This is a genomic window from Mesorhizobium sp. PL10 (assembly GCF_053714315.1).
The window spans coordinates 1-53,944 of record NZ_JBSKBR010000025.1 but is presented as its reverse complement, the minus strand read 5'-3'; the positions used below and the strand labels follow the sequence as shown (position 1 = coordinate 53,944).

The 53,944-nt window shown below is 59.9% G+C and carries 47 protein-coding genes and 11 pseudogenes; 22 read left to right on the top strand and 36 right to left on the bottom strand.

Translation table 11 applies throughout. From position 1 onward, the window contains the following. Both ACWGTO_RS27855 and ACWGTO_RS27850 read right to left on the bottom strand, forming a co-directional pair. The coding region (locus ACWGTO_RS27855) for a plasmid pRiA4b ORF-3 family protein (RefSeq protein WP_454577999.1) at positions 1-292 on the bottom strand (292 nt) is incomplete at its 3' end. Continuing rightward, complete coding sequence (locus tag ACWGTO_RS27850; protein ID WP_454577998.1) at positions 231-1,406, bottom strand: IS110 family transposase; 1,176 nt, start codon at positions 1,404-1,406, stop codon at positions 231-233. The genes ACWGTO_RS27850 and ACWGTO_RS27855, both read right to left, overlap by 62 nt. A gap of 313 nt (positions 1,407-1,719) precedes the next feature. Between ACWGTO_RS27850 and ACWGTO_RS27845 the strand changes: the two genes are divergently transcribed. Then, on the top strand, positions 1,720-2,508 hold the full coding sequence (locus tag ACWGTO_RS27845; protein ID WP_454577997.1) for a hypothetical protein: 789 nt from the start codon (positions 1,720-1,722) through the stop codon (positions 2,506-2,508). 30 nt (positions 2,509-2,538) lie between these two features. After that, entirely contained in the window at positions 2,539-4,197 is a 1,659-nt protein-coding gene (locus tag ACWGTO_RS27840) for a hypothetical protein (protein ID WP_454577996.1), read from the top strand. 188 nt (positions 4,198-4,385) lie between these two features. On the opposite strand, the gene ACWGTO_RS27835 is transcribed toward ACWGTO_RS27840, so the two are convergent. Further along, positions 4,386-5,018 (bottom strand): hypothetical protein, encoded by a 633-nt coding sequence (locus ACWGTO_RS27835; protein ID WP_454577995.1) that lies wholly within the window; start codon positions 5,016-5,018, stop codon positions 4,386-4,388. A 189-nt stretch (positions 5,019-5,207) separates the two neighbouring features. On the opposite strand from ACWGTO_RS27835, the gene ACWGTO_RS27830 reads away from it, so the two are divergent. After that, positions 5,208-5,771 carry a hypothetical protein gene (locus ACWGTO_RS27830; protein WP_454577994.1) on the top strand — a complete coding sequence of 188 codons (564 nt, stop codon included), beginning with the start codon at positions 5,208-5,210 and terminating at the stop codon, positions 5,769-5,771. Here the strand turns inward: ACWGTO_RS27830 and ACWGTO_RS27825 are convergent. The 3 genes and pseudogenes from ACWGTO_RS27825 to ACWGTO_RS27815 all read right to left on the bottom strand — a co-directional run bounded on the left by ACWGTO_RS27825 (position 5,750) and on the right by ACWGTO_RS27815 (position 7,355). Then, positions 5,750-6,253: a nucleotidyl transferase AbiEii/AbiGii toxin family protein gene (locus tag ACWGTO_RS27825; protein WP_454577993.1), complete on the bottom strand. Its 504-nt coding sequence runs from the start codon at positions 6,251-6,253 to the stop codon at positions 5,750-5,752. The genes ACWGTO_RS27830 and ACWGTO_RS27825 overlap by 22 nt on opposite strands. 86 nt (positions 6,254-6,339) lie before the next feature. Then, positions 6,340-6,549 (bottom strand): annotated as a pseudogene (locus tag ACWGTO_RS27820) (nucleotidyl transferase AbiEii/AbiGii toxin family protein); the annotation flags it as partial. Continuing rightward, entirely contained in the window at positions 6,549-7,355 is an 807-nt protein-coding gene (locus ACWGTO_RS27815) for a DUF6088 family protein (RefSeq protein ID WP_454578002.1), read from the bottom strand. The gene ACWGTO_RS27815 and the pseudogene ACWGTO_RS27820, both read right to left, overlap by 1 nt. Before the next feature lie 115 nt (positions 7,356-7,470). On the opposite strand from ACWGTO_RS27815, the gene ACWGTO_RS27810 reads away from it, so the two are divergent. Beyond that, positions 7,471-8,661: a hypothetical protein gene (locus ACWGTO_RS27810; protein ID WP_454577992.1), complete on the top strand. Its 1,191-nt coding sequence runs from the start codon at positions 7,471-7,473 to the stop codon at positions 8,659-8,661. Positions 8,662-8,664: 3 nt separating this feature from the next. Here ACWGTO_RS27810 and ACWGTO_RS27805 read toward each other — a convergent pair whose 3' ends face one another. From ACWGTO_RS27805 to ACWGTO_RS27765, 9 genes are all read right to left on the bottom strand, one after another. Further along, positions 8,665-10,506, bottom strand: a complete 1,842-nt coding sequence (locus ACWGTO_RS27805) for a Z1 domain-containing protein (RefSeq protein ID WP_454577991.1) — start codon at positions 10,504-10,506, stop codon at positions 8,665-8,667. A gap of 189 nt (positions 10,507-10,695) precedes the next feature. Then, positions 10,696-12,564, bottom strand: a complete 1,869-nt coding sequence (locus tag ACWGTO_RS27800; protein ID WP_454577990.1) for an ATP-binding protein — start codon at positions 12,562-12,564, stop codon at positions 10,696-10,698. A 27-nt stretch (positions 12,565-12,591) separates the two neighbouring features. After that, the gene (locus tag ACWGTO_RS27795; protein WP_454577989.1) at positions 12,592-13,770 is read right to left on the bottom strand and encodes a hypothetical protein; all 1,179 of its coding nucleotides are present in this window, start codon (positions 13,768-13,770) and stop codon (positions 12,592-12,594) included. 17 nt (positions 13,771-13,787) lie between these two features. Continuing rightward, entirely contained in the window at positions 13,788-14,552 is a 765-nt protein-coding gene (locus ACWGTO_RS27790) for a hypothetical protein (protein WP_454577988.1), read from the bottom strand. Next, positions 14,552-14,941 carry a hypothetical protein gene (locus tag ACWGTO_RS27785; protein ID WP_454577987.1) on the bottom strand — a complete coding sequence of 130 codons (390 nt, stop codon included), beginning with the start codon at positions 14,939-14,941 and terminating at the stop codon, positions 14,552-14,554. Before ACWGTO_RS27785 ends, ACWGTO_RS27790 begins: the two co-directional genes overlap by 1 nt. Further along, complete coding sequence (locus ACWGTO_RS27780; protein ID WP_454577986.1) at positions 14,938-15,528, bottom strand: RNA polymerase sigma factor; 591 nt, start codon at positions 15,526-15,528, stop codon at positions 14,938-14,940. The genes ACWGTO_RS27785 and ACWGTO_RS27780 overlap by 4 nt, the downstream gene beginning before the upstream one ends. Before the next feature lie 338 nt (positions 15,529-15,866). Continuing rightward, positions 15,867-16,448, bottom strand: a complete 582-nt coding sequence (locus ACWGTO_RS27775; protein WP_454577985.1) for a hypothetical protein — start codon at positions 16,446-16,448, stop codon at positions 15,867-15,869. A gap of 440 nt (positions 16,449-16,888) precedes the next feature. Then, positions 16,889-17,611, bottom strand: a complete 723-nt coding sequence (gene scpB / locus ACWGTO_RS27770) for an SMC-Scp complex subunit ScpB (protein WP_454577984.1) — start codon at positions 17,609-17,611, stop codon at positions 16,889-16,891. A 5-nt stretch (positions 17,612-17,616) separates the two neighbouring features. Next, entirely contained in the window at positions 17,617-18,585 is a 969-nt protein-coding gene (locus tag ACWGTO_RS27765) for a DUF1403 family protein (protein ID WP_454577983.1), read from the bottom strand. Between the two features lie 86 nt (positions 18,586-18,671). On the opposite strand from ACWGTO_RS27765, the gene ACWGTO_RS27760 reads away from it, so the two are divergent. Then, on the top strand, positions 18,672-18,854 hold the full coding sequence (locus tag ACWGTO_RS27760) for a hypothetical protein (RefSeq protein WP_454577982.1): 183 nt from the start codon (positions 18,672-18,674) through the stop codon (positions 18,852-18,854). A 488-nt stretch (positions 18,855-19,342) separates the two neighbouring features. Further along, a complete protein-coding gene (locus ACWGTO_RS27755) occupies positions 19,343-20,281 on the top strand; it encodes a recombinase family protein (RefSeq protein ID WP_454577981.1) in 939 nt (312 codons plus the stop codon). Here the strand turns inward: ACWGTO_RS27755 and ACWGTO_RS27750 are convergent. From ACWGTO_RS27750 to ACWGTO_RS27740, 3 genes are read right to left on the bottom strand one after another with little or no spacing between them, the layout of a single operon-like run. Further along, positions 20,214-21,329, bottom strand: a complete 1,116-nt coding sequence (locus ACWGTO_RS27750) for a TniQ family protein (RefSeq protein WP_454577980.1) — start codon at positions 21,327-21,329, stop codon at positions 20,214-20,216. The two genes, ACWGTO_RS27755 and ACWGTO_RS27750, sit on opposite strands and share 68 nt — an antisense overlap. 14 nt (positions 21,330-21,343) lie before the next feature. Next, entirely contained in the window at positions 21,344-22,267 is a 924-nt protein-coding gene (locus tag ACWGTO_RS27745; protein WP_454577979.1) for a TniB family NTP-binding protein, read from the bottom strand. Then, positions 22,258-23,901, bottom strand: a complete 1,644-nt coding sequence (locus tag ACWGTO_RS27740; RefSeq protein WP_454577978.1) for a Mu transposase C-terminal domain-containing protein — start codon at positions 23,899-23,901, stop codon at positions 22,258-22,260. The genes ACWGTO_RS27745 and ACWGTO_RS27740 overlap by 10 nt, the downstream gene beginning before the upstream one ends. A 201-nt stretch (positions 23,902-24,102) precedes the next feature. Here ACWGTO_RS27740 and ACWGTO_RS27735 point away from each other — a divergent pair, with 201 nt between their 5' ends. The 4 genes and pseudogenes from ACWGTO_RS27735 to ACWGTO_RS27720 all read left to right on the top strand — a co-directional run bounded on the left by ACWGTO_RS27735 (position 24,103) and on the right by ACWGTO_RS27720 (position 26,769). Further along, positions 24,103-24,384, top strand: a complete 282-nt coding sequence (locus ACWGTO_RS27735) for a type II toxin-antitoxin system TacA family antitoxin (protein ID WP_454577977.1) — start codon at positions 24,103-24,105, stop codon at positions 24,382-24,384. Next, positions 24,381-24,902 carry a GNAT family N-acetyltransferase gene (locus ACWGTO_RS27730; RefSeq protein WP_454577976.1) on the top strand — a complete coding sequence of 174 codons (522 nt, stop codon included), beginning with the start codon at positions 24,381-24,383 and terminating at the stop codon, positions 24,900-24,902. Before ACWGTO_RS27735 ends, ACWGTO_RS27730 begins: the two co-directional genes overlap by 4 nt. A 208-nt stretch (positions 24,903-25,110) precedes the next feature. Beyond that, positions 25,111-25,386 (top strand): annotated as a pseudogene (locus ACWGTO_RS27725) (hypothetical protein); the annotation flags it as partial. A gap of 225 nt (positions 25,387-25,611) precedes the next feature. Next, positions 25,612-26,769, top strand: coding sequence for a site-specific integrase (locus ACWGTO_RS27720; protein WP_454577975.1), 1,158 nt, complete (start codon positions 25,612-25,614; stop codon positions 26,767-26,769). Positions 26,770-26,832: 63 nt separating this feature from the next. Here the strand turns inward: ACWGTO_RS27720 and ACWGTO_RS27715 are convergent, their stop codons facing one another. The 4 genes and pseudogenes from ACWGTO_RS27715 to ACWGTO_RS27700 form a co-directional block, all read right to left on the bottom strand. Continuing rightward, complete coding sequence (locus ACWGTO_RS27715; RefSeq protein WP_454577974.1) at positions 26,833-27,237, bottom strand: type II toxin-antitoxin system VapC family toxin; 405 nt, start codon at positions 27,235-27,237, stop codon at positions 26,833-26,835. Beyond that, positions 27,234-27,467, bottom strand: a complete 234-nt coding sequence (locus ACWGTO_RS27710) for an AbrB/MazE/SpoVT family DNA-binding domain-containing protein (protein WP_454577973.1) — start codon at positions 27,465-27,467, stop codon at positions 27,234-27,236. Before ACWGTO_RS27710 ends, ACWGTO_RS27715 begins: the two co-directional genes overlap by 4 nt. Before the next feature lie 720 nt (positions 27,468-28,187). Continuing rightward, positions 28,188-28,451: a hypothetical protein gene (locus ACWGTO_RS27705; protein WP_454577972.1), complete on the bottom strand. Its 264-nt coding sequence runs from the start codon at positions 28,449-28,451 to the stop codon at positions 28,188-28,190. Positions 28,452-29,176: 725 nt separating this feature from the next. Next, positions 29,177-29,527, bottom strand: a pseudogene (locus tag ACWGTO_RS27700) (transposase); the annotation flags it as partial. A gap of 314 nt (positions 29,528-29,841) precedes the next feature. Here ACWGTO_RS27700 and repA point away from each other — a divergent pair. The 4 genes from repA to ACWGTO_RS27680 all read left to right on the top strand — a co-directional run bounded on the left by repA (position 29,842) and on the right by ACWGTO_RS27680 (position 33,757). Further along, a complete protein-coding gene (repA, locus tag ACWGTO_RS27695; protein ID WP_454577971.1) occupies positions 29,842-31,047 on the top strand; it encodes a plasmid partitioning protein RepA in 1,206 nt (401 codons plus the stop codon). Between the two features lie 78 nt (positions 31,048-31,125). Beyond that, complete coding sequence (gene repB, locus ACWGTO_RS27690) at positions 31,126-32,109, top strand: plasmid partitioning protein RepB (RefSeq protein WP_454577970.1); 984 nt, start codon at positions 31,126-31,128, stop codon at positions 32,107-32,109. A gap of 167 nt (positions 32,110-32,276) precedes the next feature. After that, positions 32,277-33,476: a plasmid replication protein RepC gene (gene repC, locus ACWGTO_RS27685; protein WP_454577969.1), complete on the top strand. Its 1,200-nt coding sequence runs from the start codon at positions 32,277-32,279 to the stop codon at positions 33,474-33,476. An 80-nt stretch (positions 33,477-33,556) separates the two neighbouring features. Further along, a complete protein-coding gene (locus ACWGTO_RS27680; protein WP_454577968.1) occupies positions 33,557-33,757 on the top strand; it encodes a hypothetical protein in 201 nt (66 codons plus the stop codon). A 161-nt stretch (positions 33,758-33,918) separates the two neighbouring features. On the opposite strand, the pseudogene ACWGTO_RS27675 reads toward ACWGTO_RS27680, so the two are convergent. Further along, positions 33,919-34,989 (bottom strand): annotated as a pseudogene (locus ACWGTO_RS27675) (tyrosine-type recombinase/integrase). 578 nt (positions 34,990-35,567) lie between these two features. Between ACWGTO_RS27675 and ACWGTO_RS27670 the strand changes: the two are divergent. Then, positions 35,568-36,536, top strand: a complete 969-nt coding sequence (locus tag ACWGTO_RS27670) for a DUF1403 family protein (protein ID WP_454578001.1) — start codon at positions 35,568-35,570, stop codon at positions 36,534-36,536. Positions 36,537-36,538: 2 nt separating this feature from the next. Next, on the top strand, positions 36,539-37,237 hold the full coding sequence (scpB, locus tag ACWGTO_RS27665; protein ID WP_454577967.1) for an SMC-Scp complex subunit ScpB: 699 nt from the start codon (positions 36,539-36,541) through the stop codon (positions 37,235-37,237). A gap of 130 nt (positions 37,238-37,367) precedes the next feature. Here the strand turns inward: scpB (ACWGTO_RS27665) and ACWGTO_RS27660 are convergent. Continuing rightward, positions 37,368-38,509: pseudogene (locus ACWGTO_RS27660) on the bottom strand (IS256 family transposase); the annotation flags it as partial. After that, the gene (locus ACWGTO_RS27655; protein ID WP_454577966.1) at positions 38,419-39,045 is read right to left on the bottom strand and encodes a hypothetical protein; all 627 of its coding nucleotides are present in this window, start codon (positions 39,043-39,045) and stop codon (positions 38,419-38,421) included. The gene ACWGTO_RS27655 and the pseudogene ACWGTO_RS27660, both read right to left, overlap by 91 nt. 50 nt (positions 39,046-39,095) lie before the next feature. Between ACWGTO_RS27655 and ACWGTO_RS27650 the strand changes: the two genes are divergently transcribed. After that, a complete protein-coding gene (locus tag ACWGTO_RS27650; protein ID WP_454577965.1) occupies positions 39,096-39,224 on the top strand; it encodes a hypothetical protein in 129 nt (42 codons plus the stop codon). A 213-nt stretch (positions 39,225-39,437) separates the two neighbouring features. Here ACWGTO_RS27650 and ACWGTO_RS27645 read toward each other — a convergent pair. The 7 genes and pseudogenes from ACWGTO_RS27645 to ACWGTO_RS27615 form a co-directional block, all read right to left on the bottom strand. After that, positions 39,438-40,102 (bottom strand): annotated as a pseudogene (locus ACWGTO_RS27645) (sulfite exporter TauE/SafE family protein); the annotation flags it as partial. After that, positions 40,099-40,530, bottom strand: a complete 432-nt coding sequence (locus ACWGTO_RS27640) for a DUF6691 family protein (protein WP_454577964.1) — start codon at positions 40,528-40,530, stop codon at positions 40,099-40,101. The pseudogene ACWGTO_RS27645 and the gene ACWGTO_RS27640, both read right to left, overlap by 4 nt. Further along, positions 40,527-40,937 (bottom strand): YeeE/YedE family protein, encoded by a 411-nt coding sequence (locus ACWGTO_RS27635; RefSeq protein WP_454577963.1) that lies wholly within the window; start codon positions 40,935-40,937, stop codon positions 40,527-40,529. Before ACWGTO_RS27635 ends, ACWGTO_RS27640 begins: the two co-directional genes overlap by 4 nt. Next, on the bottom strand, positions 40,934-41,272 hold the full coding sequence (bigR, locus tag ACWGTO_RS27630; RefSeq protein WP_454578000.1) for a sulfite-sensing transcriptional repressor BigR: 339 nt from the start codon (positions 41,270-41,272) through the stop codon (positions 40,934-40,936). The genes ACWGTO_RS27635 and bigR overlap by 4 nt, the downstream gene beginning before the upstream one ends. 4 nt (positions 41,273-41,276) lie before the next feature. Next, a pseudogene (locus tag ACWGTO_RS27625) lies at positions 41,277-42,408 on the bottom strand (beta-lactamase hydrolase domain-containing protein). Between the two features lie 131 nt (positions 42,409-42,539). Continuing rightward, on the bottom strand, positions 42,540-42,863 hold the full coding sequence (locus ACWGTO_RS27620; RefSeq protein ID WP_454577962.1) for a cupin domain-containing protein: 324 nt from the start codon (positions 42,861-42,863) through the stop codon (positions 42,540-42,542). Positions 42,864-43,308: 445 nt separating this feature from the next. Further along, a pseudogene (locus tag ACWGTO_RS27615) lies at positions 43,309-44,201 on the bottom strand (IS110 family transposase); the annotation flags it as partial. A gap of 1,343 nt (positions 44,202-45,544) precedes the next feature. Here ACWGTO_RS27615 and ACWGTO_RS27610 point away from each other — a divergent pair. Then, positions 45,545-46,527 (top strand): annotated as a pseudogene (locus tag ACWGTO_RS27610) (DUF1403 family protein); the annotation flags it as partial. A gap of 4 nt (positions 46,528-46,531) precedes the next feature. Then, positions 46,532-47,232 (top strand): annotated as a pseudogene (gene scpB, locus ACWGTO_RS27605) (SMC-Scp complex subunit ScpB). Here the strand turns inward: scpB (ACWGTO_RS27605) and ACWGTO_RS27600 are convergent. Next, the gene (locus tag ACWGTO_RS27600; protein ID WP_454577961.1) at positions 47,205-47,798 is read right to left on the bottom strand and encodes an RES family NAD+ phosphorylase; all 594 of its coding nucleotides are present in this window, start codon (positions 47,796-47,798) and stop codon (positions 47,205-47,207) included. The pseudogene scpB (ACWGTO_RS27605) and the gene ACWGTO_RS27600 overlap by 28 nt on opposite strands. Beyond that, complete coding sequence (locus ACWGTO_RS27595) at positions 47,795-48,181, bottom strand: hypothetical protein (protein WP_454577960.1); 387 nt, start codon at positions 48,179-48,181, stop codon at positions 47,795-47,797. The genes ACWGTO_RS27600 and ACWGTO_RS27595 overlap by 4 nt, the downstream gene beginning before the upstream one ends. Before the next feature lie 235 nt (positions 48,182-48,416). Here ACWGTO_RS27595 and ACWGTO_RS27590 point away from each other — a divergent pair, with 235 nt between their 5' ends. Both ACWGTO_RS27590 and ACWGTO_RS27585 read left to right on the top strand, forming a co-directional pair. Beyond that, positions 48,417-49,034: a hypothetical protein gene (locus tag ACWGTO_RS27590; protein WP_454577959.1), complete on the top strand. Its 618-nt coding sequence runs from the start codon at positions 48,417-48,419 to the stop codon at positions 49,032-49,034. A 77-nt stretch (positions 49,035-49,111) separates the two neighbouring features. Continuing rightward, positions 49,112-50,215: a helix-turn-helix domain-containing protein gene (locus ACWGTO_RS27585; RefSeq protein WP_454577958.1), complete on the top strand. Its 1,104-nt coding sequence runs from the start codon at positions 49,112-49,114 to the stop codon at positions 50,213-50,215. 2 nt (positions 50,216-50,217) lie between these two features. On the opposite strand, the gene ACWGTO_RS27580 is transcribed toward ACWGTO_RS27585, so the two are convergent. Continuing rightward, a complete protein-coding gene (locus tag ACWGTO_RS27580; protein WP_454577957.1) occupies positions 50,218-50,778 on the bottom strand; it encodes a hypothetical protein in 561 nt (186 codons plus the stop codon). A 1-nt stretch (position 50,779) separates the two neighbouring features. Next, on the bottom strand, positions 50,780-52,432 hold the full coding sequence (locus tag ACWGTO_RS27575; protein WP_454577956.1) for an anti-phage dCTP deaminase: 1,653 nt from the start codon (positions 52,430-52,432) through the stop codon (positions 50,780-50,782). Between the two features lie 573 nt (positions 52,433-53,005). On the opposite strand from ACWGTO_RS27575, the pseudogene ACWGTO_RS27570 reads away from it, so the two are divergent. Beyond that, positions 53,006-53,599 (top strand): annotated as a pseudogene (locus ACWGTO_RS27570) (transposase); the annotation flags it as partial. Positions 53,600-53,944 lie beyond the last annotated feature (345 nt).

Here is a 53,944-nt window from a genome sequence, read left to right as displayed (position 1 = left end):
GCAGCTTCAATTCGCCAAGCGTCATGGCCGGGGAACGGGCACTCGTCTCCCACGAGCCGTACCGCGCCGTGTGAATGATGAATTGGTAAAGGTGGATGCCTTCCCATCCCATCGCGACCTGAAGGACGCCATGAAACTCGCGCAACGTCATAGTCGAAGCTACCTGTGCCCGACGCCACACCATCGGGTTCACGTCCTTCAGCCAGATGCGGAACTGCAGGATGAAAACCTCATCCTCCGAGGCCGCCGCCTCTCCGACAGCTTTCCTTGCTGCCCGTTTTACACTCTTCACACCCGCTGGCCCCGTCGAAGTTCAATGACGACGGCATACTCCGTTCCTTTCCGCCCCACAAATCCTCATGCTCCCCATTGACAACGTTGGCGTTCTTGCCGCGCGCGCTCAGCCGACGATATCTGGTGCACAGTCGAATTTGCACTTTCCATCCGATGTCGCGAACGACTTTTGGCAGCGCCTCGATCCGATCGACCTTGTGACGGCCGATGCGCGGCCTCATCCGGTAAGCCCAGGCGCCTTCGACCAGCGCGCGTCGCGCGTGAGTGTTGCCGGTCTTGGTGATGCCGCCGCGCCAGACGGTCTCACCACTCGATTGTTCTCCGGGGACCAGGCCGAAATAGGCCATGAGCTGGCGTGGGTTTGAGAAGCGTGTGACGTCACCGACCTCCGCGACCAGCACCACGACATTAATCAGCGCGATGCCGCGCATCGCCTGCAAGGCGTCAACGACCGGGCGCTGGTTCCATTCCGGGAGCAGGCTGAGTATCTGTTCCTCGACCTGCTGCAGGCGCCGTTCCGCATCCATGACGGCATCGACGTAGTCCTGAAATGCGATCTGCTGCGCGGGATGTTCGAAGGCCAGGGTCGAAAGCCATCGCCGGTAAGCCAATCGCCAGGCCGTCCCACGCTCGTGCTTGCGCCCGTGACGCAGCAGAAATCCTTGAAGATGTTGGCGCGCTCGCGTCACCACTTGTCGGACGATGCTGCGCAGCCGGATCAGGTCGCGCATGGCTTCATGATCGGCATTGGGCACCCAGACTGGCGTCAACTCACCGGCTCGATTGAGGCGGGCGAGCATGGTGGCGTCGCGGCGGTTCGTCTTCACCCGATCGCCAGGCTTTCTTGGGATCAGCGACGGTGCCACCACGTCGCACCGGTGGCCGAGGCTCGTGAGTTGGCGATGAACGCCATAACCGCACGGGCCAGCCTCATAGCAAAACGCCAGCGGCTTGCCGGACCGCCCGAGACGATCGCACAGCTTGCTGATGGCAGCAGGGTCATTGGCAATCTCGCCGAGATATTCCACCGACCCAGAGCGTCCGCTCTCCGCCACCGCGATTGAAATCCGTTGTTTGTGAATATCCAAACCGACAAATCTGATATGTTCCATATGGCCCGTCTCCTATGCATGAGGCTCTGTGCCGGCCCAGCCGGCTTAACCCTCGTACCGTTGCATATCGGATGACGGGCCGCCCTCAGGCCTAGCAATCATAGGGACTAGGATTCTCAGTCTGCGCGGAAATATTCCAGTTGGTGCTTAGGAATCGCATGCAGTCCTTTGGGCAGCGAAGTTAAATGCACAGGGGGCAGCGACTTAGCATTCCGTTCGAAAGAATCGGAGTGGATCAAAAGGCCAAACGTCCGAAAGAGATTTCACAGCGGCAATAATTGCGTTTATAAATTTCAACGAGAGGAAACGCATTTTGATCATTGCCGATATCGACCTTGACATATTCCTCTCTGAAGTTTCCCCCTTCGATCATCGACCCCGGGCGCCATCCTCGATCCGCCCGTGGAGCGAAGCCCAAGTAAGGCTGTTCCTTACAGAGCAGTGCCTACTGTCGGGTGATCGTAATTCCACGCGCCCGAGAGGACACTTCATTGTCCATCATGACGAAGCCTTCCCCATATTCGAAGCACTGTCCCGCAATGGCGCGACGCCGCTGACCGTAGCGCATATTGACGCCCATTCCGACCTTGGAACGGGATTCGGCGACCAGTCATGGATTGACATTGGCCAGCGGGTACTCGCCTTCGATCCTGAACGACGCCTTGAAGCGATCCCACGAAGCGGACCAGAGCGCATCTCTCCCGCGAACTACCTGTCGTTTGCGCTCGCTTGTCGCTGGATCGCGTCCCTAACCTATGTGCACCATGCACAGAGTGGCCACGATCTGATGCCATTTTTCTTTCGGAGCTTTGATACCGAATGCGGGATGATGGAGTTCCGATATATCCCGCATGGCCTCCTCGATGCCGTGACCACGCATTCAAAGGATAAGCTTATCGCGCTACCGCATGTGCTTGAGCCACCGATCCCTTTTCGCAAAGTAACGGTGGAAGACTATCGCGCGCTGGCAACGTTCGACCACGTCATACTATGCCAGTCTCCTGGCTACACCCCTGCCGAGGCGGATGCTCTGATCTCGATATTTGAAGAGTACGTCGACTTCGAAGTCGGATACCATCAGACAATCGCGAAACAGAGTTAGAGTGCCAGCCGAGCACAAAGGAATTACAACGTGACGCTCGACGGATTTCTAGGCTTTCTTGCCCTCTTCATCGCGTTCTACGCGATCGTATCGCCAGTTACACGTCTGCGTGTACAGTTGCATCTTGCAATACAGCTGCCATTGGCATTTCTGGCGGTCGCGCTTGTTCTCTACCTCGAATTCTTCTCTCTGTTGGGGCAGCCTTGCAAGCTAGCCAGCAAGCCGCTCTGCCACTGGCTCACATTCCCGACCGACAACATCTTTACCCCTCAGCAAGCAGCCTTCCTCGTCGTGTTCGCTTGGATGATCTTGGCCCTGACGCTCAACCGTCTCTTGAAGTCGGGAGCTCGCGCATTGCCGACCATCGGCAAGATTGTCCAGACGCTATTATTTGATCATCGGTTTGCCGAGTTGCTGGACTTTATCCGGCCCCATCTTAGATTGATTGAAGAAACCGCACGACGGCAACGCCCGCTTCAGAAAGTCCACGATTGCCTGTCAAATACGAGCCGGTTCCGTCGTCAAAAATACCGCGCGATCAGACCAGTGGAAGAGGAAGTAGCGGCGGGGGTAAAATCTACCTTTGTGACGCGTGGCTACGAGGCGTTTCGGCGAAACATGCGTTGGTTCTCGGTCTTTGTTCCTGCCCAACGAAAGGTACAGGCAGACGCGGAAAACATCGCTCGTACGCTGCTGCGGTCCGAAGAGTTCCGACGATTTGTCGTTACGATGAGACCCGACATGATAGCTGACCTGGTGGCGATCAACCTGCAGCTCCGCTACGACTTCGCCGACAAAGTCTTTCGCGATCTGATCGCCGACAGTGGAAGCAGGCTCTATCAAGAAATCGAGCAGAACCAGAACCTCGCGGGGAATGGCGGCTATGTCATCCCCGAGCAGAACAAGTTGCTGCATTTTCTTTTTGACGATGCCGATGTCGCTCGCAAGCTCGGAGCCTGGAAACCGGTTGGCGACTACGTGATCAACAGCATTCGCGCCGGTGCAAAGAACGGCTACACTGAATACCTCAACGACCGCTCGGACAATTTCGATGAGGAACGGTGGCGCGACAGCACTTTCGTCGGCATCCGCTATTTCGACATCATGGTTCATGCCGCCATGCGACAGGGCGTGCCGGACCATATGTGGCTCTTCTATCTTCCTCTTTTCGTGAAGGAACTCGAAGAGGTGTACGACTCATCGGGTCCGGAAATCGATACCACGGCTGAGTTTCCGACTCGCAATGCCCGGCTGATCTACGAAGCCTTCCATGTCATGGGCAACTGGGTGCGGGCTATTGAATACCTGGACGCGGCATCGCCGCATGCGGCAATCGTTCCAGTGGGAGAATTCTCGTCTTCCGCCATTCCTGTCGATGCAGGCGTCGTTCTGGGCAACGCCATGGTGACAGTGGCACTGTCTCCTCGGATCGATGACACATTCGCAGCCTACATGCACGACTGCGTGCTACACCATATCTCTGCACTTTCACGGAACGGCCTACAAGGACGCATGCGTGCTATCCTTATTCGAACGGTCGTGGCTGGCGGCAATCGAGGTCCAGATGCCAGATATGGCGAAAAGCTCAAAACCTTTCTGGCTGCTACGGATCATGTCCTTCGCGGACAAGTGCGGGATTATGTAGAGGCCGTCGCGACCACATTTCCTGATCCAAGGAACATCGGATGAGTTATTTGGTCTCCACACTCAGACACTGGAGCCGCAAAAAAGATGACTCTTTCAAACCATGTTTTTCACAAGCGCCTTCCCACTCAATCGCCGCCCGGTTTCGGGCCAATGGCGCTAGCGGCCCGCCATGGCGACAATGATGCTACGTTGCAGCCTACGAGGGCTTCACCCAACATCGAATGGCCCGTTCAGGACAGAAGATCGATATGATCCGCCTTCGGACGTTCCAGCTCCTGAATTTCAGGCACGGTCAAGTGAGCGTCCCTTAGTATCTTCATCTCCTGAGCCGTGAATTCGCCAGCACGATAAGGATCGTATCCAGCCAAAAGTCGCGAACGAATAATCGCATTCTGCGCGATGGTCAAAGCGGGAAAGCGACGCACACCAACTCCAATGAGCTGGCCATTTCGGGTGGCTGAGTAGACTTCCCCGGTCTCGATCCATGTAATTGCGGCATCAGGGATAGACGGGATATTTCTTTCGTCGCCTATTGATGGGGTTATGCATCTATGGTCTTTTCCATTACTCAGTACGCTGTGTAGAACAAAATTCAGACCTTGAACCCACCATCCCGTGACCGCCTTGGCCTGCCGAGTTGGATCGTTCTTCTCGAACCAACGGGCATTGGCGTGACATTCGTTCGATGGCATGCGCATATATTGTAACTCTTGATCAGAAAGACGTTCGACGTGACGGAGGTCTCGATTGAGCAATTCTGCAACTACGGCAGTTTCCCAAGGCGTTGGTGGAAAAGACCATTCATTAACTTGCGCCAACAAGTGCCCCCGAATCTTTTCTCGCCTTCTTCTAGCCTCGCCCATCTTAAGTCTCCAAAAAATGATACGGATCAATCTACCAGGTATCACACCGTTCAAGGTGGTTGTGAGCGATCCTTGACACCCCTTCATGCGTTAGGCCGCGCTGCCATCGAAATGGGCTTTGAGCTCGGAGAAGCTTAAATGAGGAGGCAAACGGAGCGTATATTCACACGTGAGGCGATGGATCGGCCGTTGTTCGAAGAACCAGGTGACCATATCCATCGCGAAGATCCATTCTCCGGTCCTCAAGGATTCATGGTGGGGGATGAGTTCATCCCGACCCGCTTTGAGATGGCGCAACAGTACTTTGACGCCGCACATATGCTTTTGGAAACGATAAAGCGTGGCGATTGGGAGGACTACAAACTGGTCAATCCGGCCCTTTACCTCTATCGGCATTCACTCGAATTGTTGGTGAAGGACATCACACGATCGTCGCGTAGGACGCACGATCTCTCGGAACTCGCCGGCGAACTTGAGGCAACGGTCATTGCCTCGTCTGGATTTTCGGCTCCGACTTGGATCATCAAGCGGCTTAAAGAAATTGCAGCAATAGACCCCACTTCCACTGCGTTTCGCTATGGTGAAAAATTTGACGTTGCCTCGAAGCAGGCGGTGCCGCCGGTATCCGAGGCTGTGTACGTAAGTGTCCCCCACCTGCAGCGTGCAATGCTCACGCTCAACGCGGCACTCCGAGGCGGTATTGCAGAAATCGCGAACGAGCACCCGGTACATTATTTCGACGGTGACGAATGATCGGGATTCGTTACCGAAGTGGTTTTAGCGTGTCGTCGATCGCCCTTATAGCGGGCTGCGGGCGTCAGTGAGAAGTCCCCCGCTACCGCTGCGTCGAGATCGAGATCGGGTCGATTGAAAAACATGCGGGCGTGGCGTGCGCAATCTAGACCCAACGCTCGATTAGCTAGCGCATCCTGCCCAATTTGAGATGCGAGCAAGCGGTAAACGTCGTAGTAATGACGTGTCACGCGTTGACCTTCTTGACGGACAATTCCTCTGCAGTCAAACCACCGGCGCAAACCATGTAGAATGATTATCTTGTCCCAAAATGTGCGGCCGGCGGCAACTGTGGTTACATTTGAGACTACGAAATTCGTGTCCTCCAGTTCGGCGGCGACATAAGGGATGACGTTTGCGGACGCATCGGGTCTAGAGCGGATTTGGCGCCAGCAGCTGTGGCGGATCGCGTTGAGTTGACGGGTTCGAGTCTTGCGACCCATGGCTTCGAGCTCCTCGACGGAAGCCGCCTCTCCCAGTCGCGAAACACCGTGATGTCGATGTCTTCCGAAAAGCGCTCGATTAGGCCATGCGCCTTCGACAAGGAAGTACCGCCTTTGAATAGCAGACGTGGTTGACCGGCCGGCAATTCGTTGAACAGAGCGTCGAGTACCCAGCAGACCCAGAAATCCTCCTCGACATTTCGTTCACTTGTACCCAGGCGTCGTCCAGTTTCCGCGAACAATCCGCGGCGATCCTCAATTGGGGCCGCTAATACACGTGCGAATGCGGGGTTCATCATGAGCTCTTCGTCGAAGCTCTGTTGTTTGGTTTTCTCCGGGTTTCTGCCAAATTATCGGACCCTGCGGTCTTTTCGATCGACCGCAAACTTTCGCGCTTGACGCGAGGAGACTTGGACGAAACCGTGTGTCTCATCGCCCTTCTAAGAGGCAGTTCAGGAGACGGATCGGCATCCTGCAACACCTCCCGGAGATAGGATTGCATCCATATTGGCAAGGTCGGTAGGCCGTCGCGGAGATCGTCGCGGACCGCTTGTCCTCTTGCCGGATCACTGAGCAAGTTCCGAAGCCGTGCCGTGCTGTCCGCTTCATTCCCTGAGGTTAGAACGTCTTGAAGCCAGTATAAGGCTTGGACGACTCGCATCGCAGGTCGTCCGGCCCAGAAAAGCCGACTTGGCGCAGCCTGCCTGAACTTGATAGTTTGGTTGCCCAGTTTTATTGGACGCAGACGCGCATCGCTGAGTACAACTACCTGTGAGGGAACGGCGGTTGTGAGACCTAGATCATTCGCCGCAGTGAGGCCATCGACGACAAGGCGCGCCTGATCGCGTCGACTTACAGCGTCAACTACGGCGCGTGTCTCCGGGGCGCTCGAACGACTCGTCAGGCTATTTTTGCGCGGCATGTGGTACAAGCCCCGATCAAGACGCTGCAGCTCTTTGGTTTTCACGAGGCGTTGGAGTGCCTTGTCTATGGCCGCGCGAGGTCCGATGTCGAGAAAGTCCACAGGTGTCCAGACAGCACTTGGAGCCGCTGCAATGCGGTCGAGAATCTGTGGCTTGAGATCGAGCGAAGGGCCGCGCATGACTTCACCTCTTTGTCCGAAAGATGCGGTAAGTTTCGGACAAAAGCAACTCCGAGCTTTACGTTGTCCGAAAGATGCGGTAAGTTTCGGACAAAGGCATACCGGGAGGTCGAACGTGATCCGCTCCATTCATCCCTTCCCGGCACGCATGGCACCGGAACTAGCTCTGGAAAAACTAAATGAGCTATCCTCCGCAGGTCTAGTGCTCGACCCGATGGCAGGTTCCGGAACCGTTCTTCGTCAGGCGACCGATCTCGGTCATCAGGCGATTGGCTTCGATATGGATCCTCTGGCGGTTCTCATGACCCGCGTGTTGACGGCCGCAGTCAACGATGCGTTGGTCCTCGACCTCGCTGACCGCGTAAATAAACGAATCGATGCGATGTCTGTCGAAGAAGCCATCCTACCATGGATGGACAATGATCCCGAGACAGCGGCGTTTGCCGACTTCTGGTTCGCTGATCCGCAGAAAGCCGAGTTGCGCCGAATCGCTTGTGCTTTGGATCAGCTTAGCGGGGAACTCTCCAGTCCGGATGAACACTTGGCGATCGACCTGTTGAAGATCGCGCTCAGCCGCCTCATCATCACTAAGGACAAAGGAGCTTCGCTGGCCCGCGACGTCTCGCACAGTCGACCGCACAAGGTCGCGGACGCCAACGACTTCGAGGTCAGACCAATGTTCGATCGCTCAATTAACGCTGTAAGGAAGCGCCTGAGCGAAGCCCCGCCTGCCGGCGGCGCCGCCATTACTCTCGGCGATGCGAGAACGCTGACGTCCGTCGCTGACGCCAGCGTCGACGTGGTTCTGACGTCGCCACCCTATCTCAATGCTATTGACTACATGCGCGGACACCGTCTGTCTCTTATCTGGCTCGGCCATCGCCTTAGAGACCTTCGTACGATCCGCTCCAACAGCATTGGTGCCGAGCGGGCGCCCGATAAGGTTGATGAGGCCATCGAGCTAGCAACGATGCAAGCTGCTATGGGCGAGATCGATCAGCTTCCCACGAAATTCGCGTCGATGATCGCCCGCTATGTCCAGGACATCCGTCTTATGGTCAGCGAAATCGCACGCGTGCTAAAAGCTGGAGCACGCGCGACATTCGTCGTAGGCAATTCCTGCCTGCGCGATGTGTTCATCAGAAATTCTGAAGCGGTCGCCACCGCTGCCCGCCTCGCTGGGTTGACGTTGGTTAGCGAAACCGAGCGGCCTTTGCCGTTGCGCAGCCGCTATCTGCCAATGACGAGCGAACCGCTTGGCAAGCGAATGCGCACTGAGACGATCCTCACATTCGCGCGCACCTGACTGTCAGGCGAGATTCTGGATGAACTGCAAGCTGCCCTTGTACTTGTAGAACAGCTTTGCTCGTCCGTTCGCATTGTACAAAATCTTCACATGATGGACGGCCATTGGAAATTTCTTGGGCTCGAGCTGGCTTTTGCCCATGAATCCCTTATCGCGTGATATCGCCGCCTGATTGGCGGTACTGCCGTAATTAGCGATCGTCGAGGCTGCGTGAATGGCGAGCGTGCCCCCACCTCCGGCCATTACTGCCTTGATGTAGTCGATCAGGAATTGCGGCAGCGCGTCGTTGCCGAGTTTGGCGCGAAGTGCATCCAGCGTCACGATGCTCGATGGGTCACCAAGCACGATCTGATCGAGTTCTGCCGTGAAATCGAACATGCCGAACGACATCTCGCCCTTGTCGAGCGCGACGGTTGCCTTATCGATACTGGGGTCCGAAGCCACAGACACGCGACTATCTCCGATCCAGACCGGCGACCCCAGCTCACTCCGAACTGTCGCAAGCGCCAGCCGATGAAAGACGAAGCAACGATGCCAATCGGCATAGAGTTGGGTTGGGATTGTCAGTTCGAAATGTTCAAGATACGCGCCGCGCGCGCCGAACATGCGTGCCCGCTGGATGTAAGTATCCTGCTGCAACTTGTGCTGCACGTTACGCGTGAAAAACATCGACAGAAGGTTTGGGAAGGTGACGCCGCGCGAAACGATATTCCCGCCGATGATAATGGTGAACGGAGAGGAGGGCTCGGTGGCGCTATCCCCTGCTGCTATTCGGTCTCGTTCGCTGTTCAGTACCACAAGGCTCGTGCGCGAAGCGTTTTCCACGACATAGCTGGTGAGTTCATCGGGATCAGCCGCCGGATATAGGTGCTGCGCCGTCGCATAGACGCTGGTGACAAGCGTATCGAAGTCCGTGCTATCGGCCTCGGTCAATGCATGCACGGCCTCTTCGATCGTGACGCGGTCGGCCTCATGGTCGAGCTTCTTGCCGCTCGTGTGCACCAGCATCGTGTAGTTTTTCTCTTCGTCGTTCACGACTTTATTGAGGTAAGAGACCGTAACAAGAAACCGAACGAGCGCGTCCCGCGCTTCCTGCGGATTGCCGCCCTGCTGAAGATAGGTCAGGCGGTAGGACACTTTCTTGTCGAGCGGAAAGAACACGTCCTGGCCCGTATATTTGGCGTGTGGTGGGAAACTCACCCACTTTTCAGTGTCATTCTTAAAGGTGTTGTTGAGGTCGAGCCGCGCGGGTGTCGCGGTGACGCCGATATAGAAGCCATCGCTGCCAATCAGCTGCCCAACGAGGTCGTTGATGGTCGTCTTCGTACCCTTGTTCACCTTGGAGTTTGGCGTGGCATAATCCGCCTCGTCATCGATCACGACGATTTTTCCTACGTCTTTGAGTCGATCGATCAGTTTCTCGAGATCGCGCGCGTTCTTTTTGCAGAAAACAACCAACTCGGCGGGCTTCTGGCCGTTCGACGTCTGAAGCAACTCGGAGGAGTTGCGCGGAGCTGGAGCTAGGCCGGATGTCTTGAAGCGACGCAAATTCTGAGTGAGCAGATCGACACTGTCGTTCATGAGATGGACAATGATCTTGTGCCCCTGATCGAGCAGCTTTGCAGTCAGACAGATCATCATCTCGGTCTTGCCGCTTTGCGGCTCGCCGTAGATCACGAGCGCCGATGTGCTGGCCTTTGCAAGGTTGGAGACCGCGCCGTTAACCGCCACCTCGATGCTCGTCGTAGGAACGTCGGCTGTCTGCAATCGCTTCAGTTGTTTGACATACCGATCATTGAGCTTTGCTTTTCCCTTGAATTTCGCGAGATCGGGTACGTTTGCCACTTAAAATCATCCCTCAATGTGTCGGTCCGAACCTTGTAGATATAATAGATAATTCACTGCTTCTTCGTACAATTCTTCACGTCAGAAAAAATGCGTCCAGCTTTTACAGCAGGCGACACTCCTTTTCCATCCGATGCCTCCGAACGCCAACTTCTAGTAAAAGCACGAGTCTGACACCTCAAACATCCGTCAGCTTTCCAGTCTCAACTTCGCCGTCGAGGGATGGATCTGTGTCATGATCGGGCGGCGCATGTGCGCAAGGCTAACAACGGCCTGCCCCGGCTGCAGCGACGCTAGCGAGCGCCACATGCTCTGATCGATGGCGGGAATAGTCCGCCGTAACCTGCCGACGACGCTTTCGTCCTGAATCTTGTGCAGGATCCAGTTGTTGATCAACGCCAACACCTCATCGGGCAGATTCTGCGGCAGCTGCGTGACGAAGGTTAAGCCCAGCCAACGCTTACGCCCGCGCTTAGCAATGCGGGCAACCTGCTCATACAACGTCGGCATCTGTCGGATTCGCGCCGTCGACAGAAATTCGTGTGCCTCCTCGATAATGAGATTAACTGGCGTCGGCGTCTGCCCCTTGACGCTCGCCAACTCGTACGCACGCTCCTGCTCGGTCTGCAACTGCCGCAAAACCTGCGCGATCGCCAAGTTTCGCAGCACCGGGCTGTCAAGATCTGAAAGGTCGATGATGTTGACCCGACCTGGTTTGAGCATCGCCGGGACATCTAGGTGGGCTGCATCGGCACGGTCGAAGATTTTCAACCGGTGCATGCGCCAGAGGAGACCGGAAACCTTCATCCAGCTCGACGGAACTTTCTCGAGCTCAGTCTGATCAATGATTTCTTCGAGCTTGGCCTGCGCGTCCGACCGCTTTCGCATCAGGTCGCTGGCCCAAAATGTGACTTCACCTTTCTTGAGGTGCGCGATGCATGCAGAAACGACGTCGATTAGCAGCGCCAGGGTCAGGTGTGGATAGCCCGACTCCATTTCATCCCAATCCAGGGCCTGGCGTTCTGACTCGACGTCTTTTTTGACCGGAAAAACGTTGATGTCGCCCAGCAGGCGTCGACCGATGTCATAGGCAGCGAGGAAACGACCTTGTTGTGCATCGTTCATCCCGAGTATTTCTATCGCGGTCCATGGCGACAACACGCTGAATTCGAGCGTGAACTCGGTATGTGACGGGTGGTCAGGATTGCTGGGCTCACGGCCGACTAGCGTCAGAACATGTGTGTTGGGTACGCCCTTAACGGGGAGACCCTGCGCCCTGGCAAGTGCCAGCATGTCGGCATCCGCGGTCACCTCGTGCATGGTGGTGTACTCGCCTTCGGTATCGAGCAGAATGACCGCCGCCCCCTCTTCCGCGATGCCGGCGGCGTAGTTGGTGATCGTCGTAGATTTGCCACCGCCCGTTGTGCCCAGAACTCCCGTATGCCGGTAGAGTACAGACTTCTTGTGAACCGGCACCGGTACGTCGACTGTTTCGTGGCCCATTACACGGCCGATGGCAAAATCGCCCTCCAAGCCCAGAATCGAAGACATCTCTGCATCATCGACCAGGAAGACGGGCGAATTCGGAATCGGCCGCCGATTGGCAGGCCCGATACGACCCCCTCTCTCCTCGCCGAGCAGCTGAAGCTGAAGACGACCGTGGTGCCCGGGCATGCCGATTGCGCCATTGACCGCCGAGATCACCATGGCGGTCGAATCAGCGCTAATACCATCCGGATCATAAAACGGGCCGGCCGACACGGTTCCAACATAGCGGCGGCCGTCGGGATGACTTTCGATGCGAAGAAGCGCCTGCGACGTTACGTTCAGAATTTTGTCCGGCGGCATCACAACCGTCACCGATCCATCGGACGAGCCGGAGGTGTCGTACAGGGTTCGTCCGAAAGATCCATCGTAAACAGCCGGGAGCTTCTTCTGACCGCCGGCCCTTTCTGATGTCTCGATCAAATTCTTCACGGCCGCGCGGCTCGTTGACGCGCGGTCAGTCACCTCAGATGCATCGCTGGCCGTTTCGTCGTCTCGGTTCGCTTTGGGCATTTCACTCTCCTTAATGGGCGAGGCGCTTCACGCGCCATATTGGGTCATGACCGCCGCTGCCGGCTTGAAGATCGCGTCTGATGGGAACATCTCGCGGCAGATACCGCCGGCGAGATCAAGCAGCATCGGGTAGCCTCGCGCTTCAACAAGCACGGCATCCGCCATCGCGACGATAGCGGCTTCGCTGGCATGTTCGGCATGGGCATAGAACACCTGACTTGACGAGTGCGGCGAGACGCGAAAGACGCCGGCGACGAGCTTCCCACTGGCGTCCGCCTGAAAGCTCTCAAGCATCCGCAGCGCTTTCTGGAATCGGCCCGTTCCATAGTGACCTTGAGTGATAACGCCGTGCATGTACGAGTTCAGATCGTCGACGATCGCATACTCAAGTGGGAGCAACGCATCGCCGATGGTTCGCAGCAGGCGGTCGTTCGATCCGCGCGGAACATAGACGAAGCGCTTGTGGTCGAGCAGCAACTCACGAAAAAGCGGAACGGACAACTCGATCAGTTCAGGCATCCCTGCCCCCGTGAGCAATTCCTTCGGCAGGGGATGGCCATGGCCCATCCGCCATGGCGCTTCTGCCTTGCGCGCCATCACCGCCAACTCGGCATTGGCCATCAATCCGCGTCGCAGCATGTCCGATACGCCCGCTTCCTCGGCATCCTCGGCTGCTTTGCGTTGGGCAAGCAAGGCGAGCGTTCGATCAAGCGCAGTGCGTCCTGAGACCTTGACGTCCTTCTGAAACACTCGGTGGCCCCAGGTCCCATGGTCGCCCAGATAGGTCGCAAGTGCTATTGCCGTCTGAAAGATCGTCATCGGAAGCGTCTGATGAACCACCGACGCCCCATCAACAGCTTGGACATGCCCGCTGAACAACAAGTGCTGCTGAACTGTCCGCAGCTCGCCAAGTTCGACTTCGTGAACTCCGGCATCACGGGGAGCACCTTCGCGTCGGGCGATCAAAGGGAAGGCCTGCTCGCGAATGTCGCGGCGGGTTTCCATTTCCCGGACTTGCGCCGCAATAATCTCCCTCTGCAGACGATCAAACTGCTCCGCCATCCGGTGGGCGGGGTCCCAATTGTCGATGTCGAGCGTGTCCTCAATGCGCTCGCCGGTAGCTTCCTCGTAGCTCCGCCCCGCTGCCGATCCCGCTGCGTGTGGCGCCGATTTAGCTTCATCTTGGTCGACAGCAGAATTAGCCATGCGCCGTTCCTTTTATCCTACATATGCCGCTCGCGCTCTATTTCGGACGCCGCCTTGCGAAGTTGTTCCACCAAGGATGGTCGATTGCGGGCTGCGGCGTTCACAATACGCGGCGCGTGACGATCGGCGTCACCTGGTGACAGTCCAAAAGTTTCTATCAAGCAAGCGGTTGCCGCTGCCCGATCGATCCGCCCACTTCGACCAAGCGTGCGGGCAATGACAATGCCTATGGGGGCGAGGGCAAGGAACGCAGCCTCGTCGGCTTCATATTCCATGACTTCCGCGGCGGCTGTCAGTGGGACACCGTCATCCCGCTCCATGACGTCTGCGAACGCGCCGAGCGGGCATCCGGACAAAATGCCCGCTAGCCGTTCAGGTGCCGTCGGCGCTCGAAGGCCATCGAGTACGTCGATGATCGCTGGGCCAAGGCGAGCGATCGCGAGTTCGCGCCGTGTTAAATAATGACCTGCAAAATGGGCCAGTTCATGCGCAAGAGCGAACCGCAGGAGCGCTGCATCATCTTCGTCGAGAAAAATAATACCGAAGCCTCGGTGGGCAACCAAGCAGCCGCGCAGGCGTCGTTTCCGGAGGGAAGCGGTTGCGCGACCGGTCGCGGCAGACAGCGTCTGCGCGACGTCCGCAGTGGTAAGGTCAGCGCGGACAATGATCGACACAGGCAAAGTCAGCGGTGCGCTTTCGGCGAGATCACGCGGAAAGCCGGAGCCGACTTTGTCGGCTCCGGCGGTAATTCGCGCTGCAACTGCGGCGGCGTCAAACGCCATCAATCGGCATCCTGTTTTCCCTCGTCCACGTCGAGCGCGGCCATCAGCATTTCGCCGTCGTCATTGGCATTCGCAAAGGCCCTCGCGCTTTCAGCGAAACGAAACATATTGACGAGGGCCAGTGGATTCACGCCCAAGGAGGTGGCCAACTCCATTGCCGCCCGGGGCATTGCAGCGCCTTCCGGCCGCGGTGTCACCGCGAGCCGCCACAGCTGGTTCTCATCACAACGCAACTCGACGGCGGCCGAGCGCCCTGGATTTGCACGTTCCCAAATCGCCAGAGCACTACCGACGAAATCGGATCGATCACGCGCCGCCTGGGCCATCGCGCGCCCCAGACGTTCGGTCTCTGCTGAATTTCGATCCATTGTAATCTCCGTATTATTCATGCCTTCGTCCCCTCCCCAAAGCGGCGAGCTCTGCCGCGGATACGCTCCAACCGTCTTCCCGCTTCCTCCAGCCCAGATTCGTCGGCGGCCAAGCCAAGAGCTCGAGCGACTACGGGCACCGAACTCGCACCCACCTTTATGAGGTTGACGATGACTGCGTCGCCAGGATCCTTCACCAATTGGTCGCCAAATCGCTCCCAGTCGATCTGCCGGATCATTGAATCCTCGTCGTTGACTGCCGCTAACGGATCATCAGAAGAATTTTCGATCGCCGAATACGTACCCTCATGTTTTGTGCGGCGAGCTTGCGAGCGCCGAAGGGTCATAGCCTTGCCTTTGGCGATAGTGGCGAGGTAAGTCGTCAGCTCAGCGAGCTGAGGATTGTAATTCGTCGGGGCAGCCAGATATTTGAACAAGGCGTCGAAGCAGGCCTCTTCGACATCCTGGTGGTCATGGAGACCAGCTATGTCGCGCTTGACGATGGCGACCAGCGACGCAATGACCAACTCAACGATCCTCGAGGCGGCACGCGTATCCCCCGCCAAAAGCTGACCGTGTAGCGTCAGCAGTTCTTTCTGTTTCGACATCCTAGTCCTCTCACCGTCCGGTCGACGTCACCGGCTGATTCGGCGCCAATCTTTGTTCGACGTCATATATCTGCCGATCAACGGCAAACCTGGACGCGCGAAAGAGGAATTTTTGGCCGTTACAGATTTATGCAGAAGAGTCAGCTCCGTGATGTCACGAAAGACAGCGCCGAGCACCTTTTCGTCTTGATCAGCCCGCCATGAAGCTCCTCGGCCATAACCCGAGCCAAGGACCTGCTCGTGCAAGGACGTGGAGATGGAAGCGCGTCCGCGAGATGTGCTTGCTGAGAAGATCGTCCTCCTCGCGCTGTGTTCTTTTGCGTTTCGCCTCACCCATTTTATCCGACTCGAAACGGCGTTTTCGACATGAGGCGAATGGCGGTTGCGATGGCAAAATGTGCATCCTGGGCAAGAACATCTTCGGCGAGCTCTCCGCCGGTGACGGAACGCCTCACCAAATTGTCCGGGTCGTTTATGTTCCGGAAATGAGAGAGCGGGTTGCGGAGGTCCGCCAACCGTTTGAGATCAGTGACCTCTCCCGAAGAGAGAACACCGTTGGCTGAGCATCGCCTAAGAGTGTCATGAAATCCCACCTTCGGTGGTAGGTCTTCTCCTGACACGTGCAGAAACCCAGCCAGAGTATTTTCCGCAAGCGATTGGCAAAGTAAAATGGTCGCGGCGAAATTGCCGTGGACGAATGACGACCGGGCCTCGGTCAACGCGGTATGAGCTACAGTTCCTCCAAATAGAAGCGTTCCGCCACTCCCCAATGAGCGTCCGTGATCGATCAAATAGTGATACCGACCGAGTCGGCCTGCTAGGTCATCGTGCAGGTCGGCCAGTAGTAGTTGGAGAAGGGCGACATCTGACGGAGTCGAAAAAAAATCAGCCGTATGATCGTCTGGATCGACTTCGTTCATGTTTCGCTCGTGGGGACCGCGCACGACCCACGATGAGGCAATTTTTTCGCAGAAATCTGCATCCCGCCGATCGCTTCAAAATGGTGCCGGTCAAGTCTTTCCAATGCCATCGCTTGTGTCGGAACCATAGCCTGTTTCTGACGGCTTTCAACAAGGTGGATTTTTAGTCGTGGTGGTTGAACCTGTGCGGGACATCCCGCTGCCCGTCCTCTCGCGAGGCCCAGCTCGTCAACGAGGTCGAGCGTCTGCTGTTTTCATTCTCAGCCTGTCCTGGATCAGGCCGAACCATACGAGGCTGGCTGATCTCGATCCTTGTCCGAAATATGCCTACAAATTTCGGACAATGCCTACACGACTGTCGGCCCCCCACCGCATACCGCCGATCGATCTGTTGATCAGGTACCAGCAGACGCAGCCGTCGTTCCGTCGTCAACGCGCGGCTATTCGCTCGTCTCGTCTCCGACGTCCTCTTGGTCGGGAGCAAAGTCGGGCATGATGGCGCCCTCCAGCAGCTTCGCCTTCGACAAAAGTCCAGCATCCTCAAGCGCCTCGATATCCGGCAGGTCGCGTAGCGTGTCGAGGCCGAATTCCAGCAGGAATTCTTTTGTCGTCACGTAGGTGTAGGGCGCGCCCGGTGTTGGGCTGCGCGGACCGGAAGCGATCAGGCCGGCACCGCGCAGATGACCAATAAAATCGCGACTGATCTCCTTGCCGAAGAAAGACGACAGTTCCCCGCGTGTGATCGGCTGGAAATAAGCGACGCAGGTCAACACCAGCGCCTCGAACTGCGTGATGTCGGCCCCGCGTTCGTTACCGCCAAATGCACTGCGGATGGCGTCGGCATAGGCCGGCCGGGTCAGGTGCTTCCAGCCACCGGCGACCGCGACGAGGTCATAGGGTCGACCGCGCAATTCCTCGCGGATGTCGTCGATCAGCAGCTCAATGCTGCAGCTCTTTCCCACAATGCGGCCAAGCGTTTCGCGAGTGACAGGCTCGCTGGCGGCAAAAATCGTTGCCTCGACGCGGTGCATCCATTCCCGCCAGCGCGCCATCGGCGGCAGGTGATCCAGTTCCCGGTCAAACAGCTGGTCAGCTGATCGCCGTTCGCTCGATCGACGGTCATCTGACCGGCTTCCCCCTCGCCTGTGCGCCGACTCCACCATGGTCGTCACAGTCCGTAGATGCGGAAAGTTGGTCGGCCAGAAAGTTCGCGCACGGCGCCGAGCTCGACCAGCCGGTCGAACAGGCGGCGCAGCCCACGGTCGCTCATGCCGGCGATCTTTTCCGAGGCGACGATCGCGTCGTCGGACAGCAACTTATCGACAACAGCGTCCGCTGCCTTGGCTCTGAGCTTCGGCGTGACGGCAAGCAGCCGGTCCGCGCGGCGCTCGAGCTCGGCGGAAAGATCGATGGCGCGCAGCGCGGCGCGCGCCTGGGCGGCAAGCAGACTTTTGGCGCGCTCAGGGTCTGACTCAGTGCTTGTCGCGGCAGAGGCGACTGCCGATCGACGCTGGCGGGCGCTTGTACCCAAAGCCCCCTCCGCGCCCAATAACGGAACGGCGTGGGTCCAGCCCAGACGCTGCGCCAGCAGGGCGTCGGCAAGCCAGCATCCAAAGGCTCGTGCGAAGCCATATCGTTCGGCGGCCATGAACGCGCCAGTCAGCATGCCGACCATTCCGATACCCGTGGAAAGCTGTCGAAGATCGTCCGCCAGGTCGCTGACTGCGTCGTCGTCGCGGCGGAGACCGAGGTCATCCAGCACTGCGCCGATGCTCGCCTCGGTCAGCAGTTTCTCGGCAGGCGTGCCGGCCAGCCGGCGCCAAGCCAGCAGCATCGATCCGGCGGGGCCGACGGACAAGAAATCGCCTGGTCGTGTTAGCAACACGGCGTCGCGCAGCGCGCCTTCATCCTCGACGCGGCCAGCCTGTTTCGCCGTTGCCGCGGCGGCCGAAAGCGCCAGCCGCTGCCGCCAGGCCCCTGCCCCCCGCTCCTGCCGGCGGACCACCGCATCGAGCGCGCCGATGGCGGCGCCGGCGGCGAGCGCGACCTCCTCAAGGGCATTTAGCCCTACGGCTTTTCCCGCAAGGCTTTGTGCATCCGGGACGGCCCGGCGCAGCCAGGCCGGCACCGTTGCCATTGGCGCGGTCGAAGCGGCATCGGCGATCGTGGCGTGGTGGCGTAGGGAAGGTTTGGGACGCAGAATCATCGCTGACACGATGAATCATGACGGCGCTTTTATCAACAGAAATGGACAAAAAGCGCTGCGGTCGTCGTGTCGATAAAACGAATGATAATGTTGCCTTATCGGTCGTTTTGCCGATGTACGGCATCAATCTGTATGTCGCTCTGCCTGGATCGCTGGAAAAGCCCAGAAATGCGCGATTTCAGGCGTCTTTCTCGCTCTAATCCGGTGGATTCTCACCCTAATTGAGTGGACAGATCAGCCAGGATCGGTGGATTTGGAGCGGTTTTCGTGAGACTACGCACCAGATCGGATGGCCATCGCTCTTCTAACCATATGAATTGCCTTGGGTTTGGTGGCTAACGTCAGTGCGCAGACGAGCGCGGTGTCGCGTAGTCTCGCTATTTCCGACTCGGCATCACGTAGTCTCATCAAATCCGCTCCGCCCGCCGGGCAAACAGGGCCAAATCGACGTTTCTAGTGCTCCGGCGCGGCTCCTTTGGGGAGTTCGGGCTCGAAACGGAGAGTTTTGGGCTCTTTCGGCCGTAGCGGGCCCGTGGGCGCGATTTGGCCCTCTCTGCGTCCTCGGACACCACCGAACGCCCCGATGACGCTCCACGGGCCCGCAAATCGGTCGATAATACACGCCTGCAAAGGAACGTTTTCTGGTACATTGCAATTCTGTAAAAATCGGCCCAAAAATGACCTGGAAATGGCCAGTTCACGCACCCAGCCCGCCTCCCCTCCCCTTGCGCGTCGCCTGATCGGCTACGCACGGGTTTCGACCGAGGACCAGCTCAACGATGCCCAGGTCGACGAACTCAAGGCCAGTGGCTGTCGTGTCGTTCACCAGGAGCACGGATCCGGCGCCTCGCGCTCAAGGCCGGTGCTGGGCAAGCTGATGCGCGAGATCGCCGCCGGCGACGTTCTCGTCGTCGTGCGGCTCGATCGTCTCGCGCGCTCCGTAAGCCACTTGCTGGAGGTCATCGAGCAACTGGAGGCGCGCGGCGCTCACTTCCGCTCGCTGCGCGACCCGATCGACACCTCGACGCCGCAGGGCATGTTCTCGTTGCAGGTGCTCGGCGCGGTCGCCCAGCTCGAGCGCGCGCTGATCGCCGAACGCACCAAGGCGGGCATGAAGGCAGCCAAGGCGCGGGGCCGGCTGGCCGGCAATCCAGGGCTTCGCGAGCGCCGCCCCGAGGCTGTCCGGGCAGTATCCGCGGCACGCCAGCGCGCCTACATCGACGATCTCATCACCTCGGCGCAGACTTGGCTGCCGACCGTGCGCCGCTTGCGGCCACAGCATAGCTGGGACGACGTGGTGCGGGTGCTGAACAGAAAAGGGCACGACTGGACGATCGAGCGGCTGCGGCGCGCGGTGCATCGCCTGGTTCGCGAGCGCATCGCCGAACCCTCCCTGATCAAACGCGCCCCTCGCCGGCCGCCGGAGGATCGGTTGATGACCCTCGTTGCCGGGATCGCGCTCGCCGACCCGGATCTTTCCCTGCTCGAGATCGGCGCGCAGCTGGAGCGGATGCACGAACGCACGCCGCGTGGCGGGCGCCAATGGCAAGCCTCCTCGGTCAAGGCGCTGCTGGACCGGGCGCGTCGGCTCGGGCTCGTGGTGCCCGATCCAGCGCTTCGGTCATGAGGCGCGCCAGCGCCCGCTCTCGCAGCACCCGGTCGGCGCCCTGCACGGCCTTCCATTTAGCACTGGCGAGGATCTCGTTGGCCAATGCGCGATATTCGGCGTCCGAGCGCGGCGTGTACGTCACGGCGGGGCGCTCGACATTCTGCGACCGGCGCGCGACCCGACGCGCGGCAGAGAGCGACAGATCGCCAGCACTGAACTTTTCCACCAGGAAATCAGGCGGCGGCCCGATGCGGCTTCTGGCATCGGCCAGGTCCAGCAGCCGGGCGATCCCCAACAGGGTTACCAAGCGGCCTGACAATCGGGCGGAGGCGAGCGGCTCGTCGCAATCGGCCGGTATATCGCTGACGCTCAGGCGCGGATTTCCCATCCATGCGATGAGAGGCTTTCCGCCTGGCTGCGACGGCGACCACAACAACCGCGCCGCCCGCATGATGTCGTTTGCTGCCGCGCCCTGCGGTCCCTCGTCGAGGGCCAACGCGACGCTGTCGGCGAGCGCCAGCAGAAAACTTTGCCGTGCCGAAGCGGCCCTATCCGCGCGCCCGAAAGACACGGGAGCCGAACAGCTTCCGCAGACCAGGCGCCCCCTCCCCTGTCGACAATCGAAGCGAAATCCGGTCCGGGCGAAGCAAAGGCCACATGTGTCCCGCAGCATGGTCATATGCCGGGGACAGACCATCGCCTCGACCCGAGACCACACGCTACGAATATAATGATCGCGATCTCCCGCACGATCCTCGTCGAGGCAGGCGGGACAGACGCCCTGGTGCCAGCGATCGTGGATGTACCCGCTCTCGGTGCGCCCCTGCCGCCGTAGAGCCATCCGGGCAAGTCGACCCGTATCCATTCGGCAGGCGCGGGCCCAGAGCAAGATCATTGCCTCGCCCGGATCGAAGTCCCGCCCGATCAGACCGCCTCGCCATCCATCATTGATGTCTTTGTCGAGCCAGCTTTCAATGTCGCGCAGCGTGCATCCGTATCGACAGGCCACCCGTCCCTGCCAGGAGGAAAGCAACTCGTCGTCAAATGGCCGCGGCGCAAGTGGCAAGACGCGGACCGACCTCACCGGCTGGCCCGGCGCTGTAGCCCCTTGTCCATATGGCGGGTCATACTGACCAGCGGCAGCACGAGTTCATCGTTGGCGAAACTATCGGCCGTGATGCACTCGCTGCCGTTGCAAATAGCCTCAACTGCGACCGTCTCTACCAGCCGAAAGACACGGTTGGTGACACCCTGGGTGAGATCGAGGACCCGTCGACGGGCGGCGGCGGTCCCAAGTTCCGAGGGACGGCGCAGCGGCAGAATCCCGCCCAGGCTTGTCAGAAGCTGCGAAATCTGCGAATTATCGGCCCAGCGGTCGAGGTGGAAGGCTTCGAAACGCTCGGCGAGTTGCGGATCGGTCAGCAGCGCCTGCCGGGCCAGATCCGTCCCGGCGCAGATCAGCGGGACCTTCAGGTCATTGGCGAGGAAGCGGATGACGTTGAGAAAAATGCGTTGCTGGCGGAAGCTGCCGGCAAGCATGGCGTGGATTTCGTCGATGATCAGCATGCGCACAGACATGCTGCGCAACAGGCTCCGGCAGACCTCCTTCAGACGGTAGGTGGAGTCGGTCATCGGCCCTGGCGCGCCGAGCGCGCTGAGCAATTCGCCATAGACGTCCCGCTCCAGCGGTTCGGCCGGCATCTGCATGGCCACGACGGGCATGCTGGTGATGCCTGTCCCGCGGTCGAAACAGGCCGGATGATCGCGCAGGAATTTGCGGATGATCTTGGTCTTGCCCATGCCGGTGTCGCCATAGAGAAGCAGGCAGGGCATGCGGTCGCGCGCGGGATAGGACAAAAGATCCTCCAGCCTCGCCAGCGCCGCGCGCGCCTGGGCGGTTTCCAACCAGCGGTCGGCCCGGATCCAGGCGATCCGTTCGGCGTCGCCAAGAGCGGCATGCGACCGATAAGCCGGCAGCAAATGCGGATAGTCGCTCAAGACCATTCCTCCACGGCCAACGACGGCAGATCGGTATCGCATTCTTCGTCGGGAGCAATCTCCGGCACGGCAAAGTCCCTGTCTCCGGTCGCCATCAACGATCGGTCCCGACGCTCGACATGCCGGCGCGCGCTCCTGGTCTTATGCCCGGCTGCGTCGACGAGTTGCCGCTGCCGTTCGACGGTGTCGAAGATCAGCTGCTCGTCCACGGCTTTGACCCCGCGCTCCTTCAATTCCGCGCGGGCCATGCGGTGCTCGCCCAGCGTAATGCGCGGTCGCCTGAGATCGGCAAACCGGACCGGCCAATTCGTGCCGTCGGGGCCTTCCACGAACACGCACGACAGGTCGCGCGGATCGTATCTGACGCGCATCCTGCCAGCAGACCGGCCTGCCCAGGGACTCAACACGTCGTCCCAATAGCGAAGCCCGAACAGATGCACGCCGTCGCGACGGATGGTGCGCTCCTCAAAGGGCAGGAAATCCTGGAGAAACCGCTCGCGGTCATGAGGCAGGCGCAAAGGCTGCAGACGCGCCGCAACGGCGTCCTCCCAGGCGCTGGCGGGCGGCAGCTGCAGGCTGCTGTGAATCTCGGCATGGTAGCGACCGACAATCTGAAGCGCGAGCCACTCTTCCAGTTCGTCGAGCGTCATTGCGGCGTGTTTTTGCGGATCGTAGGAGCCGCGCGCGGCGATGTTGCTGGACGTCGTGCCGGGAAGCAGGTGGACCGCACCCATCATCGTGCCGATCAGCCGCTCGATATGGCCCCCATAGTGCGGCCGCAAGACGGGCCGGTACTGAAGGGCAATGCCATGCTCCGCCGTCCCTCGGGTCAGCGCCCTTCCATGGAATTCCTTGCCGTTGTCGACGTGTATCACGTCGGGCAGCCCAAAAACCGGCCACGCCGCCTGGACATTGCGAGCCTTAAGCCAAGGCTCCTTCGGCATCACCATGTGCTGGACGCAAAGCGCTACAGACGCCGCCGATGGACTTTCCAGCGTGAGATAGAACCCCGCCACCATGCGGCTTGCGATGTCGATGGCCAGCGTAAGCCAAGGCCTCTGGATCGGCCGGCGATGCACGGTGTCCACCACAAAGACATCGGCAAGAGTATGATCGATCTGGACGATTTGGAGAGCATGATCGGCGCGATATTCCTGCACCACGGGCGCAAATCGGTCACGTGCAGCCTTTGCCCCTTCCCGATCACGCATCAGCAGCCGCGGATCGGCAAGTTGGACACGGGCTCTTACCGCCTTCCAGGACGGCGCAACCTCTCCGCGGCTGCGACACAATTCTCGAACGCGATCATGCAAGGCGGTGACCGAAGGCTTCTCCCGCCTGCGGTAGGTGTCCCGCATCGCGGTCTCGATGAGTGCCTCCATCTCTTCCGACAGGCGCCGCCGCCCTTTCGCGGGGCCGGGATTGTGGCCGAGCAGTGAACTCGTGACAGGAGAGGCCCTATATCGACCGAGAAGTTCATAAAGACGTGCCCGACCTAGCCCGAGTTGGCGGCACGCGAGGCCTACATCGGCAGGTGATAAGCGGTCTTTAGACGTCAACGGGCGGATGATCGCCTCGCGCGCTACCGCCCTGCGCCAGTCGACATCATCCACCGCGAACTTGTCGGGGTTACGACCCATGACCGTCGCCCTCGCCTTCGTCCACCAAATCAGGCTAAGATTCCACCTATCCTGGACGAATCCACCGAATTAGGATGAGCGATGAATGTTACAAAACAAAGACATACAGTCCACTCATCCAAGCCAAGCGACACTGTACAATTTGACGCCAGACGTGCCAAATGATACACGGACGGCTCCGCCAACGAAAGGATTCGGCCCATGCCCCGCGCCGCCGTCAGCGACAGCCAGCGCATGTCGTTTCGCATCAAGCCCGCCGACAAGGCGGTGATCCTGCGCGCCACGCAGCTTGCCGGCGCGTCGGGCATCACCGATTTCGTTCTGCGCACGGTGCTTGAAGCCTCCCGCGAAATCATCCAACGCAACGATCGCATCGTGCTTTCCGAGCGCGACGGGCTGCGCGTGCTGGAGGCGCTGGAAACCCCCCCTGCGCCGAATGAGCGGCTCGTCGCGGCCGCCAAAGCGCTGCCGGCCGACCTGTGAGCCTGCCGGTCTGGCGCGAAGAGCCGGTCGCGCGCCAGGACCGCGCCGGCTTCGATTGCGGGGATCAGGACCTCAACGGGTTTCTGCGCGCGCATGCGCGCCGCAATCACGAGCGCGGCGCCTCGAAGACGTTTCTGGCCGTTTCGAGGCAGGAGGACACCATCCTTGGCTACTACACGTTGAGCCCCGCCGCCGCCGAGTTCGAGCGCGTCCCCGAAAAGTTGCGCAAGGGGCTTGGCCGCTACGAGGTCGGCGGCTTTCGCCTGGCCCGTCTCGCCGTGGCGCGCTCGGCACAGGGTCAGGGGTTGGGCGGTCAGATGTTGCTGGCTGCGGCGCTACGCTGCATCCGGGCCGCGGCCGAAGTTGGTGGCACGCTGATGTTCATTGACGCCAAGAATGATCGGGCGGCGGCCTGGTATCGTTCATACGGTGCGCTGGGGCTGGATGATCGCCCGCTGACCCTGTTCCTGCCGCTGGCTTCGTTCGAAGCCGCGCTGCGTCGTGCCGGAAGGCTTTGAGCATAACCCCGACAGCAAGCGCGGACCAGGATCTGCCTGATGTGGTCGATATCGAGCGGGCAATGGCTGCTGAATCGCCGGAAGCGTCGCGGCAAGCAGAACTGCGGGCTCCAAGTCGCCACCCCGCCCCTATCGGCTGCTGCCCTGCTCCGTCGTCAGGACGATCGCCAGGACCAGGCAAGGTCGGTCCTTGTCGCACTCCTCCTGAGAGGTCGGCTTTGTCCCTCGGCCGCTGCGGACGCCGAAAGATCGGCTGCTCATGACGCCCGAAGTCTCAGCCCATCTGCTTATGGACCGCATCGAGGCCGTGGATCGTGAGATCGGCCTGCCATTCGGCTGGTTCTTCCTGATGACCCACGGCCACTGGGTCGCCCCCGATGTCACACTGGCGATCGCGCAAGGCCTGAAGGCTGAGCGCGGGCGCTTGCCCGACCGCGACACCCGCTTGCTGCTGCGCTGTGCCGAGCGAACCTACGGCTTTTGAGGGCAAGGCGGATGCGCGGCTTTAGCTCCCGGGCACTCCAGTCCGATCCGGGAGACGCGCCTGCCCCGCAGCCCGCGAACGACAGGACGCACGCGGGCAACGTCGCGTGCGGCAGCAACAAAGTGCTGCGCGTTTTGCAGGTGATCGTTGGTGGACAAATCGGCGCGTAGATCGCACCTTAGGTCGCACAGAATCGTACGCCATGACATTCCGATAGCGAGATTGATGGGCAATCCCCGCCATTTTATGAAGCGCACCGATCCGGCCGAGACCGATGATTTGCCGGACATTGTCGATCTCGTGATGGAGATGGGCCATCCGACGCAGCATGAGCAGCGCGGTGGTGAGGAGGGAGTCCCCTCCCCTTCTCTGCCGATTCGAGCAAAGCAACAAGAACGGTTGCCAGGGCACCTCGAGCGGCTGGCGGACCGCGCCCGCGACTATGTCGAGGCGGCGAGCTCAGCCAACACACGTCGCGCCTACGCCGCGGATTGGAAACACTTTTGCGCCTGGTGCCGTCGCCAGTCTTTTGAGCTGCTGCCTCCGGACCCGCAGATCGTCGGGCTCTACATCACGGCGCAGGCCTCGGCGCGAGGAGCAGACAAAAAGTCGGTGTCGACGATCGAGCGTCGCCTGTCGTCCTTGACCTGGAACTATGCACAACGTGGCCAGCCCCTCGATCGGAAGGATCGCCATATCGCCACCGTGATGGCCGGTATCCGCAACAAACATGCCTCTCCTCCCCGGCAGAAGGAGGCCGTGCTGCGCCACGATTTGATCGCCATGCTGGAGACCCTCGACCGCGGCACGCTGCGGGGCTTGCGCGACCGCGCCATGCTGCTCCTTGGCTTCGCCGGCGGTCTGCGGCGCTCCGAAATCGTCGGTCTTGATGTCGGCCGCGACCAGACGGAAGACGGCGGCGGCTGGATTGAATTTTTCCCGGACAAGGGCGTGCTGGTGACCTTACGGGGTAAGACCGGATGGCGCGAGGTCGAGGTCGGCCACGGCTCTTCCGATGCCACCTGCCCCGTCGTCGCCTTGCAGACATGGCTGAGACTAGCCCGCATTGCGCATGGGCCGTTGTTTCGGCGCGTCACCGGCCAGGGCAAAGCCATGGGTGCGGATCGCCTCAACGATCAGGAAGTCGCTCGCTTGGTCAAACGCACGGCTTTGGCCGCCGGCGTGCGTGGCGATCTGTCGGAAGGCGATCGCGGTCAAAAGTTTTCCGGGCATTCACTGCGCGCCGGCCTCGCCTCCTCGGCCGAGGTCGATGAGCGCTATGTGCAGAAGCAGCTCGGCCACGCCTCCGCAGAGATGACGCGCAAATACCAGCGCCGGCGCGATCGGTTCCGCGTCAATCTCACCAAGGCAAGCGGACTGTAGGAGGCAAGGGGGCTCTCCCCTGCCCGCCTGACCCGGGGCTTTCTGTCTTGTGGCGACGAGACCTCAACCGTTCGGTGTGATCAGTTTCATCGACGGAAAATAGGTACGGTAGCGGCCGACGTCGCGGGTGAGCAGCGGCAGACCGTTGACGGCGGCATGGGCGCCAATGAAGAAGTCGGGGAGCACGCCGGTGCGCGATCCGCCCGACCTGCGATATTGCGTAAAGACCTTTCCAGCCAGAAACAGGGCATCGCGTGGTATCGGTGCAATTTCGAGACCCGCCTCATCAATAAACGCGTCGAGGTTCTCGATGCGGTCGTATCGAACGGCCAACTCGGCATAAACGGCATCGTTGATCAGTAAAGGTCCATTGAGGCTCGCCGCCTCAAGTTGCGCGAGCGTCCAATCCGCCCACTTCGGATCATCGGTGACAAGGTCGAGCAGGATGTTGGCGTCGACGAGCGTCACGCTTCGCCGCGCGTTAGCGCCATGATCGCGTCCGTATCGAGCCCCCTCCCGGCATGTCCACGCAATTTGGCAAAGCGGCTCGCCGGCAGCTTTCTGTCAGCACGCTCAAGCACCACGCTGCCATCGGCGGCGCGCAGGAAATCGACCTTGCTGCCTGGAACGATACCGAGAAGGTCGCGGACCGGTTTCGGGATGGTCACCTGTCCTTTGGCTGTGACTGTCGTGGTCATGTTCACACCGATGTAATACGCGATCTTCAGAAGGTATTACCGCGCGCGGCGATCCGCAATCCTTGGCTGGCGGAAATTGCAGCTCGAACTCGCCTTTCCTCGACGCCAAAGCCACGCACCTCCTCCGCAGCGCTTCCGTCCGTGTCAATCTCACCAAGGCGTCAGGCCTCTGAAAAGTCCTCCTCCCATCCCCCGCTCGTTCGCTTGTGACGAAGCGGTCAGTTCTCAGGCGACGACAATACCTCAACGAGGACAGCGAGCGCTGTATCCGACGTCGGCGGCCGACGCGTCGTAGTCAGGCATGATCATCAACTGCGCTATGGCACGACCCACAAACTCCGGGTTTAGCTTTTCCAACCGATCCTTGGTCCGAGAAACCTGCTCCGGGAACGCGCGCAGAGCGTTGACCACGGGCTCCAATTGGGACCGCGCTGCAGCAGCGATGTCGAAAATGTCACGCGGCTTGGCTTCCGATCCCTGTAGTAGACTTTCTTGGCAATGATCTCGGGAACGGTCTCGAGCATCACGGCCCTACCCTCAACTTCACGCATCTCAATTGGTGTCGGCGTCAGCGCGCCGGCAACGATGAAGTCGCTCTCCCCGACGTCCTCGAAGGCGAATTTCTGGAATCTCGACCCATCGCCCTGATATTCCGATGGCATCAGCTCAATCCGCACGCGGCTTCTGGACGGGTCGATGAAGCCGAGCAGTGAGGGTCATCTAGGAAAATATAATGGCTTCACGATGACCGATCTGGATCATCATGGCCGTGCCACCGCCGAACGACCGTTCGAAATCGTAGCCGCTCGCATTCTCCCGAAGCTGCTCAATGAGATCGACGGCGATGCTAAAAAGCCACCCCCATTCGGAAGGGTGTCGGCTTTCGTACTCGGACCATCCCGCAGCGAGCAGGTAGCTCTCGCCAGACCAGGCAGAGAAGGCCGCGGCAAGCGCCTTCAAGTCGGGGACGGGTATATCGTGCATGACAGCGAACTCGACTTGCAGTGCGGGAGAAACCTCCCCGAGAAAGGCGCTGACGTGGCCCGGGTGCTGTCTGGCGAAATCGAGGCTGGTGAGGCAATGCGCCAGCGAGTGCGGATGCCAAATGCTTGCCCATAATGGCCGTGCAGTAGTCGTTTCGAGCCGGGGACACAAGCTGCCGCTTCTTCGCGGTCGTCCGGTCCGAGACGAAGGAACGTCAGTCAGGGCCGGATCGATGTCGACAACAACTTCGCCGTCTGCCAGGGGGGGCCGATCGTTTTGTCAGCTCGTCGATCGAAGACTTCGCCGCACCGACTTTTGGCATCCCAGCGAAACGCTGCTCAGCAACGACGTTCAACTCGTCAAGGCGGTTGAAACTTCTCTACGGAGCGGCAAGCTCGCCCATCCCCCTTTGAAATCACTGCGAAAAAACGGAAATTGGACTGGAGTTTATTTTTTGGCCACTGCCCGGTGATGCCGCAGTCGAACGCGGTGCTCAAGAACCTCGATCCGGTGGATGATCAAGAAGTTGGTCCCTGACTGCCCTCATTTTGACAGCCGTGCAGATCGGCGGAATGTCATTATGTATCAATATCATAACGGCCATCACACGACTATCTGATGCCTCGTGCGCCTCTAGGTGGTGCGGGCACTTATCTGATCCAAAGGACGGTTGCCGCGATGGGGACAATGGCAAGGTAGTTTCGGGCTGTCTTCTCGAACTGGAGAAGTTGGATCTTGGTGCTCAGGGCCGTGGCGCCGGCCAAGGACTGATCTTCAGATCCCCTTTTTTTGGCCCCGAGGCGTCATGGTGGGCGCTGATAATGGTGGACTCGATGATTAGATACTCATAGTCGGGATCATCCGACATCGCCGCGAAAGATGCGCCACCAAACACCCTTATTACGGCTTCACCGGCTGAACCGGTGGAAAACGCTGTTCCAATCTCCGATTGCATCGGGCAGATCGCGCCAGGGAGAACCAGTGCGAACGATCCAAAGCACCGCTTCCACGAACAACCGGTTGTCGCGGCCCGACGAACCTCGCGTCAGCGTATCGCAGATGATGTGCGCCGATATGCGCTCCCACTAGTCGTCACGAAGAATCAGAGGGTCGAGAACACCCATGGTTGTCTCCAAAAGACAGCGATGAATCTGATTTGCTCAGCCGTGGGAAGCCTGGGAGGCCACACGACCTAGAGCTCATCGATCCCAAGGTCCCGGGCTCATCCGAGTTCATTGAACCCTGCGGCTAGGACGTAAGTCGGTCGAGTGCAATTTGCCGTTAAATTCTCTTTAACAAAAAATATGTTGCCGGGGCGAGAGAATCGGGCATTAATCACGCTTGAAAAACAATTCGCTTGAGAAAAGCGTTATTCCGGAAATTGGCAACCATGAATTTGATGCTCGACCGTGAGTTGGAGTTTGAATTTGACGAGGAGATTCTCGAGCAAGGCGAACTGATCTCCGACAAATTGAACATGTTGCGGCTCGAGCAATACCCACCGAACGCAACAAAAGGCTTGCGTCAATTTTCGTCTGTCGAGGTAGCAGAATATCTCGGTGTTACCCAAAATCACATCAAAAAGCTTCATCTCGAAGGCAAGGGACCGATCCCTTCAACGACCACATCTGGCAGGCGGACTTACACCGCTGAGCAGATGCTGGAGTTGCGGCAGTACCTCGACAAGCATGGTCGGGCCGACTTCAAACGATACGTGCCCCATCGCCGTGGCACTGAGGCACTTCAGATAATCTCCGTCGTAAATTTCAAAGGAGGGTCGGGCAAAACGACGACGGCCGCTCATCTCGCACAGCATCTGGCTCTCACGGGTCATCGCGTGCTTGCCATCGATCTTGATCCTCAGGCATCGCTGTCCGCGCTTCACGGCATCCAGCCCGAACTGGACAAGAATCCCTCGCTCTATGAAGCTCTCCGATACGACGAAGAGCGGAAATCGATCAAGGATGTTATTAGGCGCACGAATTTCCCTGGGTTGGATATCGTAGCGGCGAACCTCGAGCTTCAGGAGTACGAGTACGAAACGCCTCTAGCGGCCTCCAATAAGAACAATCCTGAAGGGCGAATGTTCTTCACTAGAATTACGATGGCCCTCAAAGAGGTCGACGATCGCTACGACGTGGTTGTCATTGATTGCCCGCCACAGCTCGGCTATCTGACTCTCACGGCGCTTACTGCCTCCACATCAGTGCTGATTACCGTTCACCCGCAGATGCTGGACATTATGTCGATGTCACAGTTTCTGCTGATGTTGGGCGGTATTTTGCAATCTATCAAAGGGGCTGGAGCCGCGGTGAGACTGAAGTGGTTCCGGTATCTCGTAACCCGGTATGAACCCACCGATGGTCCACAAGCTCAGATGGTCGGGTTCCTTCAAGCTCTATTCAACAAGCGTGTGCTCAAAAACCAGGTGCTAAAATCCACGGCAATCTCCGATGCGGGCATAACCAAACAGACGCTTTACGAAGTGGAGAAGAGCCAATTTACGCGCTCGACCTATGAGCGAGCCATGGAAAGCCTGGACGCGGTCAATTCGGAGATCACATCACTCGTGCATAATGCATGGGGACGGAAATGAATGATATTTTGACAGCCGTGCAGAACGCCGAATTGTCATTCGAAATCAAGCTGATGGTATTATGGTCCGGAGGTGGCGATGGCTAGAAAACATCTTCTGGCGAGCGTAGCCGCGTCGTTGGTGGAACCTGGGCCTGGCCATTCTGCCTCGGAAGCTCGGTCGGAATACGCCCGACGTGGCGCATCGAGGTCAATGATTCAGTCACTAGATGAAATGGCCGAAAACTCGTTGCGTATGCTCGACGGCGAAACGATCGTCTCCATCGACCCTGCGCTGTTAGACAGTTCGTTTGTCGCCGATCGAATTGGTGAAGACGACCAAGATTATCGAGACCTGAGGGAGGCTATTAGTCGTTCAGGGCAGTCCACACCGATATTAGTTCGACCCCATCCTGATGTCGCTGCACGCTACATGATCGTGTTCGGCCACCGACGCGCGAGAGTGGCGAAGGATCTAGGAATCAAAGTTCGCGCGATCATCAAACAGCTGGCCGATATTGAACACGTAGTCGCTCAAGGACAGGAGAATACTGCCCGGTCCAATCTCTCATTTATTGAAAAGGCATTGTTTGCAAGAAAGCTGGTTGGCAGTGGCATGACTAAGGACACTGTCAAATCTGCGTTGACTGTCGATGACTCGCTTTTGTCACGCATGCTCTCAGTCGCCGAAACCGTACCGCAGGTTGTTCTGGACGCTGTGGGAGCCGCAAAAGGTGTCGGGCGAGACCGATGGGAGGAACTCAAGAAATTCGTTCAGGTACCTGCCAATGCAGTGAGGGCGACTGAGTTTGTCATGACTAGCGAATTCGGCGCGGGGGAGGGCGACGAGAAATTCAATCTACTCCTCAACAATCTGAAGGCGGCGAAGAAGCCTAAAAATCCGAAGGTAACGGCAAAGCTCAGGGCTTGGGTTCCCACGGACAAATCAGTTAGCGCTGCAATCCAGAACAAGGGCAAAAAGGTAACCATTGCCTTTTCAGAGGCAAGCGGACCACGATTCGCTGAATTCATCAGTGGCCAATTGGACGCCCTCTACGAGGCGTTCAGGAAGTCGGAAAAGTAGAGAAACGGAGACTAAACCGCAAAAGAAAAAGGCCCCCGAACGGCGCGCCGTGGAAGCCTCTCTCAGAACTTAAGCACTCCGAGAATCGCATTTCCACGAATCACTGTCAAGCGTTGAGCGCTAACTTCGGCGAGCGGATTTCTTTTGCCTGATTGAAGGCGAAGAGAATGGAACTGGGAACGACGCCCTTTGGTGGGCGGCCGATGACGCTTGCGTTATTGCAGGCAAGGAATGACACCCGCGAGGTCCCTGAAGGGGCGAGTGCAGACAAGTGGCAATTGTATCGTTGGCTCTGCGAAGGCAAGACCATCTTTGGCGTTGGTGACCGAGCCCTGGCGGTGCTCAATGGGTTGTTGTCCTTCTATCCCGACAGTGACTTGAGCGAAGAAAATGGGCTGATGGTCTTTCCCTCGAACACGCAGCTGTCGTTGCGTGCTCATGGTATGGCCGGCGCGACGCTCAGGCGGAATCTGGCAGCTCTGGTCGACTGCGGTCTCATTGTCCGCAGGGACAGTCCCAACGGCAAGCGATACGCCCGCAAGGGGAAGGACGGCGCAATCGACGACGCCTTCGGCTTTTCGCTGGCGCCGCTGCTGGTGCGTGCCGAGGAGATCCGCTTGGCGGCCGAACGTGTTCGTGCCGAAACCAGGGCGCTGAAGCTGATGCGCGAACGGATCACACTCCAGCGCCGAGATATCCACAAACTGGTCGACGCGGCGATCGAGGAGCGTGCGCCTGGCGACTGGGGCGCCATCTGGCGACGGTTCAGGGCGATTGTGGAGGCAATTCCTCGGCGCGCTGACCTACGCGAGCTAGAGCCCATCCTTGCCGACCTGGCTGCGCTGCGCGAAGAAGTGGATATGATGCTGGAATCCTTCATGGATTCCCTGAATCCGAGCGGCAATGAGTCTCACAATGAGCGGCAGCAATCTGATTCAAACACCGACTCTATTTTTGAATTTGAACCTGCTTTAGAAAAAAGCACGGCGCGAACCGAGCCCAACCCTGAACCCGACGGGAAGCCGAGGGGTTATCCACTTGGCCTTGTACTGAAGGCTTGCCCCGACATGGTCGATTATGCGGCCGCCGGGATCGGCAACTGGCGCGATTTCATGATCACGGCGGCCCAAGTCCGCGGCTACCTGGGGGTCTCACCGTCGGCCTATGAAGAAGCCTGCCATACGATGGGCCAGGAAACCGCCGCCGTGGTGATCGCCTGTATCCTGCAGCGCGCGCAGCACATCAACTCGGCGGGCGGATATCTGCGCGTTCTGACAGAGAAGGCGCAGGCAGGGCAGTTCTCGGTGGGGCCGATGCTGATGGCCGCCTTGCGAACGAATGGCGTGACGGCAAGGAAGACGGGATAGAATGTGGACGCATGGCACCGAGGCGCATGCTTAGCTTGGTGCCATGCGGCGATCAAGGCAGCTTACAAGAGCAGGTTGAGATGACAAAATTCGGCGTGGATTTGATGCAAGCCATGTCGGAGGCTCTGGCTCATTCACACGGCAAGGAAGTTCCTGGCATCAAAGTGCAGGGAGTGGAGGTCGGTATGGTCGATGCGAAAGCCATTCGCAAGAAGCTCGATTTTGCCCGGGACGAGATGGCGACGGTGCTGGGAACCAGGCCGTCCGGCTACAAGAAATGAGAACAAGGCAAAAGACAGCTGACTTGGGCCGCGCGCACCTTGCTTCGCATCATGGAAAAAGAGCCGGCGGTGGTGTGTTGCGTGCTTTGTCTACTGAGGATGGGGCCTCCGACGCCGGCACGGCAGCGGCGAACTGAGAGCAGGGGAGGGCTTTTGCGGCCTTACAACTCGCTCGCCTTGGTCAGGTTGGTCCGGAACCGATCCCGCCGCCTTTGATATTTGCGCGTCATTTAGGCAGAGCCATGGCCAAGCTGCTTCTGGGCATGGCTCTCCACGGTCGAGGAGGCTAGGCCGGCGCGCAGTGAGTGGCCTGAGAACAGCAACTCCCGTTCTCCTTCCGGAAGATCTGAACGGACACCGGCGGCGAGTGCGGTCCGCTTGACCAGGCGCGCGACATGCTTGTCGCAGAGCCGCTCGCCGTCGACGGTCTTGTTGTCCTTGAAGATGCGCCGGAAGAGAGGGCCTCTCGCGATCCGCCCAAAGCGGATCCAGCTCTCGAGGGCAGCGACGGGGCAGGTCTGGTCAGAAGCGCCCCGGCCGACCTCGACCTCGCGCCGTCCGGTCTTGCCGCGCAGCGCGACCAGCACGCCCTGGCCAGGAAAAATCTCGATCCAGCCATTGCCGTCGCTGTGATCGTCGCGGACGACGTCGAGCCCGACGATCTCGGAACGCCGCAGGCCGCCGGCGAAGCCCAAGAGCAGGATGGCCCGATCGCGCAGACCTCTCAAATCATGGCCGAGCGTATTGACCATCGCCTTGATGTCATCGCCAAGCACGGCCTGCTTCTGCCGCGGCGGCTTTGCGTGCTTTCGGCGAATGCCGGCGAGCACCGTCGTAATGTGCCCATCGGAGCGATCCATCGGCACGCCACGCTGGGTGAAGTTCCAGGCCAGCCCGTAGAGCCGGCGCTCGATGGTGGCGACGGATAGCGAGATGAGGCCGCGTTTGGGATCGCCGGCCGCGCAGGCGCCGATATAGAGACCAATGACCTGGCTTGAAGGCGGCATGGGCTCGAAGCCTTCCCGACGGCACCAGGAGGTGAAATGCCGCCAGTCTTTGGCGTAGGCGTCTCGCGTGTTCTCGGAGCTGGCCGCGGTCTCGACGAGGGGTTCGAGACGGGGCGGCGTGCGTGAAGCCTGACCCACTTCCATGATAAGATCGACGATGTCGGGCAAATCATCATCTGGGGCCTTGTCGTCGATCTTGGGCGGGGTTTCGCGGGGATTTTCCATGGTGACCTTCCTGGATGAGCGGGCTTTATGTCTTTGTTGTAACATTTCATCGCTCACCCTAAATCGGTGGATGCGCCCCGATTAGGTGGATTCTTACCCTGATTTGGTGGACCAAGGCGAGGGCGGCGGTCATGCGTCCCGACAAGTCGCTGTGGACGATGCCGATTTGCGGAAGGCCGTGGCGCATCAGGCCACGATCCACTCTTCGGCGTCCGAAGACTGCTTCGCCTCGGCTGCAAAAAGGCGACGAATCGAACGATTGCCGGCTGACATCCGGGCTTTTCCGCCGATTAGGTCGAGCGGCTTTAAAATCCGAACCGGCGGACGCGGGAAGTCGAGCGGTTTTGGCGACCGGTGGCATGCAGAACGACATTGACACTCGCGAGCTTTTCAATTCCACCTATCTCGGCAGATTCGTCTGCCATAAGGACGAGAGTCCACCGAACCAGGGTGAGGAGATTGTGTATCGCCATACGCCCAACAAGCAAGCTTATTGGACATAATTGGCGCACGACAGGCTGTGCGTTTTCAGCCAAAGACCATGGCGCAAAGCGCACGGGCTCTTTACGCTCCACACCATGATTCGTCTCGATTTAGCCACCGGCGGCCCGGCCCTCGCTCCGACCGCGCCGCCGACGATCCCCGCCTGGGCGCTCGGCCATGGCAGCGCGCTCAGCGACGTCGATGCCGCCTTCCAGGCAGGCGCCGCCCTGGGCGCGCTCGACACGCTTGCCCGCGCGCAAGCCAGCTGGGCCGGCGCCTGGCGCCAGCGGCTGGCCCTTAAATGCGCTGCCGCCAGCATGCGGCTGGCCGGCCGCGCCGAGGACGCGGCCGCTCTGCGCGACGCCTGGCACTTGCGCCCGGCCGGCGCCGATCCCGGTCCCGCCGGGGCCATTTTCGGCGCCTGGCGGCAGTTGTCGCTGCAGCCGCCCGTCGCCACCCCCGACCGGCTGGCCAGGATTGCCGACCAGCTCGGGCTTCACTGGGACGGTGCCGGGCTCGCCGCGCTTTGCACGGAGATCGAAATACTCGCGGCGTCCCAGCGCCCGGCTCCCTTCGCCGCCGCCGCGTTCGCCAGTCAGGTCGTCGCCATGGGGCCAGATGCTGAACTTTTTGCCTGGTGGCTCGCCGACGTGTTGGTGGCACAAAGCCTGCGCTGGCCGCAGCCGATGCCGCTGCTGATGGCGCAGGTTTTCGGTCCGGCATTTCGGTCCGCTGACGCGAGGGGCAAGAGAATCCGGCCGGGAGAAGAAGGCTTTGAGCGGGCGCTGTGCCTGGCGCTGGTTGCGGCGGCGGCCGAGGCCTGCCGGATGGCCGCCGAGCTGTCGCGCCGCGCCGAAAAGCTCCTGGCGGTGGCACCAAAGCTACGCGCCAAGGGCGCCGGCGAGGTGATCTTTTTGTTGCTCAACGAAGACGCCGTCTCCGGCTCGCTGACGACGAAAAACCTGTCGCGCTTCGCGGCGCGGCGCCTTTTCGAGCGGCTGCAGACATTCGATGCCGTGCGTGAGTTGTCCGGTCGCACCACCTTTCGTCTGTTTGGGCTCTAGCGATGAGCGAACCGTCTGCCCGCCGCAAGCCAAACGATCAACCCGCCTTGCTCGACACCGACCTCGAGCACCTTCCACCGGAACTGCGCTGGCGCGAGTGGATGGGCCGCGTCGAAGCGGTGATCTTTGCGGCAAATGAACCGGTGCCGCGCGAGGTGCTGGCGCGTGTCGTCGGCAAAAGTTGCAATCTCGATCTGATCATCGACGACATCCGTGCCGAGCTCGCTGGCCGCCCCTATGAGCTGGTATCAGTCGCCGGCGGCTGGCAGCACCGGACCAAAAAAGCCTTTGCCGACGTCATCCGTTCCGCATTCGGTACGGCGGCGGGGCAGGGTACAAAAGAGCTGTCGCAGTCGGAGGCGCTCGTGCTGATGTGCATTGCCTATTTCCAGCCGATCACCCGCGGCGAGCTGTCTTCCTTCTTCGGCAAGGAGGTTTCGCGCGACCAGATCGGCATGCTGCGGGCGCAGGAGCTGATCGCCTCGGGGCCGCGCAGCCCACAACCCGGCGCGCCGTACACCTATGTGACGACGAAGACTTTCCTGTCGCAATTCGGGCTCGACACGCTGCGCCAGCTGCCGGATTTCGAAGCACTCGAGGATGCGGGCCTGCTGTCGAAAGAGAAGCTGCTCGCGGGCGACATCATGCCGGGGTTTTCGGACCCCGGCATGAGTGATGCTGACGCGGCCACGGACGAATAGAGGGCTTTGCCACGGCGGAGGATCCGGCAACCGATCTCGGGCTCGCTCGATTCAAAGATTGGGAAACCAGTTGTATGGGTGTCACCTCTCGAGCAATCTGACGGCAAGATCGATTTTCGCCATGAGGTCCCTCGCGCGGCGGTCGTTTCCATTCCTCGGCCGCGTGGTTGAGCACCAGATATAGCAGTTTCATGGCCGCGTCGTCATTGGGGAAGTGGCCGCGCGTTCGAACGGCGCGACCCAGCTTGGAGTTCAATGCCTCGATAGCATTGGTAGTATAGATGATGCGGCGCACGCTCTCGGGATAAGCGAAGAATGGCACGACGTGCTCCCAGTTGCGCCGCCAACTCTGGGTGATCGCCGGATAGCACTGCCCCCAGCCGCCGGCCTCGAAGTCCTCCAGGGCCTTCATGCCGGCTTCGGCGTCCGCGGCCCTGTAGATTGCCCTGAGCGCCGGCACGACGGCCTTGCGGTCCTTCCAGGACACGAACTCGAGCGAGTGGCGGATCAGGTCCACGATACAGGTCTGGACGGTCGTCTGCGGAAAGACGGCGCCGATCGCCTCGGGGAAGCCCTTGAGGCCGTCGACGACAGCGATCAGGATGTCGGCGACGCCACGGTTCTTCAGCTCGTTCATGACGCGCAGCCAGAACTTGGCGCCTTCGGTCTGCTCGATCCAGATGCCGAGGATCTCCTTGGCGCCGTCGGGCAGGATGCCGAGGGCAATGTAGATCGCCTTGTTGCGCACGAACCCTTCGTCCCTGATCTTGACCCGGATCGCGTCGAAGAAGACGAGTGGATAGACCGCATCGAGCGGCCGGTTCTGCCACTCGGCCACTTCCTCCAGGACCGCGTCGGTGACGGCCGAGATCAGGTCCGGCGACACCTCGATGACTGTAGAGCTCCTCCAGATGGCTGCGGATCTCGCGCACGCTCATGCCGCGCGCATACATCGAGACGATCTCGGCGTCGAAGTCGGGAAAGCGGCGCTGGTACCTGGCGATCAGCTTCGGATCGAAGCTTCCCGCACGGTCGCGCGGGATCGACAGCGTCATCTTCGACGTGCCCGTCAAAACTGTCTTCTTCGAATGGCCTGCGGCGATTGGCACCGCCCTCAGTTCGTTCATCTTCGAGGTGCTCGTCGAGTTCGGCGTTCAGTATCCGCTCCGACAGCGCCTTCTTCAGGTCGTCGAGCAACCCGTCCCGGGCGAACACCTCATTCGGGTCGCGCCCGGCAAGCAACTGGTCCAGAAGTTCTTTCTCGATAGCCATGTGATGGTTCTCTCCTTTCCATCATCATGGCCTCGCGCACAGAATTCCTGACAGTCCCTCGCGACTTTCTTGGCTTGGCCCGGCGCCGGCACCCGCAGATCCACACCGCGCCTGGCCCATGCCCGCGCCAGATAGGGATTCGTCAGCGCCTCACTCTCGTCGCCGTAAAGCAGAACGATGTCGCCGGCCTCGGCCTGGGCTTTGCGCAACTGCAGACGCAACCCCACGCGCTCGACCTCGTCGGCAATCTGGCGGCCTTTCAGCGTGTGCCGGGGTCGCCACCAGCGGAAGTTTTTTTGTATGGCCTTGGACAGTTGCGACCGGCTGATCTTGACGCCCTCGCGCACCTCGTTCTCAGCCTTGAGGCGCGCGATCGTCCAGTTGGGCCGGTCGGCAACGGGGCGTCGAGCAGAGGGGTGACGACGCGCAATGCTGCCTCGGTCTTCACCGGTGGCGGGCCAGGCGCGACGGTCGCCTTCAATGCCTCGACACCGCCGCGGCTGAAATCGCTCCACCCCGAGAATCACGGTGAGCACCGAATCACAGATGCTGTTTGTTGGTCAAATTGATGGAAGCTGCTTAGGAAATGGCGGAGGAGATCCTCCGCATCGATCCTGAACTTGAAGCGGAACGCGCTCGCAGAGCCGCCCGCAGCCACCTCGACCGGGCGAACTGGATCATGACGACCGGCTACAAAGAGCTTTTTTCCAATTAACCGCTGAATACCCCACGCGCCGCCAAGATTCTCAGCTCGGCAATCATACGGCGCCCTTCGCCGGGGGCCCGCATCCCGCCTGCGGTGGCGCTTCTCTAATCGGCGGGGTTAGGTCAAGCTCTGTTCAGGCCTATTCCAGGACTGGAAGTGGCAAGGCTTTCGGCCGCAGTCGGCCCAAAGCGGCCAATCAGGCCGAGAGCAGAATTTGCTTCGCAACATGCCCGCGACGCCACCAACCACGCCGCCGCCGATGAAATGGGCTGCCAATGCCCAATCAACGAGCCCGGAAGCCGCATAATTGATCGAGGTTGCCAATCCGAACGCTCCGACCGCCAGGGGCGATGAACCCACGGCGCTGATCATAGGCATGCCGGTGGCGGCCATCAGACCGGGCGCGATCAAGAACCCGCCGCCTATGCCGAAGAACCCGGAGGCGAGGCCAGAGACCAGTGCGACAGCGGTGGTCGTCACGCACTCTTGGCGTCAACGGGCCGCGGAGTGGCTTGCGAGACCTTACGTCCACGTAGTATCAGTGTCGCGATGGCGACCATAACGACGCCGAAGAGGAACAGTAGTTGCGATCCATCCATCGCCTTTCCGAGTGACGATCCGGCGAGCGCGCCGATCGATCCGATAGCAGCGAAGACCATGGCGCATCGCCACCAAATCTTGCCCTTTGTGGCATGGGATGCGAAGTTGACGAAGGCATTGACCGACACCGCCAGAGCCCCCGTTCCGATTGCGATATGCGGCTGTGCCACCCCGACCACGTAAAGGAGGAGCGGGGTGGCGAGGATCGAGCCGCCTCCGCCGAGCAGACCGAGCATGAAGCCCACCAGTCCGCCCGAGCCGATCGCGGCAATGACGCTAGTGCTCATCTGGCTCGCCCCGCCCATCTGTCATGAACGATCATTCCGAGCACCATCGCCACGACGAAGACGATGACCTCAGCCTTCCCTAGCGCTAGCGCGGAGATCGCCGGGCCAGGACAAAATCCCGCAATACCCCAGCCGATACCGAACATGGCGGAGCCGACCACGAGACGTCGATCGATCCCCCGCGTCCCCGGTAGATGAAACTCTGCGTCGAATGCCGGCCGGGCACGACGGCGGGATACCACCACGCCTATTGCGGCGACGGTGACAGCTCCGCCGAGGACGAAGGCGAGGCTTGGGTCCCATGGGCCGAACACGTCGAGGAAGCCCTGCACGCGAACGGGGTCCAACATTCCGGAGAACGATAGACCTAGGCCGAATATCAGACCGGAGGCCATTGCAGTTGCGAGTCTGGGAACACTATGAGTCATGACAAGTGCCTTCCAATGACGCTCACGGTCACGACACCCGTTGTCAGGAAGGTGACAACGGCCACCAAAGACCGCGACGACAGCCGTGCAAGCCCGAGAACGCCATGGCCGCTGGTGCAGCCGGAGCCCATCCGAGAACCGAAGCCGACAAGCAGCCCCGCGATGATCAGCGACGGCCAGGAGGCTGTGATCGTTGATGCGGGGGGCCCGCCAGCCATGAGGCGATAAAGGATCGGCCCGAAGATCAGCCCGACGACGAAGAGGGCGTTGGTCCCGATCTTCGATCCCTGCGCAAGTCTCGCGACAATGCCGCTGATCCCGGCGATCCGGCCATTGAGGAGCAGGAGCATCGAGGCCGAAAGCCCGATCAGCATGCCGCCTGCCAATGATGGAAGATATTCGTTCATTCGCTGTCTCCGCTGGCGCAGAAGATATCGTAGAGCGCGCCGACGAGCCGCTCCGCCTTACGCGCCGTCAATCTGTAGTAAATCTGCTTGCCTTCCCGGCGGGTTTCGACGATTTCGGCCTCCCGCAGCACGGTCAGCTGCTGCGAGAGATTGGGTTGATGGATGTCGAGCTTTTCCTCGAGTTCACTGACGGAATACTCGCTCTTGATGAGGGTGCAGACGATCATCATCCGCATGGGATGCGCGAGCGTCTTCAGGAGTTCGGAGACCTCAGAAGCCTTGGCCTGCAAGTCGGTGAGGTCCACAATTCGCTTTTCGATTTTCGCGGAGTTCATGTCGTCACCATGCTGACCCTTCCAGGGCGTCCAGAGGTATCTTGAGGTATCGCTTTCCATTGTCCTCGGACTCCGGCAGCCGCCCGCCGCGGATATTGACCTGCAACGAATGCACCTTCGGCATGGGTAGAGTCTTGTCGCGCTCGGTCCTGATCTTGACGAAGCTGGCGACATCGCGACCGACAATGTGCGGGTTCTGCCGCTTCTGTTCCCCGACGGTGCTTTCCCACTTCGGCTGGCGTCCGTCCGGTTGATAGTCATGACCCGTGAACAGTCGAGTCTCCTCGGGAAGCGCCAGGATCGACTGGATCGAGCTCCAGAGAGTTGCGTTTCCGCCGGGGAAATCCGCGCGCGCCGTGCCGCTGTCGGGTTGGAAGATCGTGTCGTGAACGAAGGCGGCATCACCAATCACGTAAGTCACCGAAGCCAACGTATGGCCAGCAGTCGGCGCGGCTGTCTTGGATTTGATCTATTGCGCTGCCGAGAAATGGTCCGCATGGGGATGCGTGTCGAGAATCCACTCGACCTGAAGCCCTTTCGACGCGACGTATTCAAGGATGGCGTCGGCATTTTTCGTCGCCGTTGCTCCGGACTTCTCGTCGAAGTCCAACACGGGATCGACGATCGCGCACTTGCCCGTCGTGAGGTCGGAGACCACATATTGAACGCTCCAAGTGCGCCGATCGAAGAAGCCTTTCACCTCCGGTCGTATCGAATGATGACGTGAAAGCCACGTCTCTGCTGACGAAAGATCAAAACCGTGTTTCCGGCTGAACGCAAGGACATCACTACGCTCCATGCGGCCGTCGAGGACTTCGCCGATGACGTGGAGGAGCAGAGCTCGGGTCCCGGATTTGCAGTGGGCCAGCACCTTGCCTCCCGCATCGGAGCGAGCCTTCTGGAATGCACGTAGGTCCGCTTCGGTGATAGACGGACCTGTAACCGGAATGAAGGTGTACTCCATTCCTACGTGACGAGCCGCATGTTTCTCCTTGGCATTGCCGGGCTGATCGGCGTCCTCGCCATCGGATCGCACGTTGATGAGACTGGCGAAACCCTGGTCGCGGTAACGGCCGAAGTCATCGACCCGGCTGCGAAGTGACCCAAAGCCGTTCTGTTATCTGGGTGAGGGGCACTGTCTTCTCCTGACTCGATATATGTTTATATATAATGTATAATGAACCTATAGCAAGACCCTGATGCATAATTTTGTCGAGGTATGGCCAGGTTGCGGTCCGGATGACCGTGGCCTCCAGCATGAATGCCCTTAGTAGGGCTGGCCATCCTTGTGCGTGTACTGCCACTTCCCGTCCGCATCCAACGCGGCTTTGAGGTCGTCGTTCGGATAGGTCCCTTCGTCTCCTGGGGTGCGGTCGCCCACCTCGAGGCAGACGACGTCGTTCAAGGTTCGATTCACGAGTCGGTGGGCGATCCCGGGAAATCCGGCGCACATCCCCGGGCCAAGCAGGAACTCGCCTGAGTCCCTCACCAACGTCGGTTCACCTTCCAGGATGAAGATGAACTCGTCTTGCTTGCTGTGCCGATGCAAGAGCGAGGACTCTCCGCCGGGAGCGAGTTTGGCAAGGTTCACGCCAAAGTTCCTTAAACCGAACAAGTCGCCGAGTGGCCGTTTCTCCCGTTTTCCCATGCGGCTGAAGAATGGTTCCGTATACTGGACGGCTTGGTCTGTGGCCGACGCCATGATCCACGCGCAGATTACCGCTAATGGCGCTTTCCAGCCGAAAGGGCTACGTCACAGAGGAGGCAATCTCTGTCTGCGTCCGGCTCGTCTAGCGTCTGTCGCGGCCCGCGCTTCTCTTCGGGATCGGCGCTCGGCCCCTCCCATGATGGGGTCCAGTGGATGATGTGGCCCAATCTATGCTGCATCCTGATGACGGATCATCGGAATAAACGCCGCCACGAACTCACATCACCATCGTCCGCGATGGACGTCTTCCGCCGCTACGCGGAACCTTGAATTCGAACCTCTATACCCTGTTTACGGCTTACGGCTATGCCGCCGCGTTTGCGATATTCTTCAGCCAGCACCATTTCACTACGCGCGTCATCATCGACTGGGCAGCTTCGTAGAGCAGCCTGCGCATCATGGCATCCCCGCGTAGAGAGACGTGGCCGACGCGACTCATCTCGCCGGACTGTTTCAGTACGGGCGTAAGACCCAATATCGCTCCCACCGATCGAGAATGACGGAACCTGCTGGGAGTATCGATCGTCGAGACATAGGCGAGCGAGACAATCGGTCCAGCGCCAGGCACAGTCATCAGCCGCCTGCAAACATCCTCCTCCTTCGCCTCGGTTAGAACCCTCTTGTCGAGTTTGGCGAAACCTTCTCTCAACATGCGTCGTCCAGCGAGCAGTGGCTCCATGATTTCCGCCAGTTCAGCGTCGTGTTCGACGAGTTCGAGTATCCTTCGCTCGAACATGCCGCCCGAGGCATGGCCGACCTTCAGTCCGAAGTTGCGCAAGAGCCCGCGCACCTCGTTCTCCAGGTCGATCACCTTTTCCTGCAGCAACGATCGGGCCGTTAACAAGGCACGGCGCTTCTGGCTAGTGAGCGTCTTCACGTGCACGTCCTTGAACAGCCCGACCCGCCTCATATGGGGGATGCCACGTGCATCGTTCCGATCGCTTTTATTCTGTTGAAGGGCATCCAGGAAAGCTTTGGTGTGCCGCGTCTCGATGCAAAACACCGGGAGGCCAGCTTTTGCCAGTCTTCAAACAGCCATTGGGACAAGGGTCCAGCCTCAATGCCGACCCTGTCCAAACTGAATGCCGGATCACATAGGATGGCAACAAGGTCTCCGGGGTGAGAGACCACCTTCCGTTCACGGCATACTTTCCCGTTTTCATCGACGATACAGACGCTGGTTTCTTTGACCGAGACATGGAGGCCGGCATAATGTTTCATGGCTGCGCTCCTCTGCATGATGGTTGTGCCTGTTCCCACAAGCTACTTTATCATCGGTTTAACCCCTCTCTCTGGACGGATAAGATGGGCACGAAGCCGATTAGCCCATCTATGCTGATGCTCCTACGGCCGCACCTTTTCGGCGGTTTCTGGCGGCCGAATGGCCGATCCAGCGCAGAACCTCGCCGGCCTTGACGCTGGAGCCACGTGTTCAGACAGAATCGTAGGCTGAGGCCAAAAGTTCGTTGAAAGTGCCCCCGATACCTTGCATCGGGTCAGGAAGGCCACACCTGGGGTGCGACGCGAAGCCATTACAAATGAACCATTTTCGGATTGCCATCGGTAATCGGATCCCGATATCACATACCCGCGGTTCGGCCCGCTCTGTCCCATCAGGCGGTGCCCCCGGCGCGGATTGAGCAGGCCGGGCTATCCTACGTGCTCGCAGTACGTTTTTTAATCGAGAAAGTTCCGTCACGAAAGACGAAGGGCCTGGGCGAAAGCCGACCGTTCTGCTCCGCCGCGAGCTTTTCCACGAGCTGAGCCCGCGAAACAACGAGCTGGAATTTTGAATTCCAGCCGCATTCTATTTGAGCTTGGGCCTCGCGTTGATCGAAGCGCCAGAATGCGGTTCTCCATCGAAGCAGCATGACCTGGCGAGGCACAGTCAGATCCTATGAGAGAGGTGGATAGCGACGGCACTGTGGGAAAGTGAGTCGCTGAAATATCTCACTTTGTAGGCCGAACATGGCGACGCAATGGTGTTTGAACCATCACCACGCTGTCGAGGGCGCGACAAAGGCTGTCCAGCTCAAGGGTGCTCTCACGAAGCTTTCCGTTCGGCATGAATTGTGCGTGGACGTCGGCAAAGCCGGCATGTCTGATTACCTACGGAAAGGAACCGCCCGTGTACAAATCCGCCCTTCTGATTCTCAGTATGTAGCTCACCTGGGATCGGCAATAGCGTCCGCAGGGGAGGGCGGTTCAGGCACTGGCCAGCTGATTTCGAGCGCGCTCTCACCGTCAATGACCGCTACGCCAAGCTTACCGTGAACATCCCTAAAGAGGCCTTCTGGCTAAGCGCGGGCCACGCCTTCGTTTATAGCCGAATTACCCCATGGCAAGCGCGAGTTCATAAGGGTCGACGCCCTAACCGGCCAGAGCCGGCCGGCGTTCGATCAGGCCCGCCTCGCCGCGGCGCTGACGCACCTGAGCTGTCCCGTCGCGAAGTTCCTTCCGTCCCGAGACGGAAGACGTGGTTCTTATTCCCAGCCTTCGGTGCGGATAGCGGTAGGCGGCTTCACGTTGACGAGCTGCGACGGGCACGCTTTACCCTCGAAAGCATGATTCGCCTCGATCCCGCGACCGCCAGCTCCCCTGTTCCGCCCGCCGTCCCGGCCTGGGCGCTCGCAAGCGCCGGCGCGTCGAGCGACGCTGACGCCGCCTTCCAGGCCGGCGCCGCCTTGGGCGTGCTCGACACGCTTGCACAGGCACAGCCTGCCTGGGTCGGCGCCTGGCGCCAGCGGCAGGCGCTGAGATGCGCCGCTGGCGGCATGCGGCTGGCCGGGCGCGCCGAAGACGAACCCGCCCTGCGCGATGCCTGGCACTTGCGCCCAGCGGGCGCCGATCCCGGCCCCGCCGGCGCCATTTTTGGCGCCTGGCGGCAGCTGGCCGTGCAGCCACCCGCCGCCAGCGCCGACCGGCTCGAAAAGATCGTCGACCAGCTCGTGCTCCATTGGGATGGCGCGGCGCTCGCCGACCTCTGCACGGAGATCGAAAAGCCTGCGGGGTCGCAGCGGCCGGCGCCATCCGCCGTCGCCGCGACCACGGCTCACGTCGTTGCCGTGCGGCCCGATGCTGAGCTTTTAGCTTGGTGGCTGGCGGACCTGGTGCTGGCGCAATGCCTGCGCTGGCCGCGGCCGCTGCCGCTGCCGCTGCTGATGGCGCAGGCCTTTGGTCCGGCTTTTCGCGGCGAGGCCGGCGGCGGCAAGCGCATCCGACCCGGGCAAAAAGGTTTTGAGCGGACGGTCTGCGTCGCGCTGGTTCAAGCGGCGGCCGAGGCCTGTCGGTTGGCCGCCGAGCTGTCACGCCGCACCGAAAAACTCCTGGCCGTGGCACCGAAAAACTCCTGGCCGTGGCGCCGAAAACTGCGCGCCAAGGGCGCCGGCGAGGTGATTTTTTTGCTGCTCAATGAGGATGCCGTCTCCGGATCGCTGACGACAAAAAACCTGTCGCGTTTTGCCGCGCGGCGGCTGTTCGAGCGGCTGCAACAACTCGAGGCCGTGCGCGAGCTCTCCGGCGTTCCTCTTTCCGGCTTTTTGGGCTCTGCGATGAGCGAAGCGTCCGCCCGCCGCAAGACAAACGATCAACCCGCCTTGCTCGACACCGACCTCGAGCACCTGCCGCCGGAACTGCGCTGGCGCGAATGGATGGGCCGCGTTGAGGCGGTAATCTTTGCCGCCAGCGAACCGGTGACACGTAGTGTCCTCGCGCGGGTGGTGGGAAGAAGCTGCAATATCGAGCTGATCATCAACGACATCCGCGCCGAGCTTGCCGGCCGCCCCTACGAGCTGGTCGCGGTTGCCGGTGGCTGGCAGCACCGGACCAAAAAGGTTTTTGGCGACGTCATCCATGCCGCCTTCGGGACAGCCGCGGGGCAGGGGACAAAAGAACTGTCGCAGGCGGAGGCCCTTGTCCTCATGTGCATCGCCTATTTCCAGCCGATCACCCGTGGCGAGCTGTCTTCCTTCTTCGGCAAGGAGGTGTCGCGCGACCTGATCGGCGTGCTGCGGGCGCAGGACCTAATCGCCTCGGGCCGCGTAGTCCGCAGCCGGGCGCGCCTTACACCTATGTGACGACCAAGACTTTTCTCTCGCAGTTCGGGCTCGACACGCTGCGCCAGCTGCCGGATTTCGAGGCGCTCGAGGACGCCGGCCTGCTGTCGAAGGAGAAGCTGCTGGCCGGCGATATTCCAGCCGGGTTGGCCAACCGGGAGGGTGAGGATCATGTCGTTGAGGACCAGGTACCGTGACCGAGGCGTTGTTGCGTTGCGACCCAGAAAGAGCCGATGACTCGCGACCAGGACGATTGATCGTGCGGCAGCCGGTGATCAGGGTCGTGAACCGCGACATGATCGCCGTCGACAAGATTGGCCGGAAAGATCACCAGATTGGTGCCGCCGGCGTGACGTAGCGACGGGAACAGGATGCCGCGATGTCCGGCCGTGATGACCATGTCCGCGAGCTTCCACGATGTCGGGATTTTCTTGTCGATGCGAGCGATCTTGCGCCAGGCACAATCCCATTCCTGCCAGACGCCGTCCCAGATGTTTGGGTCGAACCCTTGCGAAAGGTCGGCTACCTTGGTGAGTGTGATCTTGTAAGCCGCAAGGGTAGCCGGCGGGGTGATGCTGGCGCCCTGCTTGTATTCATCATGAGCCGTCTGCGTTGAACGGGACAGATAGAGCGCTTCCACGCCTGGCCGGTTGAAACGACCGCCGTCAATCGCCGCGCCTGCACCGCTGGTGGGCAGGAAGGCCCATTTGGGTGTCAGATAGCGATGGAAGATCTCCTTCGGCCCGACGCGGGCGACTTTCACCCACGCGCCCCGTTCTCAAGATCCCGGATGAAGGCCAGGACTGCTTCGACCTGGCCGTCGGCGACGAGCTCGGCAGCCGTGCGGTGGCCATAGTCGGCGATCGGTTCATTGCGATACCAGTAGATCGCCTTGTCGATGTCGCCGGCGAGTTCCGTTGCGGCGGAAATCACCTTGACCATCTCGCGCATCCGGCCCTGCAGGCGCTCCGATGACGGGTTACGGAGCGTGTTGCGGTGGACACCGGTCAACTGAGCGAGGTTGGCCACCTTCACGCCAAGCGCCTCCGACAGGCGCTTCGGCGAGATGTAGGGTGTGCGCGGCTCCTGAAGGCTATCGACAAAGCCTGAGACCATCCTGGAATGCGCGAGCTGTGCCTCGGTCACGACAAATCTCCGGCCTCTGATACGCACAATATATGCACATTTCGACGCATAGCAAGCGAACAGCGGCCTGTCACCTGCCATCCTCGCTCTTGGAATAAAGCAGCAGCAAGCGGTTCGATTTCATGTAGTTCAACATTCTCCCGACACCCATACTTCTGCCTTTCGGCGTGCGTTGGTTGACAATGGTCCTGCTGGTTGACAGACTCTAAGAAATGCCCGATTCGAGAAAGAGAGAGTGAAGATGCTGCCTTGGGACTATCACCCCGAGCTGACCGTAGAACGGCTTGTCAAGGTTGCACAACTGCTCGCCCTGGGCCGTGGCAGTGCGGTCGACCGCTTTGACCCCGCAATAGGAGACGACAACTGGACCTTGGGAGTCTGCGCCTACAACTACGGCTGCTTTCAGATCGCAAAGGCTGCCGGCACACTGGGTTTCGAATGGATGGGAGTAATTGATCCCGGCAAACATTTCCAGTTCAGCATCGGAGGTGTTCCAATGCGCTTCTGGCGCGGAGATCCCGCAGAGCCTACCGCAAAGATTTCTATTGCCACTCCCTTCGAGCAACTGCTGCTTGACCTGGAGCCAGGCATTCCGACCGCCGGCATGCTGTTTCGAATCGGAGTAACGACCGACATGGATGGCGCGCTCCTCGGAGCTAGTTTCGTCGCGTTACGCAACGACCAAGCCGAACTCGTGTGGCCTTTGCCACTTGCTGAAGCGGAGCCGTTGATCGTGCTCCTGGACGAAGCGCGGCCTGAGGGTATTGAACTTTCATCGCCGTCTGTCAGCGATCACCGGTACGACGAGGACGAGCATGGCGACGATATCGCCTCTTCTTCCGACAAGGTGTAAGCGTGGCAACGAAAGGAAGTCCGCCGGGCCAAGTCCGGGAGGATCGGGCGCGTTTCTTTTACGGTGATAAGCTCCGATTGGCGCGACTGCTGGCTGGGCTATCGCTCGATGAGCTAGGCGGGCTTGTAGCGGCTAGCCGGCAGTTTGTTCATCAGCTTGAAACGGGCGCCAAGGAACCGACCGACGAGATGCGTGACGCTTTAGCAGCTGCGCTCGCGGTGACGTCTGCTTTCTTTGCAACGCCGGCGACAAACCCCGTCCGTGAAGAAGACTGTCACTTCCGTCGGCTGGCGAGCGCCCCACGAGCGCTGACTGCGCAGGCTGTGGCCCGAGGAACAGCTCTAGAAGCGCTAGTTGACGCGCTCGAGGGGCAGGTGCGCATGCCGATGGTCAACTTTCCAGAGGAGCCGCGCCCCGCTTCGCCAGACGCGATAGAGCGCATTGCCGAGAATGCTCGACAGCACTGGGGTCTGGGCCCTGATGGTCCAATCACCAGTATGATGCGGGTTGTGGAGAATGCTGGTGCAGTGGTGGTCCAATTCGATGATCTCACTGACCGCATCGATGCGCTGTCTATGGCTCGGCGCCGGCCTATCATCGTTCGCTCAACCGCGAAAGTTGCCGGCGCCCGCTTGCGCTTCGACCTTGCACACGAAGCCGCTCACCTGATCATGCATCAAGGCATCCAGACCGGCGACAGTGTCACTGAAGGGGAGGCGCACCGGTTCGCCGGGGCCTTTTTGATCCCGCGCACCGCGTTCGCGCGTGAATTTCCTCGAAGTCGGCGGACTCTCGATTGGAATGCACTGTTTTCAATGAAGCTTCGTTGGAAGGTTTCGGTACGCGCCATCGCCCGGCGCGCGTTTGATCTGGGTTTAATCAACGCTGCGCAATATCGCACCGCCAACATCCAACTGGTAAAGACCGGACAAGCTAAGGCGGAGCGCTACGACGAACGGGTTGCGATCGAGGAGCCAGAGTTGCTGCGCGCGGCCATCAGCTGGATTTCCAATCGTGACCCGATTGTCCTTTACCGCCTGCTTGCCAAACTTGGCATGGCCCCTGAGCTATTTACGCGACTTACCGGCGAGCGCCTGCCGACGTTACTCGATAATATTGTACCGTTCGGTACAGATAGGATACGGCGAGATACGGACTCGGAAGCCGGCGGCTCCCTCTAAAATCAGCCGATCTGCTCGATCCGCCAACTGGTCTTGGTTTTGACCGAGAGCGTCCGGTTGAGGTACGCAATGAGCATGCTGGCGTGCTGAGGCTTTGGAACGAAGAACATCACTGCCCCTCTGTCCAACTGGACCAGCTCATGATGAACTCTTGGGACTTGAACGCCGCCCTCAGTCATGAAGTCGCGGATCGAAAGGTCATGCCAAGGCATTGAGTCCAAGGCATAGTAAGCGCCGACCGACTTGAAATAGGCGAACAAGGTATCCCTGTCAGATCCGTATTGGTCAAAACGGGCGGCATATCGCAGATCGATCACCGACCTGGGTTTGCTAGACAGCACCGCCTTTTGAAGCGTCCGGCCGTGCACCGTATCCATGGCGACGACGAAAACGCGCAAATCGGGAACGGCAAGCGCATCGAACAAATCGAGCTGATCGGCACGTGGTGAGTTCAGCACAGTATCACGAGTGGCGACCTCATGCGTTTGCGCGACAACGCGACCATCGACGCGGCTATGCCAGCTTCCGGTATTCTCGACGAGTGTGAGTTGCGGTTTCGCCACGCTATTTCGCCAAGGCTGCTTCGAGTTCGGGATAGCCTACCGTCAAGGTGGTCCATTCGCTACCCCATTCTGGTGCCCGCATCTCAAATTCACCGCTTGTCTTATTCTTGAGTTGCCACGTCTTCTCGAATGCACGGACGTACATCCGGGGTGCTACCCCCACGAAGGGTCTGAAAAGCACCTTAGGCTCATTGAGCTTAACGTCATCCTTATCGACGTCCAAAGCGGTACGCAGTTGCGCCCGTGCGGCACCGATGCTCTTTGGGACCGGCGGTATCCACTCGGACGGGGTCACTTCGATGGAATCGCTATGCAGCTTTCTGGCCAGGCTCTTGGGGTATGGCTCGATGAACTGAACTTCGTACACGCCGGCACTGACGATGTGTCTGGCGCAATAGTGGCACGGATATGTCGTGACGAAGAGGCGGGTACCGACGGTCGAGACACCCTCGCGCCCGGCCGACAGCAGCGCATCCATTTCGGCATGGACCGCACGACTGAACTCTATAAGGCCTCCCAGCCGAGTCTTCCGGATGCGCGCAGCCAGGTCGATCTTGTCCGAAACCTGCTTCAGTTCCGGGATGACCTCGATCAAGTTGTCGATGATTTCGTTCTGCTCGCGGTTGCTGCTGCAGTACGCCTCGGCGCGGAAAGCGCAACGATGATCGTCAATGCCTCTGCTTGACGTCGCGAAGCGCTCACCATAGACGCCACCTCCAGCCGCCGGCACTTCGTTCGTTCCGGTCGCAACCACAGTTCCATCGGCGTCGACCAATGCTGCGCCCACCTGTCGGGATAAACAGGCGCTGCGCACGCGCGCGGAGTGGGCATGGTGCATCGCGGTCTCCTCTATGGTGGGCCGCTCCACCCGATCATGAGAGATGATGCTAACGAACCTGCTCAAATCGGTATCAAGCAGGTTCTTGGTGCCGTTCGGGTCGTCACGGGTATTGTCGATAAAGAAATCCGCCTCGTAGAACGCTTCGGTCACATGCTGGCCATGCTTGCGACTGGAGTCGTCCGAGTCACGATCCATGAAACGGTCGACGGCGTTCTGCGTTTCGGGCAGCCCTTTCTCCGGCCCGCGGAAGTATTTCTCAAGAATTCGTGCGCGACGCACGCCCTCCTCGCAAACGACTCCGATCAGCCCGAATGCATTGCCGTACGTTCTGCGCATCAGGTGAATTTCGGCCGGGTGCCTTATCGAATCGATAAGGTAGACGCGTTTGACGCTGTCGGGAATGACCTTCTCGCCCTTGACGTAAGTCTGACCGGTGCGATTGGCACGTCGCTGTGCGATTTCGCGCATTGCCGCTTTGGCGACTTCGGCCATATCATGCTCGCGCATCGAGTCGCCGAGGTTCTGCAATTCGGTAACCAGTTCCAAGGTCTTGGTCCCGACTTCAGGGAAGGCCAGGCCGTTCTCATTTGCCCAGGTTCGGATCAACTCGCTTGCCTTGATCAGGTGAACTTCATAGCCCCCTGACTTGCAAACGCGTTGCAGTGCCTTGATCGCCTGCGACGCACCTGCCCCTACCGGACCGACAACGGCGAAGAAAAGTTCTTTCGAGTGACTCCCAGCCAAGACGGTCTTGCTATCCGGCCTCTGACCAGCCTTCTGTTCAATCTTCCTAACGGCCGTCGATCTCGCCATGCTAGCGTCTCCCGATCCCCAATCGCCTTATTCTTTTTCCATATCGAAGAACTCGCAACGTGCAAGCGTCTATAGCATTGGTATAATCACGAAACCCAGAAGAACCTCCGATGCTGCACTACTTAGAGAAGCCCGGCACTCAAGGGAGAGAGCCCGATGATTTAGCGGACTGTAAGGATGGGAACTAAGAAACCTGAGACCAATCGGCTGGGGATCGCAACGTTAGCCGAGGAGGCCTACAATCGTGATACACCAAGGCTCGTAGCGCTTAACGTTGTGAGCTACTCCGCGGCCAGCTCTAGGCGGCGCTTTTCGGCCAGGAGGCTGCCGATGGTGGAGCCGTTGGCCCCGCCAACGTCCCTTGCATCCTCCAGCATGGCGCATTCCAGCAAATTTTTCTGGCCGACTGCGGCGCGCTTGCGTGTGTTCTTGCAGCCAGGCTTCAACCTCCTCGGGCGTAGCATCATTTATCGCCTTACGGTCGTAGCGCAGTTTGCCGTCCGCTCCACGGCTTTTGACAGCAATGGTTTGCCAGATGCCGGAATAGCCACCAAAAAGCTCGCCCTGACCTGGCACTTCGGGCTGAAGGTCGGTATTGTCGGCACCGTGAAATACGAGACGCGCATCCGCGAACTGATCGAAGGCTTGCCCGGTCTGGTCGCCATCGTCGAGCCGCTGCTTGCCGCCCGGGAGAAGCTGCGGGACGAGTTCGCCAAGCTGGACCGTATCGTTCGGGACGAGGCCAAACAGGATCCTGTCTGCCGCCGGCTGACGACGGTGCCTGGCGTCGGCCCGATCGTGTCGCTCGCCTATGTGGCGACGATCGACATTCCTGCCCGCTTCCGAACGTCGCGCGCCGTGGGGGCCGTGCTCGGACTGACACCGCTGCTCAATCAGTCCGGCGAGAGCAAACGGATAGGCCACGTCACCCTGTGTGGCGACGCCATGCTGCGAGGCCTGCTCTACGAAGCAGCGCAGGCTCTTCTGACGCGATCGGCAAAATGGTCATGGCTGAAGGCTTGGGCGATGAATGTCGCCAAGCGGAGGGGCGCCCGGAAAGCAATCGTGGCACTGGCGCGACGACTTGCCGTGATCCTCCACCGTATGTGGAGCGACGGGACCGACTTCCGCTGGACACGGGAGGTGGCGCCGGCAGCAGCAAGCTGATTCAAGTCTACACCACGTAGACACAAAGTTCCGCCTTACGGCGGAAGACGTCCTTCGCGGACGTGAATGATATGAGTTCGTGTAAGCGCTTATCGCGGCAGCGCTCTGCGCCGGTAGCATGCAAATGAAATGAGATTGGACCATATCATTCTTCTGATCCCATGGTGGGAGGGCTTTGACGCCGATCCCGGAGAGAAGCAAGGGCCGCGAAAAGACGTTATCCGCCGCACAAGTGGAAAGCTCGATCGCGCTTGACTTCACCACGCCGATTAGAGAAGCGCTTACGCTTGATGCACGGCGGTGAGCTTTCGACGGCCTGAGGCGGCGCTCTGGTCGCCGTTGCGG

What these genes read in the sequence shown, in the direction of transcription:
- ACWGTO_RS27825 (WP_454577993.1), bottom strand. Translation starts at nt 6,253, where the DNA reads ATGGGTCGCAAGACTCGAACCCGTCAACTCAACGCGATCCGCCACAGC.
- ACWGTO_RS27790 (WP_454577988.1), bottom strand. Translation starts at nt 14,552, where the DNA reads ATGGCGTTTGACGCCGCCGCAGTTGCAGCGCGAATTACCGCCGGAGCC.
- ACWGTO_RS27815 (WP_454578002.1), bottom strand. Translation starts at nt 7,355, where the DNA reads ATGCGCGGCCCTTCGCTCGATCTCAAGCCACAGATTCTCGACCGCATT.
- bigR (WP_454578000.1), bottom strand. Translation starts at nt 41,272, where the DNA reads ATGAACTCCGCGAAAATCGAAAAGCGAATTGTGGACCTCACCGACTTG.
- ACWGTO_RS27710 (WP_454577973.1), bottom strand. Translation starts at nt 27,467, where the DNA reads ATGACCACGACAGTCACAGCCAAAGGACAGGTGACCATCCCGAAACCG.
- ACWGTO_RS27760 (WP_454577982.1), top strand. Translation starts at nt 18,672, where the DNA reads ATGACGGCGCTTTTATCAACAGAAATGGACAAAAAGCGCTGCGGTCGT.
- ACWGTO_RS27850 (WP_454577998.1), bottom strand. Translation starts at nt 1,406, where the DNA reads ATGGAACATATCAGATTTGTCGGTTTGGATATTCACAAACAACGGATT.
- ACWGTO_RS27650 (WP_454577965.1), top strand. Translation starts at nt 39,096, where the DNA reads ATGGCGGAGGAGATCCTCCGCATCGATCCTGAACTTGAAGCGGAACGC.
- ACWGTO_RS27755 (WP_454577981.1), top strand. Translation starts at nt 19,343, where the DNA reads ATGGCCAGTTCACGCACCCAGCCCGCCTCCCCTCCCCTTGCGCGTCGC.
- repB (WP_454577970.1), top strand. Translation starts at nt 31,126, where the DNA reads ATGGCTAGAAAACATCTTCTGGCGAGCGTAGCCGCGTCGTTGGTGGAA.
- ACWGTO_RS27680 (WP_454577968.1), top strand. Translation starts at nt 33,557, where the DNA reads ATGACAAAATTCGGCGTGGATTTGATGCAAGCCATGTCGGAGGCTCTG.
- scpB (WP_454577967.1), top strand. Translation starts at nt 36,539, where the DNA reads ATGAGCGAACCGTCTGCCCGCCGCAAGCCAAACGATCAACCCGCCTTG.
- scpB (WP_454577984.1), bottom strand. Translation starts at nt 17,611, where the DNA reads ATGGTGGAGTCGGCGCACAGGCGAGGGGGAAGCCGGTCAGATGACCGT.
- repA (WP_454577971.1), top strand. Translation starts at nt 29,842, where the DNA reads ATGAATTTGATGCTCGACCGTGAGTTGGAGTTTGAATTTGACGAGGAG.
- ACWGTO_RS27670 (WP_454578001.1), top strand. Translation starts at nt 35,568, where the DNA reads ATGATTCGTCTCGATTTAGCCACCGGCGGCCCGGCCCTCGCTCCGACC.
- ACWGTO_RS27780 (WP_454577986.1), bottom strand. Translation starts at nt 15,528, where the DNA reads ATGTCGAAACAGAAAGAACTGCTGACGCTACACGGTCAGCTTTTGGCG.
- ACWGTO_RS27835 (WP_454577995.1), bottom strand. Translation starts at nt 5,018, where the DNA reads ATGGGCGAGGCTAGAAGAAGGCGAGAAAAGATTCGGGGGCACTTGTTG.
- ACWGTO_RS27635 (WP_454577963.1), bottom strand. Translation starts at nt 40,937, where the DNA reads ATGAACGAATATCTTCCATCATTGGCAGGCGGCATGCTGATCGGGCTT.
- ACWGTO_RS27720 (WP_454577975.1), top strand. Translation starts at nt 25,612, where the DNA reads ATGGGCAATCCCCGCCATTTTATGAAGCGCACCGATCCGGCCGAGACC.
- ACWGTO_RS27800 (WP_454577990.1), bottom strand. Translation starts at nt 12,564, where the DNA reads ATGCCCAAAGCGAACCGAGACGACGAAACGGCCAGCGATGCATCTGAG.
- ACWGTO_RS27785 (WP_454577987.1), bottom strand. Translation starts at nt 14,941, where the DNA reads ATGAATAATACGGAGATTACAATGGATCGAAATTCAGCAGAGACCGAA.
- repC (WP_454577969.1), top strand. Translation starts at nt 32,277, where the DNA reads ATGGAACTGGGAACGACGCCCTTTGGTGGGCGGCCGATGACGCTTGCG.
- ACWGTO_RS27775 (WP_454577985.1), bottom strand. Translation starts at nt 16,448, where the DNA reads ATGAACGAAGTCGATCCAGACGATCATACGGCTGATTTTTTTTCGACT.
- ACWGTO_RS27705 (WP_454577972.1), bottom strand. Translation starts at nt 28,451, where the DNA reads ATGCACGATATACCCGTCCCCGACTTGAAGGCGCTTGCCGCGGCCTTC.
- ACWGTO_RS27735 (WP_454577977.1), top strand. Translation starts at nt 24,103, where the DNA reads ATGCCCCGCGCCGCCGTCAGCGACAGCCAGCGCATGTCGTTTCGCATC.
- ACWGTO_RS27745 (WP_454577979.1), bottom strand. Translation starts at nt 22,267, where the DNA reads ATGGTCTTGAGCGACTATCCGCATTTGCTGCCGGCTTATCGGTCGCAT.
- ACWGTO_RS27740 (WP_454577978.1), bottom strand. Translation starts at nt 23,901, where the DNA reads ATGGGTCGTAACCCCGACAAGTTCGCGGTGGATGATGTCGACTGGCGC.
- ACWGTO_RS27765 (WP_454577983.1), bottom strand. Translation starts at nt 18,585, where the DNA reads ATGGCAACGGTGCCGGCCTGGCTGCGCCGGGCCGTCCCGGATGCACAA.
- ACWGTO_RS27575 (WP_454577956.1), bottom strand. Translation starts at nt 52,432, where the DNA reads ATGGCGAGATCGACGGCCGTTAGGAAGATTGAACAGAAGGCTGGTCAG.
- ACWGTO_RS27795 (WP_454577989.1), bottom strand. Translation starts at nt 13,770, where the DNA reads ATGGCTAATTCTGCTGTCGACCAAGATGAAGCTAAATCGGCGCCACAC.
- ACWGTO_RS27640 (WP_454577964.1), bottom strand. Translation starts at nt 40,530, where the DNA reads ATGACTCATAGTGTTCCCAGACTCGCAACTGCAATGGCCTCCGGTCTG.